Raw genomic sequence first — 54946 nt, forward strand, 5'->3', positions numbered from 1 at the left:
GAGCACCAGGTCCTCTTTCGTGATGATATCTCGGGTGTGGCCACATTTATTCCCGATAGGCGCTTTCCGAGAGATAAGGAAGGAGTTTTTCTAGACCCGCTTTTTCCTCAAGATAGAGATCAGATTATACGTCTCGGGCGTCCTTTCTGAGTATGCAGGAGCTCATGCAAGCATGGCTCCTGCAGTTCTTGGCTTTTGTTACTTCAGAACCTTACTGCCGAACCCCTTCCACGGAAATAATAATCTCCACGGTTTCCGATGCCGGGCCCAGGTCATAGGTGATGCCGAAGTCCGCCAGCTTCAGGGTGGTGGAGGCTTCCAGGCCCATGCGGTAACCGCCCCAGGGATCATCGCCGTAGCCGAGCAGTTTGGCGTCCAGGGTGACTGGCTTGGTGACGCCATGCAGGGTGAAATCGCCGGTGATTTTTGCGGTTTTTTCGCCGGTCTTTTCAATCTTTGTGCTCTTGAAGGTGGCGGTGGGGTACTCGTCTACCTCGAGGAAGTCATCGCCGCGCAGGTGCTTGTCACGCTCGGCGTGGTTGCTGTCCAGGCTGGCGACCTGGATGGTGGCCTGCACGCTGCTGTTCTCCGGGTTGTCCGCGTCCACGGTGAAGCTGCCGTCGAAATCGTTGAAGCGGCCGTACAACCAGCTGTAGCCCAGATGGGAAATCTTGAACATGACAAACTGGTGAGCGCCCTTTTTATCAAACGCATAGGTGCCGCCGGGTTTATCGGCAAAGGCCATGCTGCTGAGCAGCAGTGCCAGGGCGGGAATGGTGATTTTCTTTGCTAGCGTCAACATAAGCATCGAACTCCGTTTGGATTAAAGGTTGTCAGGAAAGCTTGTCCGGGTCACGGGGCGCTTTGCCCAGCATGCGGCGCAAGGTGTCGTCCCGATCAAGCAAGTGGTGTTTGAGCGCGGCCAGGGCATGCACGCCGGCGAGGATGATGATCGCCCAGGTGGCAATCTCGTGGATGTCTCCGGCAAGATCTTCCAGGCCCTTCTGGTCGCCGGTCATAGAGGGTACGGCAAACCAGTTGAATACATCGATGGCAGACCCGTCGGCGCTGGTGATCAGATAGCCGCTGATCATGGCGGTGAACAGCAACAGATACAGGGCCCAGTGGGTCAGGTGGGCGCTGACTTTTTCCCAGGGCTGATGGGTGGGCAGGGCTTTCGGGGGTGGAGAAATCAGCCGCCACAGTAGGCGGGCGCCCATCACCAGAAACAGCAGGATGCCCACGCTGCGATGCAGGTGCGGCGCGCTGCGGTACCAGTCGTGGTAGTAGGTCAGGTCGACCATGTAAAGCCCCAGCGCAAACATGCCCACCACCGTCATCGCCACCAGCCAATGCAGTGCGATGGTGATGATGCCGAAGCGTTGTGAGTCGTTGCGCAGTTGCATCCCTGTACCCTACCCGATCTTCCTGATGATTGGAGTGTTGCCCGCTAGCCGGGTTCCGCCCTTTACAAAACTTACCGTTACCGGCGACGGCTTTGCCATCCTCACCTTGGCGGGGTGTTACTGCCATCCCAAAAAACTGAACGGTTTGATCATCTGGCCTGAAGGTTTGTCGGGTCCTGGCCTTTATTCTTTCTCCGGCAGGCGCCATGCTTGCAGGGCGAACGTCGGATATCGCCATACACAGAGCAGGAGAGCCCCTTGAGCTGGGACGAGCAACAACTACAGACACATCTGGAAACCATGGCCAAAGCCATCACCGAACAATACGGTGATTCGTCGCCGTTGCTGGTGGGGATCGAGTCCGGCGGCGCCTGGGTGGCCCAGGCATTGAACGAGAAGCTGGCCAAGCCGCTGCCAATGGGCACCCTGAACCCGGCGTTCTACCGGGATGACTTCGATACCCGGGGGCTGAAAAGTACCGTGTCTCCATCGAAGCTGCCCCTGGAGGTGGATGGCCAGCATATTCTGCTGGTGGACGATGTGCTGATGACTGGCCGCACCATCCGTGCCGCCATGAACGAACTGTTCGATTTCGGTCGCCCGGCGTCGATTGCCCTGGTGGTGTTATTCGATATTGGTCACCGGCAATTGCCAATTCGTGCCGATATCTGTGGTGAAACTTTGGCATTGCCCCCCCATCAGCGGGTAGAATTACGCGGGCCCTCTCCGTTGGTTGCCGAGATTCGCAATCTGGTGGTTGAGGATGAAACAGAGACAAGGTCTTAAGAATGACGCCGACGCTTGCGCCATCCTCCCGCGTACAACTTACCGAAGACGGTAAGCTTCGCCATTTTCTGACTACCGAGCACCTGCCCCGCTCTCTCCTTGAAGACATTCTGGATACCGCCGCCAGCTTTGTGGACGTGGGCGGCCGGTCGATCAAGAAGGTACCGCTGCTGCGCGGCAAGACAGTGGTCAACCTCTTCTTCGAGTCCAGCACCCGCACCCGCAGTACCTTCGAGCTGGCTGCCCAGCGACTGAGCGCCGATGTGCTCAACCTGGATATTGCCAAATCCGCTACCAGCAAGGGTGAAACCCTGCTCGATACCCTGCGTAATCTGGAAGCCATGGCGGCGGACATGTTCGTGGTGCGTCATCAGGATTCCGGCGCCCCCTTCTTTATCGCCAATGAAGTGACCCCCAATGTGGCGGTGATCAATGCCGGTGACGGGCGCCATGCCCACCCCACCCAGGCGATGCTCGACATGTACACCATCCGCCACTACAAGGGTGGCTTCGAGGGCCTGAAAGTGGCCATCGTCGGTGACATCCTGCACTCGCGGGTGGCGCGCTCCCAGATCCATGCCCTGAATATCCTCGGCGCCGATGAAGTGCGCCTGATCGGCCCGAAAACCCTGTTGCCGGTAGAGGCAGAATCCCTGGGGGCGACGGTGTTCACCGACATGGCCCTGGGCCTGAAAGACGTGGATGTGGTGATCATGCTGCGCCTGCAGAAGGAACGCATGGATTCCGCCCTGCTGCCCAGTGAGGGAGAGTTTTTCCGCCTCTACGGGCTCAACAACGACAAGCTGCAACTGGCCAAACCGGATGCCATTGTCATGCATCCCGGGCCCATCAACCGGGGTGTGGAAATCGCCTCGGAAGTGGCCGACGGGCCCCGTTCGGTGATTCTCAACCAGGTGACCTTCGGTATTGCGGTGCGCATGGCGGTCATGTCCATGGCCATCAGCGGCCAGGAAAGCAGCGCCCATGGCCGCACGGGAGGTGAGCGTGGCCAGTAAGAAAGCCAATATCCTGATTCGCAAGGGCCGGGTCATCGATCCGGCCAGTGGCCGTGACGAAATCGCCGATCTGTTGATCGAAAACGGCCGCCTGGTGCGTATCGGCGCCAGCCTGGATGCGCCCGGCGCAGACATTGTGGAAGCGGAAGGCCACTGGGTGCTGCCCGGGCTGGTGGATGTCTGCGTGCATCTGTCTCTGCCGGGCAGCGGTCGCAGCGGTGACATCGCCAGCGAAACCCGCGCCGCCGCCGCCGGTGGCATCACTCACCTGGTGGCCCAGCCGGATTGTGGCCCGGTGGACTCCACCGCCGTGGTGCGGCTGATTCGCGAGCAGGCCGGCCAGGCCGGGTTTGCGCGGATCATGCCCATTGCTGCAATGACCCAGGGACTGGCCGGCGATCAGCTGGCGGAAATGTCCACCCTGGCCAAGGCGGGTTGTATCGCGGTGGGTAATGCGGGGCGCAAGGTGGCTAGTGCCCTGGTGCTCAAGCGGTCCCTGGAATACGCCTCCACCTTTGATTTGCCGGTGATGTTCCGGCCCCAGGATTCTGCGTTGAGCGCCGGTGGCTGTGCCCATGAAGGCGCAGTGGCCACCCGCCTTGGGCTGCCGGGAATTCCGGCGGTGGCGGAAAGTGTCGACCTGTCCCGGGACCTGCTGCTGGTGGAAGCCACCGGCGTGCGCGCCCATTTTCAGCAGATTTCCAGTGCCGAGTCCCTGCGCCTGCTGCGCGCGGCCAAGCGTCGCGGTCTGCCGGTGACGGCGGATGTGAGTATCCAGCACCTGCTGCTGGATGAGTCGGCCCTGGAAGGGTTCAACAGTCACTGCCATGTGATTCCGCCGCTGCGCAGTGCGGCCGATCGCGAGGCCTTGCTGGAGGCGGTGGCAGACGGCACTATCGATGCCATCTGCTCCCAGCACACCCCCATCGGCTCCTCCAGCAAGGCGGCACCCTTCCCGGCCACCAAGCCGGGCATGGCCGGGCTGGATACCCTGCTCGGTCTGGTGCTGCAACTGGTGAACGACGGCAAGCTGGAACTGCCGCGCGCCCTGGATGCCATCACCGCCGCCCCGGCCCGCTGCCTGGGGCTTCAGGCCGGCCAACTGGAAACCGGCCGCCCGGCCAGCCTCTGCGTGCTGGATGCCGAGGCCGATAAAGACTACGCCGAACACTGGCTGTCCGCCGGCAACAACTCCCCCTGGCGGCGCGCGGTGCTCAAGGGCAACGTGAAGCTGACGGTGTGTCAGGGGAAAGTGAGTTGGCTAAGCGATTAGGCAATTGATAATTGAGAATGGATAATTGATAACGCGCGAATAAGCGCCGCATTGATCTTAAAGACATGAGGCCGCGTCCAGACTCTGGGCGCGGCCTCATGCGTTTGCAGAACCCACCAGCTTTGTCCCGCGAGTTATCCATTCTCAACTATCAATTAAGCTGAAACACCTCCGCCCGCAACGCTTCCTCCCCAACGACCCCCGGTGCCAGCCGCCAGCGTCCCTGTGAATCTTCAAACACCAGTGCCGGGGTGCCCTGCAGGCCCAAGCCGATCATCAGGGCGGTGTTGTTGTGGATCTGGCTGCGGATGGCGTCGGGAACCCGCTCCAGCGGCCGGATACCGCCGTCGTCAAAGTGGCCTTCGTGCTCGGCCAGTGCCACTGCCGGGTCCGGTGCGGCGAGGATGGCGCCACCTTGGGTAAAGCTGCGCTTGGGGTGGATCATACCGACGATGATATGGCGCACCTGCAGGGTGTTATCCGGGTCGTTGACCAGTGGTTGCATGTTTTCCCATAGAACGGCGCAGTAGGGGCAGGCCATGTCGGTGAACACATAGGCCACCCGTTGCGGGTCTTCGGCTCCCTCTGCCACCCAACTGCTGCTCTCCAGCCGGGCGAGCAGGCTTTCCATGTCGGCTTGTTCGCCCAGAGCGGATAGTGGTAGCAGCATGGCGACCAGCAAGGTGAGCATTCTCATGGGCGAGGATCATCCAGGTGAGTGGTAAGGAGGTGATGCAGGCTGGCCCGGGACAGAGGACCGAAGTGACGGGCCAGCTCGTTGCCGTCGCCATCAAGCAGCAGGGTCAGCGGCAGGCCACCGTTGCCAGCATGTTGACCCAGTGCCATCGATGGGTCCAGCAGCGGCAGATCAAAATGCAGGTCGGCCTGTATCAGGTAATCCCGCACGGCCGAGGCGGTTTCCCCCTGATTGGCCAGCACGAAGCGAACATTGGGGTAGCGCGACTGGGCGCTGGCCAGCACCGGCATTTCCCGCCGACAAGGTGGGCACCAGGTGGCCCAAAGATTGATCAGGGTTGGTCCCTGTGCCACTTGCGTGAGGGGTATGGGCGTGCCCTGCAGGTTTTCCAGAGTGATGTCCGGCATGGGGACGGGCTCGGGTGTCATGGCGCGCAGGGTGGCCAGGGAAATGGCCAATGCCATTAATGCCACTGCGGCGCTGGAGAGCAACGCCAGCCGCAGGGCCGGTCGACGCCATAAGCTCAGAATCGCGACCGGTAGGGCTGCGAGTGCCCCGGGCCACCACCAGCCGCCATCGCGAATATCCAGCATGGCCAAAAGGCCGGAATACTGCTCGGGGTAACGCAACACAAAGGCCAGACGGGCGCCAGCCAAGGCTGACAGAGTGATTAGCCACAGCCACTTTTCTACCGGCTTGCCGCGCCACTGCCACCAGAGGCTGGCCAGTACGGCGGCGGAAAAGGTAATCAGGGCAACAACAGTGCCCGCTGGCAGCGCCAGCGGGCCGATCAGAATGGCGTCCAAAGGGGGTGATCCTTCTACCTGCAGTATGCGTCGTCCAGTCAGCCGGGATAGCGCTGGAACATCTCATCCACCGCCTTCTGAATGTGCTCGCTACGTCGTTCGCTGCGCATGTCGTCGTAGAGGCGGTCGCGACTGGTGGCCTGCCAGACCACATTGTTGGTGGCCGGATCGATCATCTGCACCACCAGTTTATATTCTTCTGTGATATCGCCTTCCACCGGGGTGGTGGTGCCTATGCCCACATTGTTACGGCTGAAGCCGAAACCGAACTGCACTACGGAGCCGTCGTAGCGCTGCTCACGTTTGAAAAAATGTTTGACGTGCACATCGGCCTGCCCGGAGGCGCTGGCGGTCAGCCCCTTTTCAGCCAAGGCAGTTTTCAGGGCAGTGCGGGCCCGTTGGTCGTCCAGCTCTCTGGGCTGGTCCTCGTTCTGTTCCACGAAGGCATAGCTGCGGTACTGGTTCAGTTTGGCGTCTTCCTGGCTATCGATGACCACCGGGCTGACGCAGGCGCCAAGGAACAGACAGAGTGAAAGGAAAAACCAGCGCATGGCTCTTCTCCCGGTTGCGGTGAATGTCCCCCAGTATCACAGGGGAACGGCACGATACCGTGAACGATCAGCCCCGGCAGCTAGCTCCGGGACTAACTGGTTGGACTGCAATGCGGGCGAAGGGTTCAGTGGTCAGGCCGGCAGGGCCTGTTCCAGTCGCGACCACAGGCCGGTTTCGTTGGCTGCCTCGCGGAAGGCCTGCTGGTCCTGGGGATTCTGCCGCTGATAGATGCGACCGATGTCGCGGAGCATGTCCGGGGCGTCCACCACGCTGACGGCGGTGGCGATGGCTTGCCAGCCGTCGCGGGTATCGCGGGCGGCATCCAGAAACGCCTGCAACAGGTCGCCGCCATCGCGCAGGCTGATTTCCACCACGGTTTGCAGACCTTCACGGTGAAAGCGGCGGGCGAAATCCAGCAACAGGTCGGTCTTGCCGAGTTTGGCTGCGTTTCGCATCAGGGCTTCTATCACGGAAGGGTTATGGCTGATTGGCAGCCGTGCCAGCATGTTGCGTTCATCGTCACCGAGAAATTGTGCCAGGTCCAGAATCAGATCCCATTGACCGCTCTGATGGGCTGCTTGCACCACGGCTTCAGCCACCTCTTCGCCCTGGCGCAGGGCCGTGTGGGCGACCACTTCCCGATAGTCGCGTTGCATGGCGTTGACCAGGGGCAGGGTCTCTTCCAGCAGATTCTTGCTGACGGCGGCATTTACCAGATCGGTCAGCACGGCGCTGTTGCGCAGGGAGGGCAGATTGACGATTTTGCGATGGTAGCGGGGGTTGATGACGGACAGCGCGCGAAGCACCGGCCCCCATAATTGCTGGCGGTGGGCCACATCGACCAGGGAGTCCAGGGTGCGTTCGTCTTGCTCGGCCATGATGTTGCCCAGCCGGCTTTTCAGCTCGCCTTCCACATGGTCTATCACCCAGATTGCCTTTGGCCACAGGTCAACATTTTCGGTGCCGGAACGCACGATGCTGGCCAGCCGGCTGTTATCAATCATGCGGATCACATTGCTGAGCTGGGTGGTGTTTTCCATGTAGAAAGCAATGGTCAGCAGCGCGCCATCATCTTTGACTGTGTTGACTACTTCGCGAATGGAGGGGGCGGAAAGCGCATCGGCAAAACGACCCAGCAGCAGGAATTGGTTTTCCTGAATCTGTTTCAGTGCCACTTGGCTGATTAATTCCGCAGGCAGGCGCCGAATGACTTCGCGAATCTTGCGCGGGTCTGCCTGGGCGGCGACCTCGCCGAGAAAATCCGGGGTCAGCCGTCGGGCAACCTTTGCCGCAAAGTAGGGGTCCATTTCGCCGACCAGGCGGGCCGCCATTTTGGCGCCGATGGCATAAGCCAGTTTCGCCAGTTGCTTGATGGAGAGCCAGCGGGTCCAGCTTGCCAGGTGCTGGAACCCTTTGCGGTGCTGGTTGTACATCTCCTGTTCGATGTGTTCGCGCAACTCGCGAAGGTTAGCAGCGCCGGCATCGACCAGGGCTTGCCAGGTGGTGTCGTCAAGAGTCAGGTACTGAGCGAGCTTTTCCAGCTCAACCTGGATTTCCAGGTTCGGAGTCAGGTCGTTCATGTGAGCATCCTTGGTGCGGGAATTAGCGAAGCGCGCTGCGGGCGATGCTGCGCAGCCACAAAGGCAAGGCCTGAATGCCGCTATCGATAGCTTTCTCCAGCCGACCCTTTTCGCTTTCCAGATAGTCATCCACTGCCTGGTCAAGATCCCGGTTAACCGGTTCCGGCAGGTAGGAAAGAAATCCTACACGCTGATGCATACGTTCAATGGCGTCCTTGTTATTCATGATCGATCCTGTTTGGAGTGTGCCGTTATGAGGTGTGCCGAATCGTAAAATGGTGGCTGAAAATCGATTCGGGAAAACACCATCATTGCACTGTATCAAACGAGCGCAAACAGAAAGTACACATAACATTAAGCGACTGTGGGATTTTTGTATCGACATTATCGCCAGCATTGTTGACCCCCCTAAACAGTGATACTTAATGACCCTGTAAAAGACGGAATCGATAGCTTCGCAAAGTCGAAGCTGCCACGGAGGCGATGTTGGCTGAAGAAAAAATACAGAGAAGAAAACCGGCCACAACACCCTGGGCTGGACGCCTTGTCCGGCAAATGCGACAGGCTGTGGCGCGTGCCCCAGGCGGTCACTATGTGCTGGACCAGGCGCGGGCAGTCGAGGATATCTTGTTCGAAGATTTGCAGTTGCGCCTGGGCGGCATGGATAGCCATCACTACCTGCCGGGGCCAGTGGAGACATCATTCGGTGAGGGCGGAGGGCATGATAAATCCTTGCAGTCACGGTTTGCCGCTCTCGCTGAGCAGTCTCTGGAACAGACCCCGGCCAGCGCCTCGGCCAGAGTTTATGCACGTATCGTCAACCAGTTGCTTCCAGACGAAGTGAGGATCCTCACGGCCATGTCGGACGGTTCTGATATTGCCATCAGTCATTTGCTGGCACGTGGTGGTCGTTTCAAAAACAGTGAGCATCGGGTGATGGCATTTCTTAGCCGGGTGGGTAATGAAAGTGGTGTGATGCTGGCGGATGCCGTCCCCCATTACCTCGCGCATTTATTTTCTCTCGGGCTTCTCGATGGTGGTCCGGAGGATAATTCCCAGACAGCAAAATACGAAGCCATCGAGAATGGTTCAGAGGTCCGCTCCGCCTGTGAACGGATGCGCAAAGAGTCCCGGCTTCGGCCAGTCTTTATTCGCGAAACCGCACACCTTTCAGCTTTAGGCAAGGCATTCTGGGCGGCCTGCTCCGGATAACAATCTGTACTGAAGTGTAAGGAGTTATTCAGAGACTCCTCAAAAAGAATGAAAAGCGAGGCCACATGGAAGCGTATATCAACGAGTTTGCCGATAACATCTGGCTGTACTTATCCATGCCATTGATCAGTGCCGTGGTGGGTTATGCCACCAATGTGATTGCGATCAAGATGATGTTCTATCCGGTAGAGTTTTTTGGCAAACCCCCTCTTCTTGGCTGGCAGGGTATCATCCCGCGCCGAGCTGCCAAGATGGCTGCTATCTCTGTAGACACTATCACTACGCACCTGATTACCCAGGAAGAGATTTTTGACCGTCTCGATCCGGATAGGGTGGCCGGTGAGCTGGAGCCGGCACTCAACAATATGATCGAAGACGTGGTGGATTCCATCATGGGTCAGCACGAGCCCGGCCTGTGGGAATCCATGCCGGAAATGGTGAAGAGGCAAGTCTATAAACGTGTCAAGAAAGAGGCCCCAAGTCTGATATCTGACATTATGAAACAGATCAAGATCAACATCGCACAGATGTATGATCTTGAGGACATGGTGATCACCAATCTGACCAAGGACAAGTCACTACTGAACCGTATTTTCCAGGAAGTGGGCGCGGCGGAGTTCAAGTTTATCGGTCGTTCAGGACTCTACTTTGGCGGCATTTTCGGTACCTTCCAGATGATTGCCTGGGTTTTCTACAAGGGCTCCTGGTTGTTGCCGGTTTTCGGCCTGGCGGTGGGCTATGCCACTAACTGGATTGCCCTGCAGATGATTTTCAATCCCAAGGAATTGATGCGTTTTGGCCCGTTCAATGTTCAGGGCCTGTTCATGAAGCGTCAGGATGAAGTAGCTAGAGATTATGGTCGTCTGGTGTCTTCCTACGTGCTGACCCCGGCCAATATTATTGAGGGCATTCTCAAAGGGCCTTACTCCGACAAGGTGTTTGCCATGATCGGCAAGCATGTCCAGAAAGCGGTGGATGAACAGACCAGTTTTGCCAAGCCGTTTGTTACCTTTGCCGTGGGCACCCAGAACTATCGGGACATGAAGGAATGTGCCGTGTCGGAGTTGGTAAGCCGATTACCGGAAACGCTCAAGCATATTGAAAACTATGCTAATGATGCGCTGGATCTGGAAAACACCCTTTCCACCCGTTTGCAGAGTCTCAAACCGGAAGAGTTTGAAAGCATGTTGCGCCCGGCTTTCGAACAGGATGAATGGATACTGATTGCCGTAGGGGCATTCCTTGGTTTCCTGGTCGGTGTGTTCCAGTTGTTGGTGATGTTTTCTTGATGCTGTCCGGGAGTAGTGCATGTCTACGCTAATGATGGTCTGGGTCCTGTTGTGTGCGATTTGCTTCGGCGCTGGGCTGGTGTGGTCATGGCGACGGGCGCGGCGACGTTTTCGCGTGCGTATGGAACAGGCGGTGGATGAGGAAATCCGTCAGCAAATCAAACAGGAAGTATTACGCCATTTGCAGGATGGTCCGGCCTCCAATAATGGCCAGGCGGAGCGCTGATTCATGCAGATTACCATTCGCAAATCGTTTGTGATCGGTGCTGGTGTACTGTTGATCATTGCCCTTGCTGTTGGTGCCTACCTGGCCTGGTGGGTGTGGAAGAATCTGGGGGCAGAATTGTTGCTGCGCGATCAGCAAGCAAGCGTAGTCGTACCCAAGCCCATGTCTGTGGGTATCGATATTCTCGATGACCTGGACATCATGATCGACACGGTCATCGACACCACGGTGCCGATCGACCAGACCCTGACTCTGCCCGTCAAGGAAACCCTGGACGTGCAGGTGGGCTTCGATAATGCGGTACCCATCAAGATGAATGTGCCGTTGAAGGACACCATCAAGCTGGACCAGATCATTCCGGTGGACGGGGAAGTCCGTGCCCGGGTGCTGGGTAAGTGGATCACTGTGCCGATCAAGGGCGAGTTACCCGTGAAAGCGGATGTGCCCATCGATGTGAATGTGCCGGTGGATCAGCTGGTCAAACTGCAATTCAACGCTCCGGCAAAAGTAGACATTCTCGAAGACCTGTCGGTACCGCTGAAGGCGAATATCAAGACATCGATTCCCTTGAAGAGCGCCATGCAGGTGCCGGTACGCTCCAGGTTACGGGCCAGCGCCACCATTCTGGAGCCGGCAGATGCCCTGATTGCGGAAATGGATTTGAAGTTGCCTCTGCGGGAAGTGGGGCTGTCATTCAGCGATGGAGATGACGCCAGGGCGAGCGACGAGGCTGGGATAACAGCGCCGGACGGGGAGCAGCCCTGATGGGGCGCTGGATTTTGTGGGGCTGGGTGGCCCTGGCTGTGATCGTGGTGGGGCTGGTGTTGGGATTCGTGCTCTACACCCGCATTGTTATCGGCATCGGCCTGCAGGACCAGCGTGCGCTGCTGCATCTACCGGAAACCCTGATCGTGCAGACCCGCGCCGAGGAAGAAGCGGCCATCACCCTGCGAGGTCGTGTGGAAGTGGATGTCCCCTTCAAGCACGATGCCTTGCCGCTACCATTGAAAGGCACCTACAAGGCCAACCTGGCCCTGGACACCATGGTGCCCCTGCGCATGACCATTGAGTATGAGGATGTGATTCCCATCGAGACCACGGTGGCGATCGAAGGCGACACCAAACTGATTTCCGAATGGCTGCCGCGCATGCCCATAGAAGGGGAGCTGCCCCTGAAGCTGGAGGTGCCGGTGTCATTGAAAGTGCCAGTGGATACGCAGATCCGTTTCGTTTACGACGGTCCGGTACAGGTGGGTTTCAACCAGACCATCCACCCGCCGGTGGATACCGTGCTGCGCACGGCCATCAATCTTGATAAGGAAGTCAGCGCACCGATCACCAATGTGTTCGAGGCGCGGGTGGTGCCCGATAACCGGGCGCTGCCCATCATCCTTACCGACACCCGCCTGACCCTGCCATTACAGGATTTGATACTCAGGCCCATGGAGTCGCGGGTTGAACAGTAACGTATCGCTCCCGAACGGCTGTGCTCGCGTTCCCTTATTGCTTACGTAACCCAAAGGGGTGTCAGCGTCTACGACACCGTCACCCCGGGGCAGGGAACCGCCGCCGCTTCACGGATCCGTTCCCCCAGGTAGCGTGCCGCCTGGCCGGCATACTGGCCGTCCGCATAGATCAGATGCAGGTCCACCAACCGTTCCACGCCCTCCTCCAGTGGCAGCACCTTCAGCGCGCCGCTTTCCAGGCCATCGCCGATCTCTGATTCCGGCACCCAGGCAAATCCCAGTCCGCGGCGAATGGCGGCAATACGTGTGGAAGGATGCGACACGGTCCAGCGTTGCTCAGCCCCCAGCCAGCCGGAATCGATGCGCCGGCTGCCGGAATCGCGAATGACAATTTGCCGATGCTGGCGCAGATCCTCATGGGTGAGGCTGTCCGCCTGATTGAGCGGATGGTCTGCGGCTGCCACGGCCACAAAACGTACCCGCATCAGCTGATCACCGAAGAACCCCGGCGGTACCCGTCCGCCGATTACCACATCCGCCTCCTTGCGCAGCAGGGCCTCATCGGAGCCGGACAGCACGGTCTCGCTGTACTCGACCCGGGTCAGCGGGCTGTGCTGGGCAAACGCATCCAGGGCCGAGAGCATGCAATGCTGGGGGAACAGAGCGTCAGCGGCCACGCGTACCAGAGGTTCCCAGCCCTGGCTGAGTTGAATGGCGGCGCTCTCGATGCGGTTGGCCTCTTCTACCAGCACCTTGGCCTGACGGTAGAGCATTTGCCCGGTCTCGGTGAGCCTGGCCCGCCGGCCTTCCAGGGCAAAGGCACGTACGCCCAGTTCGGTCTCGATCTTCTGCACCGCGTAACTGATGGCGGACTGGCTCTTGTCCAGCGCCTCCGCGGCGCTGGCGTAACCGCCCTCGTCCACTACGGCAATCAGGGCTTGCCACTGGTCCAGGCTGATTTTGGCTGACATATCGAAATTCCTGAGCTAAATGTACAATTTTGTCTCGTTTTATATCGTATTTGCTGAATCCACAATAGCCCCATCGTTAACAAATCATCGGCACACCCGGCCGGCACAGAAACAATATGGAGTTGGGGTCATGAATATTCTGGTTATCAAGAGCAGCGTTTTCGGCGACAACGGCAATTCCTCCACCCTGGTCAACGAGCAGGTGGAGCGACTGAAAGCGCAACATCCTGACGCCACCGTGGTGGTTCGGGATCTCTCCGCCGATCCTATCCCGCACCTGGACGGCGAGCGTGTCGGCGCCTTCTTTACGCCGGCAGACCAGCGCAGTGAAGCCCAGCAGGCGGTTGACGATTTCTCCCTGGCGCTGATTGAGGAGCTCAAAGCGGCGGATCAGGTGGTGCTGGGACTGCCCATGTACAACTTCGGCATTCCCAGCCAGCTGAAGAGCTGGATCGACCACGTGGCCCGGGCCGGTATCACCTTCCGCTACACCGAGAACGGTCCCCAAGGGTTGCTGAACGACAAGCCAGTGACCGTAGTGGCCGCCCGTGGTGGACTGTATGCCGGTACCGAAAACGATACGGTAACCCCGTACATCAGGCTGTTCTTCGGTTTCGTAGGCATTACCGATCTGTCTTTCGTGTTTGCCGAAGGCCTTAACATGGGTGATGACAGCAAAGAAAAGGCCATGAGCGAAGCGCGGGCAGCGCTGCAGTGATCCAGGTTGTAGGAGCTATGCTTGCATGGCGAACCTGGCTCCTGCGATCAAACGCTAATTCTGCAACAGGGAGAACATCATGGGACTGCTGGTCGATGGCAAATGGCAGGACAAGTGGTACGACACCAAGAGTACCGGTGGGCGCTTCAAGCGTTCCGAGAGCCAGTTCCGCAACTGGGTGACTGCTGACGGCAGCGCCGGACCCAGTGGCGACAGTGGCTTTCAGGCAGAAAGCGGTCGTTACCACCTGTATGTGTCCTACGCCTGTCCCTGGGCCCACCGCACCTTGATCGTGCGGGCATTGAAAGGTCTCCAGGAGCACATTGGCGTGTCTGTGGTGCATCCGCACATGCTGGAAAACGGCTGGGAACTGCGCGATGACTTTGACGGCGCCAGCGGCGATGCGCTCTATGGTTTCAGCAAGCTCTATGAGTTGTACCTGAAAGCGGATGACAACTACACCGGCCGCGTCACCGTGCCAGTGTTGTGGGACACGCAGCGCGAGACCATTGTCAGTAACGAGTCCGCAGAAATTATCCGCATGCTCAATACCAGCTTTGACGATCTGGGGGCGGCGCCGGGCAATTTTTATCCGCAGGCGTTGCAGGCGGAGATTGATGCCATCAACGAGCGTGTCTACAACGACGTAAACAATGGCGTCTACAAGGCCGGTTTTGCCACCAGTCAGGACGCCTACGATGAAGCGGTGGTGACCTTGTTCGAGCAGCTGGATGCCCTCGAGCAACGGCTTGGCGAGCAGCGCTATCTGGTCGGTAACACGCTCACCGAAGCGGATCTGCGGCTGTGGACCACCCTGGTACGCTTTGATCCGGTGTACGTCACCCACTTCAAGTGTGACCGCAAGCGGATCGCGGACTACCCGAACCTGAACGGGTTTCTGAAAGAGATTTACCAGCTGCCCGGTGTGGCGGAGACAGTGAATATGGCGCATATCCGCCACCACTATTTCCGCAGCCACCCGACGGTGAATCCCCACGGGATTATTTCCATCGGGCCAGAGCTGGATTGGGATTCACCCCACGGTCGAGAACGGTTGGGGGAAAGAGAGATCAGCGGCTAGCTACGAGTTACTAGCTGCGAGAAAAGCCAAACCGGTTTTTTTTAACTGGCAGCTAGTAGCTAGAAGCTCGTAGCTGCTTTCACAGGAGGTTCCCATGGAACGCACTATTCTCAACACCATTCGCGCACTGGATACATCTGATGGTGCCGGCGTTCGCCTGAAGCGGGCACTGGGCTACAACCCCATGGTGCGCCTGGACCCTTTCCTGATGCTGGATGCGTTCTCTTCGGATAACCCGGATGACTACATTGCCGGCTTCCCGCCGCACCCACACCGGGGCTTTGAAACGGTGACCTACCTGATGGAAGGCCACATGAAGCATCGCGATCATCTGGGTAACGAAGGGGACCTGCAGCAAGGCGGTGTGCAGTGGATGACAGCCGGTCGCGGCATCATTCATGAGGAAATGCCGCAGCAACAGGATGGCTTGCTGCGCGGTTTCCAGCTGTGGATCAACCTGCCGGCGGCGGAAAAAATGAAAGCCGCTGGATACCGGGACATTACCGATACCGAGATTCCGCGCCTGGATTTGCCCACGGGAGGTCAGATCAAGGCGATTGCCGGGGAAGTCACCATCGGCAATCAGGTGATCAAGGCACCGGTAAACGGCGGCAGTACCGATCCGCTTTACCTGGACGTGAAATTGCGCGCTGGCGAAACAGTGACAGTGCCACTGACACAGGGCTATAACGCCTTCCTGTACCTGTTCGAAGGCCAGGTCAGCGTGGCCGGCGAGGGGGTAAAGAGCGACCACCTGGCCACCTTCACTGACGGTGACAAGGTCTCTCTGGTGGCCGGTGATCACGGTGCCAGGCTGTTGCTGCTGGCAGGCAAGCCCATTGGCGAGCCCATTGCCCAGTACGGCCCGTTCGTTATGAACACCCAGGACGAGATCAATCAGGCCCTGAGTGACTATCGCGATGGCACCCTGACCGCCGAGCCGTCATCCCTGTGACGGTTAACCACACCCTGCCCCGCACTTGCCGGGGCTTTTTTTGCCGATGATGTTGGCCGCTAGCGTGACGCGATCACCCAGACCGCATGCACGATACCGGGAATGTAACCGAGAATGGTCAGCACGATATTGATCCAGAAATGCTTGCCAATCCCTTCCTGGAGAAACACCCCCAGTGGTGGAAGCAGGATGGCGATGAGAATACGCAACAGATCCATGCGGTTCTCCTTGAGTCCGAAAATCTCACTGTAATTTTTTTATGCCATAGCGTCTGTTAAAAAAACACAAATTGCGGCACAGATTGCATTGCTGACACCGTGATTTTCCGGGAAGCTGGGCGTTGCGAGATATCTGGGAAAGGAGAGACAGCATGAAGGTTTTGGCTATAGCAGGCAGTTTGCGAGAGAAATCCTACAACCGCGGCCTGGTTCGCGCCGCCCGGGCGTTGGCGCCGTCGGGAATGGAAATCATTGAAGCGGACATCAGTGATATCCCGCTCTATAACGGTGATGACGATGGCGACGACCGCCCTGCTCCGGTGACTGCCCTGGCAGAACAGGTAAAAGCGGCGGATGCCTTCTTGTTTGCCACCCCGGAATACAACTATTCCATCCCCGGTGTACTGAAAAATGCCATCGACTGGTTATCCCGGGTCCCGGGTGGCATCTTCGCCGGCAAGGCCGCCGCCATCATGGGCGCCTCCATGGGCGGCATGGGCTCCAGCCGCAGCCAGTATCACCTGCGTCAGGTCTTGGTATTTCTTGATGTGCACCCGCTCAACAAACCGGAAGTGTTCGTCTCCGCCGCCCATGAGAAGTGCGATGACAATGGTGACCTTCAGGACGAAGCAACGAAGGAAATGATCGGCAAACAACTGGCTGCCTTGCAGGCCTGGGCCGACACCCTGCAGTAAACGGTGCAGTTCGCCATAGGCGTAGGGTGCCATTGAGCCTAAGGCGAACTGCACCATAACCCCATACCCACAATGTCTTGTCACAAGGATGTGAAAAGATGCCAATGTACCGCCGTGTCTGGCAGCCTGGGGGCTGCTATTTCTTTACCGTCAATCTGCAGCAGCGAGGCGACAACGATCTGCTCGTCCGTCATGTGGATATACTGCGAGAGTCCGTTCGCAAAGTGAGAAGCGCTCACCCTTTCCGTATTCATGGCTGGGTTGTACTACCGGGTCATCTTCACTGCGTCTTGCAGTTGCCGGATGCAGACGATGATTTCATTCGTCGCTGGCGACTCATCAAGTCCACTTTCTCTCGAAAAATACCTCATCTGGAGCATCGTAATCCATCGCGCATAAAGCGTGAGGAAAGAGCTATCTGGCAGCGCCGTTTTTGGGAGCACTGCATTCGCGATGAACAGGATTATCGGGCGCATATGGATTATGTGCATATCAATCCGGTAAAGCATGGCCTGGTTTCACGGGTGCAGGATTGGCCCTATTCCACCTCCCATCATTGGGTTCGGCGTGGTGTCTATGCGGTGGATTGGGCTGGCGGATCGGAAGGGAAGGTCGATAAGGTGCCTGATTGATGGGGTGTTGATGGTGCAGTTCGCCTTAGGCTCAGTGCACCCTACACAAGATTCGGACGTAGGGTGCCATTGAGCCTAAGGCGAACTGCACCATATAGGCCTTGCAGAGAAAAATCAGAGCTGCTCTTCGCGGCGAATCCACTTGGTCACTTCCGGCGCCTGATAATCTGCGAAGCTGTCCAGAAGGCTTGCCGGTGTGTCGTGAACCTGCAGCAGGTCTCTGTGCTCCTGGCGCAGAAAACCCTGGTTTACCGCGTGGTCGAGAAAGGTGATCAGGTGGTTGTAATAGCCGTTCACGTTTAACAGGGCGCAGGGTTTGTGGTGAAAGCCCAGTTGCGCCCAGGTAAGAATTTCAAAAATTTCCTCCAGCGTACCCATGCCGCCGGGCAAGGCGATAAAGCCGTCAGAACAATCAGCCATGGCAGCCTTGCGCTCGTGCATGGAACCCACCACACGCAATTCGGTGAGGTGATCGTTGCCGATCTCCTTGCGCATTAATGCATCAGGAATAATGCCGATCACTTCACCGCCCTGCTGCATGACCGCATTGGCGATGGCTCCCATGACGCCCACGCTGGCCCCGCCATAGACAAGGCCAAGGTTGCGGGCAACCAATTCTTTGGCGAGACCCTCAGCGGCTTGAATATAGTCGTTTCCCTCACCGGGGCTGGAGCCGCAATAGACGCAGATTTTTTTCATGGGCATCGCCGTTTGTTCGTTGTGGCTAGAGGCAACTGTAGGAGCGCCGCTTGAGGCGCGAACCGAGCCTCGGCGAGGACATCGCCTTTGGGTTGCTGCCTCGCTCGCTCGGTTCGCGCCTCAAGCGGCGCTCCTACGCTGGCTTTTTACCCCGCCACCGCCGTGGGTTTACTCACCAACCGATCCGCCGGGAAATGACAGGTAAAGACGCTGCCCTTGCCCAGTTCGCTCTTGATTTCCAGTTTGCCGTTGTGGCGGATCATCACGTGCTTGACGATGGCCAGGCCCAGACCGGTGCCGCCGGTCTCGGTGACGCGGCTGTTATCCGGGCGATAGAAGCGTTCGGTGAGGCGCGGAATGTGGGCCGGATCAATGCCGACGCCGTTGTCGCTCACTGCCAGATGCGCGCCGCGTTCATCCTGCCACCAGCGAATCTGGATCTGGCCACCGGCGGGAGTGTATTTCACCGCATTGGTGATCAGGTTGCCGAACGCGCTTTCCAGCTCTGCCGGGTTGGCGATCAGGCGGGCCTCTTCGGTCACGTCCAGCTCGATGCTGTGGGCCTTGTCGGCGCTGAGTGCGAGGGCATTTTCGCGCATGCGTTTGAGCATGCCGTGGACCGGTACCGCCTGGCTCAGGTTGTCCGCGTCGGTGCCTTCCAGTCGGGCCAACAACAGCAGATCCGAGACCAGAGCTTCCATGCGGTTGGACTGGTTGTCCATCTGGGTGAGCGCCCGGCGCAGGCGCGACTGTTCTTCCGGTACGGTATCAAGCAGGGTTTCAAGGTAACCCTTGAGCACGGTCAGCGGGGTTTTCAGTTCGTGGCTCACGTTGGCCACGAAATCCTTGCGCATCTGTTCCAGGTGATGGAGCCGGGTCACGTCCCGGGCCATCATCAACTGTTCGCCCACACCAAACTCGGTGACGCGAAATTGCAGGATGCGGTTGTCGTCTACCGGCGAGGGAATTTCCAGGGCGTCACGAAAATCTCCCTGGCTAAGGTATTCGGTAAATTTCGGATGGCGGATCAGGTTGGTGAGCGGTTGGCCCAGGTCCTGGCGGGCATTGAAACCCATATAGTGTTCTGCGGCCTGGTTCCAGTACTCCAGGTAGCCGTGTTGATCGATGAGGATGACCACATCTTCCAGGGCATTCACCGATTGTTGGGCGCGGTGAATGATGCCTTGCAGGTTTTCCTGGGCGCGGCGTTCTTTCTGGAAAAGGTGTTCAAGGCGAGTGTAGAACTCGCCCCACAGGCCGGTGCTGTCCGGTGGCTCGGTATGGTCATCGCGCACCAGCCAGCTGTACAGGCCAAACAACTGCCGGGTGCTCCAGATGATATAGCCCAGCATGCCTGCCAGCAGTGGCCAGATGTTGCCCACCGCTAACGCCGCCAGAGCGGCCAGCAGTAACAGGCCGACAATGCGATTTACTTCCTTGGCCAGACTGGCTTTCATGATCTCGCTTCCACCGCCCCGTTGCGGCTACGTGGGTGCATTAATCGTAACCGACTCGCATTGCACCACCTCTTCTGATTGCGCGCAATGCGCAGCGCAGACCGGATCGGTTCAGCCTGCCTTGGCGGATTTTACTGAAAAACGGTAGCCGGTGCCGCGTACCGTCTGGATAAAACGGTCGTAGCCGAAGGGAGCCAGGGCTTTGCGCAGGCGGCGGATATGCACATCGATGGTGCGGTCTTCCACATACACGTTGGCGCCCCACACCTGATCCAGTAACTGGGTGCGCGAGTAGGCCCGTTCCTGGTGGCTCATGAAGAATTCCAGCAGCCGGTATTCCGTCGGGCCCATGTCCACGGGTTCGTCGTCTGCGCTGATGCGATGGCTGACCGGATCCAGGCAGAGACCTTCCACTTCAATGGCCTTGTCCGCCGCCGTACTGGAAGCCCGGCGCAGTACCGCCTTGATGCGGGAAATCAGCTCGCGGGTGGAAAACGGCTTGGTGATGTAGTCATCGGCGCCCACGTCCAGGCCCTGGATCTTGTTGTCCTCTTCGCTCTTGGCGGTGAGCATGATGATGGGAATCTCGTTGGTGGTCTCATCACGCTTGAGGCGGCGGGCCAGCTCAATGCCGGTGATCGACGGCAGCATCCAGTCCAGCAGCACCAGATCCGGGCGTTCATCGACAATAATTTCGTGGCCGCGTTGGGCATTTTCTGCCTCCAGCACATCAAAATCAGCCAGCTCCAAGGCAACGGCCACCATTTCCCGAATAGCGGGCTCGTCGTCAACAATCAAAATACGGTTACGGGACATGGCTTTCCTTCCTTGCCTGTCTATCTATGTTGCCCTATTAGATTGCTTTTTTGTGACATTCGTATGACAAGTTGGGCGGATTTTTGGGGGAAAAGCAAGAGGCGAGCTATAACACCAATTCAGGGCATGTGCCGATGGATGGATACGGCACTTCGCGCTGCTGAGGAAAAACAGAAAAAATCTCAGCGCGGGTCATCACGGCTAACGAGTGGCATTACCCTATGTCGCGTTGCAACTCGAAGCTTGTAGCTTGCCACTCAAAGATACTGGAAATATAACCCGACAAACACGCACGCTCCGGCCCAGTGGTTATTGAGAAAAGCGTGGAAGCTGGGCCAGCGTTCCCGGTAGCGGATCAGACTGTGCTGGAACAGGAAGCTCAGGGTCATGCCGCCCAGGCCCACGTACCAGGGCCAAGAGAAGTCCAGCCGTTGTCCCACCATGATCAGCGCCAGCAGAGTCAGACCCTGGAGGATGGCGATCATCAGCCGGTCCGCATCGCCGAACAGGATGGCGGTGCTCTTGATGCCCAGTTTCAGGTCGTCTTCCCGGTCGCACATGGCGTATTCGGTGTCGTAGGCCACAGTCCACACCAGGTTGGCCACATACAATAGCCAGGCGATTTCCGGCACTGCCCCGGTTTCGGCGGCAAATGCCATGGGGATGGCCCAGCTGAAGGCGGCGCCCAGAAACAGTTGCGGCATGAAGGTGAAGCGTTTGGTGAAGGGGTAAAGAACAGCAAGCCCGAGGCCACCGAAGGACAACCAGAAGGTCAGCTCGTTGAGGAACAGCACCAGCACAAAGGCCAGCAGCCCCAGTCCACAGAACAGGGCCAGGGCTTTCTTGGCGCTGATGGCACCGGTGGCCAGTGGACGACCTTTGGTGCGTTCCACGTCACCATCGAAATCCCGGTCGGCAAAGTCGTTAATCACGCAGCCGGCGGCACGCATGATGATCACCCCGAGAATGAAGATCAGCACGGTTTTCAGGCTCGGCGTGCCATTACCGGCAATCCACACCGCCCACAGGGTGGGCCACAGCAGCAGCAGCGTACCGATGGGGCGATCCAGGCGCATCAGCTGTATATAGGGCCAGGCTTGGGGGTAGCGCTGTTCAACGAAGGCAAACATGGGACATCCGGTTGTCAGGGGCGGGGTTAAGTTTCAAGTTGAAAGTGGAAAGTTTCAAGGCGCCTTGTAGGAGCACCTCTTGAGGTGCGAAGCCTCGAATGGTCGCGATAACTCTCAGATTTGAACCGTCTCTCCCTCCAGGCAGGGTGACTGCGGTGAAAACCATTTCCTCGCTACGCTCGGTTCGCACCTCAAGAGGTGCTCCTACAGCAGTGAAGAAACGCTAGTAGCGCCCACCTTCTCCCACAGTGCCGGCAGAAAGTATTCTGCTACCAGCAACGGCTCACCGCGTTTGATGAAACGGGACTGGCGCCCCCAGCACACTGGCATGGCTTCTGCAGGGCTTCCAAGGCGGGCCCAGACCTGGTCGCGCAGGCAGGTGGGGCGTTTGTAGAGTTCCAGGCCCAGGGAGCGGCTACCCATATGGCCCAGGGAGCGATTGGCGCCGGTGAGGCTGGTCAGGGGCAGAACGCTGCGGGCGGCCACCACCGGGGTGTCGTCCAGCAGCAGAGTGACCTCGCGGATCAGTGCCGCCCGCCGGGGAGCCAGGTCCAGCAGTTGCCGTTCGTCGGCTCGGGGAAAGCTGATGGCGTGGTAGCCAGGCTCCACCCGGAACTGGCCGTGGCGCTTCAGACGCAGGGTCAGGGACGCCGGATCCGCCATCCACTCACGGATACGGGGCGGCAGCACCAGCTGTTCCAGCGGGCGCCAAAGGCTGTCAGGATGCAGGGCGGCAGGCAGCATGGGTCTCTCAACATCGCAGGCCGCAGGACTATGGCGCAAGCAGTGACTCAGGGCAAGTCAGCAGCGCGCCGGTCTGCGAGCGCTTGCCGGCAAGCGATAATGGCCTTGGGCCAGGCAAATGGACCCCGGCGCCAATGCGTGCCAGTGCCCAATGTCATTGATTTTTCGGGCGTGCGCCGATAGGTTATCGCCCCCCGAGATACACCCTGTATGTAGCAGAGTAAGCGAGTACTTACTCCAATTCGACGAGGTTCACGATGAAGAAGTGGGAATGCGTAGTGTGCGGTTTCATCTATGACGAAGCCGAAGGTCTGCCCGATGAGGGTATTGCCCCCGGTACGGCCTGGGATGATGTGCCGGAAGACTGGGTCTGCCCGGATTGTGGCGTGGGCAAGGACGACTTCGAAATGGTGGAAATCTGAGCCGTTAAGCTCTGACCCACACAGTCATTCCGCCCGTTCACTGATTAATTAAGGACTGTTCATGCAACCTATCGTCATCATCGGTTCCGGCCTTGCCGGCTTTAATACCGTCAAGGAATTCCGCAAGCTGGACAAGGAAACGCCCATCGTTGTGATCACCAGCGACGACGGCCGTAACTATTCCAAGCCCATGCTGTCCGCCGGTTTTACCAAGGAAAAAACCGCTGATGACCTGTGCATGGCCACGCCGGAAAAGGTTGCCGAGCAGTTCAATGTGGAAGTGCGCACCGACGTGCATGTGGCGGAAATCGACCCCTCCGGCAAGCGTGTACTGCTGCCGGACGACCACCTGGACTACAGCAAGCTGGTGCTGGCGTTGGGGGCTGATACCTGGACCCCGCCGCTGGAAGGCGATGCTGTGGGCGATGTGTTCTCCGTCAACGATCTGATGGACTACGGCAAATTCCGCACCGCCCTGAAGGGGGCAAAGAAAGTCACCATTCTGGGTGGTGGCCTGATCGGCTGTGAATTTGCCAACGATCTGTCCAACGGTGGTTATGAGGTGACTCTGGTGGAGCCCCAGGGGCGCTGCCTGCCGCTGCTACTGCCCGAGCCGGCATCTGCGGCAGTCGGCCGGGGTCTGGCGGATCTGGGCGTGACCTTCCAGTTCGGTCCTCTGGCCCAGGCGGTGAACCACGGTGATAACAATCAGCTGGTCACCGAGCTGTCCGACGGCACCCGTATCGAGTCCGACGTGGTGCTGTCCGCAATCGGCCTGCGTCCGCGTATTGCCCTGGCCAAGGAAGCCGGCCTGGCCATCAACCGTGGCATCATCACCGACAAGACTCTGCAGACCAGCGCTGAGGATATCTACGCCCTGGGCGACTGCGCTGAAGTGCAGGGTCACGTGCTGCCCTACGTGCTGCCGCTGATGGCCTCCGCCCGTGCCCTGGCCAAGACCCTGGCCGGTGAAACCACTGCAGTGAGCTACGGTGTCATGCCGGTCACCATCAAGACCCCGGCCTGCCCGGTGGTGGTGTGCCCGCCGGCAGATGCCGACAACGGCGAATGGGAAATCCAGGAAGACGGCAACAACGTTCAGGCCCTGTTCCGTGGCAAGGATGGCAGCCTGCAGGGCTACGCGCTCACCGGTGATGCGGTGAAAGAGAAAATGAAGCTCAACAAGGAACTGCCGCCGTTGATGCCCTAACGGCGGCCCGCCGTAGGAGCTATGCTCGCATGGCGAACCGCCAGGCAGGCTCCTGCAATCGGCAACCCAACAAAGGAACGCCCATGAAATTTGCACTGGTTTTGCTGATCCTCGGCTGGCGTCTGCGCTGGCTGGCCTGGCGTGATGCGGGCTTTCGCAAGCAGTTGGAAAACCGCGACGTGGTGATGCAGTGGCGTACCTTTAACGGCAAGCCGGCGCGCAGCTTTCATTTCACGCCGGGCAAGGTGGTGTCGAAAGGTGGCCTGCATGGTCAGCCTACCGTCACCCTGAATTTCAAGGACGCCAACTACGCTTTCCGCACCCTGCAGGTGGCCGGCAAAAACCAGATGGCTTTCATGGAAGGGATGCAGGCCGGCGATATCAAGATCGAAGGCGACCCGGGCCAGCTGATGTGGTTCATGACCTTGATGAAGTTCATCATGCCTGGCGGCAAGAAAAAATAACCCTCAGCTTTTCATGACAAGGATGTGATGAAAAAGATTAGTACGGTAGCAGTGCTGGTTACGTTATTTCCCTTGCTTGGTCAGGCGTCGGAGAAGCAGCGAGTTGCTGAAGCTGATACTGCCCTCAGGGAAATTGTGCCGATGATGGGGCAGCTCTATCGGTGTCATGCCAATACCATTCTCGAACAAGGCTGTGCTAAATACCATCTTGTATTCAATGCAGAAGGAAAGTTAGAGCGCGTTTCTATCACTGAAAGCGACTTCTCGAATGAAGCGTTTTTCTCTGCTGTTGCCGATTTGTTTCGAGCCCATGTCTCGGTGTCTCCCACCAAGGAAGAAGCAAAAACTCTGGATGTGCATGCGCCTATCTGCTTTGAAGATCAATCCCCTGTGCATGAAGATTTTCAGCCTTATCTTGATAAAAAGCGCAATGGAGTCACGAATAGAGATTGGCTGGCAAGCCTGATAAATAAGGAAGCGGAACTCCGTAACTGTGTAGTCAAGGATAAAGCGGTACTGCCAAGAGCAGAAACCATGAAACCTTAGTGGTTGGATTACGATGAGGTGTGGCTGTTTTGTCTATCTCAGTTGATGGCAGCGGCGCTGTGAGAGCGCTGGGTATTCAGGCCTCTAATCCTGAGCTGTAGGCCTTTGGCGAAACTCTATTGCCGGTTTTTGAGCAGCTTCAGTTTCCTGAAACGGGTAAGGCTGATGGGTTCTTGTAGGAGCTGAAATCTTTTCTTCAATAGCTGGGCTATAAAATAGGCGGGTGCCCAATAGCTCTCGCTTTTCCCTTTGGTAAAGCCAAATCATCCAGTACGCTGGGGATGAACCGATACAGGGAATGGTGATGAAAAAACTCAAAAACGAAAAAGAACTGGTAAAGAAAGCCATTACGCTGGGGGTGGATTATGCCGAAAAGCGGGGTGTGGTGGAGTTCGAGGCCACCGACTCTGCGTCGGAAAAGCTCGAGTACATCTATCGCCTGCTGGTGCATGACAAGGTGATTCAGCCGTTGCCGGAAGATCAAGTGTCCCAGCCGTCAATTCAGCACAAACTGGCCATCTGGGCGTCAAAACAAAAATAGCCGGGTATCGCTTGTTCGTTTTGGGTCTGTTATAAAAATCCTTGAACTTGATCCTGTGGGCGTTGACTCATGCGCCCGATGCCAATGCCTCTCTTCAAAAGGACCTGACATGCGACGCAATCCCCTGTTGGTTATCGCCAGTATGCTCCTGCTACTGACCGCCTGTGCCACCACCACCGAAACCCATTCCACCTGGCAGACCAAAACCGGTGAATCTCATCCTACCTTCCGGCACCTGTATGTGCTGGTGCTGGCAGATGACCCTGCGGTGGCCGCCACGGCTGAAAATCAGGTGCGCAAAAGCCTGAATCATCGGGCTGTTGAAGCCTCGCTGGCCAATGAGACCCTGGGTGAGCGAGAGGTAGAACGGGATGCCTACCGTGCCCAGGTCGAGGCTGCGGTCAAGGCCAGCGGCGCCGACGGCGTTATGGTGGTGTCGTTGCTGAAGGTCGAAGAACGCTCCGAGTATGTGCCGCCTCAGGTCGACTATGTGCCGATGCCCTCGGCGCCAGCTTACCTGGGCTACGGCCCCTATGTGGGCCACAGCTACGGCGCGATCTATCAGCCCGGTTACTATCACAACGCCAAGGACTATTACCTGCAGACCCAGGTCTACAGCGTGGAACGCAAGCGCCCGGTGTGGCAGGCCCAGTCGCGTAGCATGAACCCGGATAGCCTGAAGAATGGCGCCAAGGGCTACGCCAAGAGCATCGTCTCGCAGCTGGACAAGGATGGGGCGCTGAAGCGTTAGTCAAACGCAGCTGAAGTCCTGCAATTCATCTCTGTCGATGGCAGGACCCGGCACTCCACGCTCGTAAAACCGCTCCGCTAGTCGGGGCGGTTTTGCGTTTATCGATGCCGCTGGCAGCCCTTGGCTGAGTTCGCTAAGGTTTGTGCCTTCAATAAAAATAGATGGAATATTGATGAAAAAAGGAATTTCGGGGGCGCTGGCTGCAGTAATAGTGACGGGATTGGCGGCGTTTTTTCAGCCTGTACTGGCGGAGGAGGATGAGAAAGTATACCTGGTAGCACGGTTCGATCTGGATGGTACTACCTACAATCAGGTCGTGTTCTTTCAGGATGACGTCATCACTGATCTGAAAAGCTGCAAGCGGGAAATGATGTACGGCCGCAATGGCAAGTGGCAGGTCTATTCCCACATCACCAATGCGGTGCGCGGCTTTACCTACAGCCTCAGTTATACCTGTGCTCTGGGTCGTCAGGACTTCAGCGGCTGGGATAAGAGTGGTCAGATTAACCCCACACACACCTATGAAGTGGTGGTTCGGGATCAGTCTTTGCAGGTCATTCCACGCAATAGCTACAGCGCTTGTTTGAAAAAGGTTCGTAGTGCCGGAGGCGAAACGGCTAAACGCTACTGTGCACGGTCTACCCAGACTATCCAGTAGTGAGTTTTCAAGTGCCTGTCACGATTGCCGCTGATAGCCGGGTGTTGCAAGTCGTTTTTTCAGCACCCAACCCATCAATATTCCCCGCCCGGCCATAAAGCCGTTCATGGCCAGCCATAGGCCGTGGTTGTCCCAGCCCCGGTTCAGTGCCCAGAGCACAAAGAAGATCCCCACTGCCACCAGCATGGTGTTACGCATGGCGGCGCCCCAGGTGGCGCCCACGAAAATGCCGTCCAGCCAGAAGCCGGCACTGGCGGTGAGTGGTAACAGCAGCATCCACGGCAGATAGGTGATGGCAGTGTCGCGGATATCAGGCAGGTCGGTGAGCAGATGAATCAGCGGCACACCGCCGAGACTGAATGCCAGTAGACCAAGTGCCGCACAGGCCACAGTCCAGCGTCCGGTGGCGCCAATGGCCTGGCCCAGGGCCTGGTGATCGTTCTTGCCGTGGGCCTCGCCCACCAGGGCTTCTGCTGCGTTGGCAAAGCCGTCGAGCAGGTTACTGAGCAGCAGCAGGAAAGTGATCAGCACCGCATTGGCGGCCAGTACCGCGTCACCCAGCCGCGCGCCCTGGGCGGCGAAGAAAAAGAAGCAGCTGAGCAGAGCAAGGCTGCGCAGAAAGATATCCCGGTTCACCGCCATCAATGCCAGGATGGCGTGTGGCTGCCACAGTCGTTCCTGCCGTGCCGGTGGACGCAGGGCGCCGCGTAGCCAGAACAGGCCGCCGGCCAGTCCCACGTATTCCGCGGTGGCACTGGCAATGGCTACCCCGCGCACATCCAGATGCCAGACCTGCACCAGCAGAATGTCCAGCAGGGCATTGGTGCTGTGCATCAGCACCGTCATCTTCAGTGGCACCCGGGTGTTATGGGTGCCGATGGCGAAGCCGATCAGGGCGAAATTGGCCAGCGCGGCCGGGGCGCCAAGAATGCGAATGTTGATGTAGTCGCCGGCCAGACCCTGAACATCATCACTGCCGCCCAGCAGCCACAGGCCGGTTTCCCGCAGCAGTGGTGACAGGGCAATCAGCGCCAGCCCCAGCCCGGTGGATAACAACAGGCCGCGCAGTAACACCACCCGGGTGTCCTTCTCGCCGCCCCGCGCCTGGGAGGCAAAGCCGGTGGTGCCCATGCGCAGGAAGTTGAACGAGAAATACAGGAACATGAAGAAGTTGCCACCCAGCGCCACCGCCGCCAGATAACGCGGATGATCCAGGTGCCCCACCACGGCGGTGTCCACCAGACCCAGCAACGGTGCGGTCAGGTTGGACAGCAACAGCGGCCATGCCAGCATCCAGATGCGGCGGTTAAGGGACAAACTCATTCACACTCCACAAACCGTTCTACCAGATCGCTGTAGGAGTTCCCTTCCAGGAGGCGAACCGCGTGCAAACGCGGAAATTGCCCGCAGGGCAATCAGGAATTTCAGGGCTCGACAGGTTTAGATAGAAACCCGACCCCCTCGCTATGGCTCCGGTTCGCACCTCAAGAGGTGCTCCTACAGAGAGAAACCGTCAGGCCGGTTTCCGCAACAACGTCAGCACAAACACACTACTGGCGGCGACCACAATGGAGGGTCCCACCGGGGTGTTGGCAAACCAGCTCACCGCCAGCCCGGCCAGCACTGACAGGGTGCCCAGCACACTGGCCACCGCGGCCATCTGCGCCGGGGTATGGGTCAGCCGGCGGGCACTGGCGGCGGGGATTACCAGCAGGGAGGTGATCAGCAGTACCCCCACGGTGCGGATGGCCCCGGCGATCAGCAGGGCCAGCAACAGCATCAGCAGCAGCCGGGTGCGCTGCACTGCCACCCCTTCCACCTGGGCCAGCTCCTCGCTGACGGTGATGCTCAGCAGCGACCGCCATTGCCACAGCATCAGCAGCAGAATCAGGATGGCGCCAGCCCACAGGGCCAGCGCATCCTGCCAGCCCACCGCCAGCAGGTCACCGAACAGGTAGGCAAACAGGTCCACCTGGATGCCCTCTTGCAAGCTGATGGCAATCACCCCCAGAGCCAGGGTGGTATGGGCGACGATGCCGAGTAGTGTATCGCTGGCCAGTTGTTGCTGGTGCTGCAGCGCAGTGAGGGCGCCTGCCAGGCCCAGGCACACGGCCACCACCGCCAGGTACAGGCTGATATCCAGTGCCAGGCCAAGAGCCGCGCCAAGCAGGGCGCCGTGGGCCAGGGTGTCACCGAAAAAGGCCATCCGCCGCCAGACCACGAAGGCGCCCATGGGGCCGGACACCAGGGCCACGGCCAGGCCGGCGAACAGCGGCGGCAACAACAGCTCAATCATGGTGGCAATTCCCGTCGTGTTGATGGCCCGGCTGGGCGTCGCCGTGCAGATCATGGTCGTGATCATGATCGTGGGTGTAGAGCGCCAGGTTGGGGGTGCCGCCACCGGGGCCGAACAGTTCGTGGTAGGCCGGGTCCCGGCTCACCGATTCCGGGCTGCCGGAACAGCACACATGGCGCTGCAGGCAGATCACCTCGTCGGTGGCCGCCATCACCAGATGTAAGTCGTGGGAAATCAGCAGGATGGCGCAGCCCAGGTCATCGCGGACCGACTTGAGCAGCCCGTAGAGGGCATTCTGGCCGGCCACATCCACCCCCTGGGCCGGCTCGTCCAGCACCAGCAGGTCGGGCTTGCGCAGCAGCGCTCGGGCGAGCAGCACTCGTTGCATCTCACCGCCGGACAGCTGCTGCACCGCGCGGCGACGCAGATGGGCTACGCCGGCCTGCTCCAGCGCCGCCCGCCGGGCGGACGTGGGGCCGGGAGCGGCCAGCCACAGGAACCGGTCCACGGTGAGCGGCAGGCTGTCGTCGATCTTGATGTGCTGGGGCATATAGCCCACCCGCAGCCCCTTGCGACGGTTCACCGAGCCGCTGGACGGCGTGACCAGGCCCAGCACTACCCGCGCCAGAGTGCTTTTGCCAGCGCCATTGGGGCCGATCAGGGTGGTGATGCGCCCGGGGGCCAGGGTCAGGCTGACCTCGGACAGCACGCTGTTGCCACCTAGGGTGACTGACACCGCCTGTACATTGACCAGAGGTTCCGACATAGCAAAAGTGCCCGAAGAACAAAGGCGCAATGATATACTGCCGGCCTTTCGCCTGCACGAAGCAGGCTTTCTGTAGGAACGCAGCTGGCGGCGCGATCAGAAACCAGGATCAAAAGCCATTTCACCATAGAGGGCACAGAGCACACAGAGAGAACCCCTTTTGTTTTTCCTTAGTGATCTCGGTGCCCTCTGTGGTAAATACCGCTTTTCAGGTTTTGGGTTGTCGCGCCGCCAGCGACGCTCCTACAGGGTGCTATACGAGGAAGTGATGCGCAGTTTGTGGTTGGTAATGTTGATGATGCTCAGTGCCCAGGCAATGAGCCAGACTCTGGTCGCCAGTGTGGAGCCGTTGGCCAAGGTGCTGCGCGGGCTTTATGGCGACCAGGTGCAGGTGGTGACCCTGTTGCAGGCCAACCAGAACCCCCATCAGCTGGCCCTGTCTCCGCGGCAGGCCATGCTGGTGCAGCAGGCGGATCTGCTGGTGTGGCTGGGCGAGACGGTGGAGGCGCCGCTGGCACCCCTGGTAGCGCGTCGGCAGGGCCCTACCCTGGCCCTGCTGGAGCTGGAAGGCGTCCATCGCCGGGAAGGGGATCATGACCATGACCACGAGCACCATGATTCGGACCACGGCGACGCCACCCTGGACCCGCACCTGTGGCTGTCCCTGGACAACATGATGTTGCTGGCCGGGGCGCTGGCACAGCGTTACCCGCAGGGGCTGAATCAGGGCGAGCCGGACCGCTGGCAGCAGGCCGCCACCACCCGTCAGGGTCATCATCACCAGGCACTGGCCGGGTTGAGCGACATTCCCTGGCTCAGCTACCACCACCCCTGGGGCTATCTCACCGAGACACTGGGGCTGGCGGAGCCGCTGGTGGTGTCCCGGCAACTGGATGCGGGGCCGGGCAGCCGTCGTTTTGTCGAGCTGGCCAGCCAGATCCGCGACCAGCAGGTGCGTTGCGCCATCCGCGAACCGGAAGCCCGCGCCGCCCTGATCACCCGCCTGTGTCCGGATTGCCAGATACACCCCCTGGACCCGCTGGGCCGGGACTATCCGGAGCTGGATTATCTGACCTGGCGAGACCGGTTGGTGGAAGGGTTTAAAGCGTGCCTGCAGGCGGGGGCGGGCTGAAGCTACGAGCTACGCTCGTAGGGTAGGGAAAGGTCCGCAAGTTCCTCAAGCTCCGAGCCTTCTTCGAAGTCGCTGTAGGAGCACCGCTTGAGGTGCGAACCGCGCTTGCGCGGAAATCGCCCGTAGGGCGATCAGGAATATCAGCGCTCGACAGGTTTCAGAAAGTAATGGCGGGTAGTTCCTGAGCTTGTCGCCTCGCCAAGCTCGGTTCGCGGCTCAAGCGCCGCTCCTACATTACTCCCTCAATCCTCGCCAAGCTCGGTTCGCGCCGCTCGCCACTCGCAGCTGCTAAAGCTCCCGAATCGGAATCAACGTGGGTGGCGGTGGGGGTGGAGCATTGTCGCGTAGCTCCGGAGGGCGCACGTTTTCTGCCTGCCGTTGGCGAAACTCCTGCTGTTCGTCTTCCAGGTAACGACCCTCCGGGCTGACCGCATTCATGCCCCGGCTTTCATCACTGGTATCCAGTTCCCGTGGTGATTCCAGATACATGGCCTCCAACTCTTTGCCGTCCAGCGGCTGAGCGGGAACCTGCTCCCGGGTTTTTGGAGCATCGTTGTCCGGTGGCGCGGAGTCAGGCAATTGTTCCGCGGCCACGACCAGGCCCGGGGCCATTAACAGGGCAATCAGTATTTTTTTCATAACCCGATCATAGCGCTCCCTCACCCGGGGGGAAACCGGCTTGTGAGCGCCATCAAGTGTCAAGGCGGGTCAAAAATTACCCGGCGGACTCAGGGCCATTGAGGCCGTCCCGGAAACCGGTATGCTGGAGCGCTTAATCTGAAACGGGTGCAGGGCCTGAATGGCACAGCAAAGTAAACCTATCGCAATGGCCTGCTGGGACCTCTCCTGGCTGCTGGACCGTGATTCTCGTCACGGCGCCTTTGCGTCGCTGGAAAAAGTGCTCGATGAAACCCAGCAACGCGGTTTCAATGCCCTGCGCCTGGACCCCTGCCCGCACCTGATTGCCTGCCCGGAAAACGGCGTCCACCTGGATCGTTGCGAACTGCAGGCACCGGGTCACGACCCTGTGGAAGTGAAGATTCGCCACAGCCTGCAGCAACTGCTGCAATCCGCCCACGAGCGTGGCCTGAAGGTGTGGTTCAGCAGCCGTTTTGTGGACGACAGCCGCGCCCGCCGTTCCTTCGTGCGACGCCCCGAAGACTTCGTCACTGTGTGGAGCGATACCCTGGCCCTGGTGCAGGAATGGGGTTATCTGGATGACGTGGCAGGGGTGGATTTCTGTCATCATTTTCCCGCGCAGCCCTATGCTCACGGTGTTACCCGCCGGGTGTTCAACCGATCCCCGGATCGGCCTTTGCCGCCGCGCTGGTCCGCCAGCGCCGCCGAGCGCATCGAAGCGTATCTGCTGGATATTCCCCGCGCCCTGCATGCCCTGTTTCCCGGCGTGCCCATCGGGCTGAGCACCACCACCCAGATCAGCGAGCAATTGCGGCAACTGGATACCAGTGAGCTGGATTTTCTCGATTTCAGCCTGTGGCTGGATGATGATCCGCGCTATCGACTGGCCAGCGGCGAGGCCGTACCCATGACCGGCCTGGCCCGGCGCCTGGCCAGCCCGGTGAAGCAGTTATTGCTGGATGCCGGCGGTATGCACTGGCAGCGGCGCATGGAAGACCAGTTGCAGCGGCGCATGGCCTTTACCCGCCTGCGGCGCCTGCAGCCGGTGATCGGTGAAGGCTTCGTTCGCCAACCACGCCATCTGCGTCGCCTGCCCACCGGCTGGGCCGATCTGCACGAGATGATGGTAGTCAGCGCCCTCACCCAGGGCGTGGAATCCATGACCCCCACCTCGCTGGCCTGCCCGGCCTATGACTGGCTGTGGCGGGAAGAAGAGTACTTGGCGCACCTGAATCATCTGATCCTGTCCGGGTCGGAATAAGCTACGAGCTACGAGCTACGAGCTACGAGCTACGAGCTACGAGCTACGAGCTACGAGCTACGAGCTACGAGCTACGAGCTACGAGCTACGAGCTACGAGCTACGAGCTACGAGCTACGAGCTACGAGCTACGAGCTACGAGCTACGAGCTACGAGCTACGAGCTACGAGCTACGAGCTACGAGCTACGAGCTACGAGCTACGAGCTACGAGCTACGAGCTACGAGCTACGAGCTACGAGCTACGAGCTACGAGCTACGAGCTACGAGCTACGAGCTACGAGCTACGAGCTACGAGCTACGAGCTACGAGCTACGAGCTACGAGCTACGTGCTACGAGCTACGAGCTACGAAAAAACCGCACCCTCCGGGCGCGGTTTTTTCGTGTTTTATAGAGAACATCAGCGCGGAGTGAACAAGCAAATCGTTACCAAGACGCTTTCTTCGCGTCGCAGCTAGAAGCTAGAGGCTCGTAGCTTACGGCTTCCCCCTACCCCGCCAACGCCCCAATCCGCCACTGAAAAATCCGCGCAAACTCTTCCGGGTCCTTGCTGCCTTGCCCCTCGCTATACTCGGACACCGGCCCTGCCAGCCGCGACAGCCAGAAGCGCAGTGCAGCCACCGCCAGCGCCTCCAGTAACAGGCTGTCGTCCAGCTGACCGCCGTGTTCGCGATAGCCTTCCAGCAACGCCTGTTCCCGTGCCGCCACCGGTTTACCGTTGCTGTCCACGCACCAGTCGTTAAGGGTCACCGCCAGATCGTATTCCGGGTAATCCAGGCAGGCGTTGTAGAAATCCAGCAGGGCGCTGATGCGGCCCTGTTGCCACAGCAGATTGTCGCGGAACAGGTCGCCGTGGATCAGGGTGGTGCCGGCGGGTCGTGCCTGCCAGTCGCTCAATAGCGCCCTGGCCCCCTCGCGGTGATCGTCCGGCAGCTGGTTCAGCTGGGTGGCCAGCGTCTCCAGCCGCCGACGTTCATCGGGCAGCGCCAGCAGAGCGCCGGTATCACAGCGGTGCAGTCGGGCCAGCAGCGCGCCCACCTGCCGGCAGCGGTCCAGATCCACGGCGAAATCGTGCTCGCCGGGCAGGCGCGGCATCAGCACCGCCGGCTTGCCGGCGACAGTGATCTGGTCCTGGCCGTGATGATCCGTCAGTGGTGCGGGCACCGGCAGACCCTGTTCCGCCAGGTGGCCCAGCAACACCAGATAGGGGGCGAGTGCATCGTGGTCCAGGGTTTCGAAGATCGTCAGCACCAGTGGCGCAGGCTGCTGGTGGCGATCTTGGGCCTCAATTAGAAAGGTGCTGTTTTCGATGCCGTGGCTGGCCGCCCGGAAATCCAGCAGCCGATAGCCGTAACTATCCAGAACCAGGGCAAGCTGACTGTGACTGAGCGGCGTATAAACGGACATGGGTTTCCTTCTCTGCAAAAAGGCCGCAGATGACCGGACTCTGCGGGCGAGCAATGGTATAACACGCCATGAAATAATGACGACGCATCTCCAACAATAACAAAAGGAAGACTTGTCATGCGTTACGGGATTCTGTTTCTCGGCCTACTGTTTTCTGCTGCCAGCCAGGCGGAGGGGGTGGCGCACTATCAGGACCAGCGATTCGGCTATGTGGCCGGCAACCTGATGAACATCACCCTGGATTACGACAGCCGCGAGCTGACCCCCACCGGGGTGGGTGTGCGTCTGGGCGGCATGATCGACCCGCACTGGGGAGTGGAATTGCGCGCCGCGGTGGCGCCGTCCGGTGATACCTGGCGGGCAGAGAACAGCCGCAACAAGGTGGATTACACCGTAGATCACATCGGCGCTTTGCTGGCCACTGGCCGGCTGCCCTTCCAGTCACCGGTTACCCTGCCCGTGGTGGATGCCTATGTGGACGAGTTTTTCGTGCAGGGCTTTGCCGGCATTGCCGATGTGAAGGTGAAAACCAGTCGGCGCCGTTGCAACGCGATACGCTGCTGGAATGATGTCACGCGCAATGATGACACCAGCCTGGCCTTTGGTGCCGGTGTCGGTGTGCGCACCAGCTTCAATCTGGGGCTGACGCTCCAGTACATGCAGTATGTGGACAAGGAATACATCACCGTGACCGGCATCGAAGGCGGTCTGGAGTGGTATTTTTAGTAACGCTTCATGCCGCACGCTACATGCAACACGGGCAGGCGGCAGGTACAGAGAGGAAAACCAATGAATCCTGCAGTATTCGAGCGTGGCGCGGTGCGCGCCCTGATGAGCCTGCCCGGTGCGGTGCTGGACAAGTTGTCCGCCGGCCTGGAAACCCACAGTCGCTCCCATCTGGATTCCCGCCTGCGCTTCCTGCTGGCGCTCAGCGGCGCCAAACCGACGCTGGACAGCGGCACCGTAGAGCAGGCCCGCCGCCTGTACCGTGATGTCATCAACCTGCTGGATGTGGCGCCAGTGCCCCTGCCGGTGGTGGTGGATCATCAGGTGCCGCTGGATGATGGCAGCCAGATGCGGGTGCGCCGTTATCGCCCGGCCCTGGCGCCGCGGGTGGCCCCGGCAATCCTGTTTTTCCATGGCGGTGGTTTCACCGTGGGGGGGGTGGATGAGTACGATCGCCTGTGCCGCTACATTGCCGACCGTACCAATGCCGTGGTGTTGAGTGTGGATTACAGGTTGTCCCCGGAGCATCCGTCTCCGGCGGCGGCGGATGACAGTCTGGCTGCCTGGCGCTGGCTGCTCGATAATACCGCTGCCATGGGGCTGGACCCGCAGCGGCTGGCGGTGATGGGCGATAGTGCGGGCGGCAATCTCAGTACAGTGGTCTGCCAGCAGGCGAAACAGGCCGGCCTGGCGTTGCCTGCCCTGCAAGTGCTGATCTACCCGACCACCGACGGCGCCCTCAAGCATCCGTCGGTGCAGACCCTGGGCCAGGGCTTCGGGCTGGATCTGGCGTTGCTGACCTGGTTCCGCAGCCAGTTCATTCAGGATCAGGCACTGATCGAAGACTACCGCGTTTCGCCCCTGCGCAACCCGGACCTGGCCGGCCTGCCGTCGACTATCCTGATCACTGCCACCGACCCGCTGCGCGACGAAGGGCTGGAATACGGCGAAAAACTGCGGGCGTCTGGGGTGGATGTCACCTCACTGGATTACCCGCAACTGGTGCACGGTTTTCTTACCATGGGCGGCGTCATCCCGGCGGCCCGCAAGGCGGTTAATGCCATCTGCGACGCCACCGCCCAGCGGTTGTGAAGCAGTAGCAAGCCACAAGCTTCAAGCCACAAGCTAAAACGCGATAAAGAACAGTGCATTCACGAACCATAGAGGCCGCGAACACACATTGAGCGCGGCCTCTATCCTTGAAGATACAGAAAGAGGTGATCCGCGTTGCAGCTTGAAGCTTGTAGCTTGCGGCTCGCTCTCAAAACTCCCCCACAAACTGATTATAAAACTGCCGCGCCGTGCGCCCGGAGCGCACGCCTTTCTCTATGGAAAAACGCCGGGCGCGCACGTGTAACTGATCCCGGTCTTTTACCTCGCCAAACAGATGATCGACGATCTCGAAATACTGCGGTTCGCTGATCGGGTAGAAGCTCAGCGCCAGCCCGAAGCGATCGGACAGGGAAATCTTTTCCTCCACCACATCACCGTGATGAATCTCCCGGCCCACCACCTGGCTCTGCTCATTGTCCTTCATGTATTCCGGCACCAGATGACGGCGGTTGCTGGTGGCGTAGAGGCGCACATTTTCCGGCGGCAATTCCAGGGAGCCCTCCAGTACGCTTTTCAGATGCTTGTACTGGTTTTCACCGTCTTCAAACGAAAGATCATCGCAGTAAACGATAAAGCGCTGACTGCGTTCACGAATATCGTCGACGATGTCCGGCAGATCCTGCAGGTCATCCTTGTCCATCTCGATCACCCGCAGCCCGCGCGGTGCGTACTCGTTCAGTAACGCCTTGACGATGGATGACTTGCCGGTGCCCCGGCTGCCCCACAGCAGCACATGGTTACAGGGTTCGCCGCGCAGAAACCGCTCCGTGTTCTGCAGAATTTTCGCTTTCTGGGTATCGATGCCGAGCAGATCCGCCAGCCGCACCGGATCCGGCCGGCTCACTGGCCGCAGGGTGCCGGAACGGCCCCGCCAGATAGCGGCGGGAATATTTCGCCAGTCGATGTTGGACGCCATGAAAACCTCGTGACAAAGCAGAGAAAACGGCAAAGCAGTTTACGGTCTGGCGGGTGCGCTTGCGAGAGGCGCCATTACTGGGTGAAGCCTGGGTAGAAAACCCATTTTTACCACAGAGGGCACAGAGTCACAGAGGGGTTCAGGTTTTTGCTTTCTTTAGCCGCAGCAGAAAACGAGAAAGGTTGACGTTTTCTGCATGCCATAAAAAAGCATGAAATGGTTTTTCTCAGTGCCTCTGTGCCCTCTGTGGTAAAAAGGTTTTTTGCAGATGCTGTAGCCTCAATGGATACGAAGCATGCGCCGGACGCGAACTTTATCTATCCTTGGGGTTCACAAGGTGTGCCGTCGCCTGCCGGTGACGGAAAATTTCAGGAGATCGTCAATGAAAGCTGTTGCCCTGGTTGTGCCCGCTTTTGCCTTGCTGGTTACCGCCTGCGCCACCCAGTACGACACCGATTACCCCGCCGGGCTGCCGGAAGGCACCACCACTTGCCCGGATGATCCGCCCGACATGTGCACCATGGATTACCGCCCTGCCTTTGGCTATGACGAGCAAGGTGGCATTCTCGGCGAATACGGTAACGCCTGCGGTGCCTGCGCCACCAACGGGGTGAAATACACCTCGCCCAAACAGCTTCCGCAACCGGCCGCAGCCCCGGACGACAAATAACCTCGAGGTCGCCCCTTGCCCAAGGCCCTGACCCTGCTGCTGGATTTTGACGACCAGTACCGTCGCGATGTGCAACAGAGCCACGCCTTTCTGCACCGCCGCGACCGTCGCTTTGCCCAGCAGCAGGAAGAACACAAACAGCCGATCACCGTACCCGCCTGGCTGGCGGTGCTGCATGCCCTTAACGGCCAGCGCCGGGAATCCGGTGCCGACCCGCGCCTGCGTCACTGGCGCCAGGCCCGCTGGGTGTTTGCCGGCCTGGGTACGCTGCTGGGGGTGGGCTTCATGCTGGGGCTGTTGTGGTATGACGGCAGCCGGCAGATCAACCTGACCCTGCTGATCGGGCTGGTGGCCCTGCAACTGTTGCTGGCCCTGTTCACCAGCCTGCAGGCCTGGCTGGGTTGGCAGCCCTGGGGCAGCCTGCTGGGGCCGCGCCAGGGCGACGACCCGCTGGCGGCCCTGCGCCCGGCGCTCTGTGCCCGTATCGCCCACACCGGTGGCCTGCTGTTTGCCGTCAGCGGTCTGCTTACCCTGCTGGTCCTGGTGGTGGTGCAGGATCTGGCCTTCGGCTGGAGCACCACCCTGCAGACCTCCGCCGACGGCTATCACCAGATGGTGGCGGCCCTGGCCCAGCCCTGGCAGAGCCTGTGGCCGGCAGCGGTACCCTCGGCGGAGCTGGTGAGCGCTTCCCAGTTCTACCGGCTTGCGGACACCCCGGCGGACAATCCGGCCTTGCTCGGCACCTGGTGGCCCTTTGTGCTGATGCTGTGGCTGGTTTATGTGCTGCTGCCCCGGCTGCTCCTGCTGATGCTGGCGGCCCTGCAACTGCGCTGGCAGGCGGGCCAGGCCCTGCGCGCCCACCCGGGCTGGCAGGGGCTGTTCTATCGCTTCGAGACCCCCTGGGTGGAAACCCGTGGCCAGGAAGACAGCCAGCCCGCCCCGGCGGCGGCGCAAACCGTGCTGTCGCCCTTGCCGGACAGCGCTACCCTGATCCACTGGGCCGGTGCTGCCATGGAGGCCCCCGCGCTGTTGCCTCGACTCAGCCGCGACCCGGCGCCGCTACAGCGCCGTGCCGGGGGCAACAATTCCCTGGATGAGGATGCCCAGGTGCTGGAACAGACCGGCGCCCGCAATCAACCGGTGATATTGATCACCCGGGGCTGGGAGCCGCCCACCGGTGAACTCAGCGATTTCATTGTCGATGCCCGCGATCACTGGCCCGCCGCCACCCTGCTGGCGCTGGTGCCACTGGCGGACGAACAGGGCGCTGCACTCACCGATGCCGGCCTGCTGGCCCAGTGGCAGCGCTTTGTGGACCGTCAGGGTGACAGCCAGCTGCTGCTGTGCGCCCCCCGGGAACAGGAACCGTCATGAACGAAACGGCCCAACAACAGCCCCGCTTTGCCGTGGTCGGCCACCCCAACAAGGGCAAATCCAGCGTGGTGGCCACCCTGGCCCAGAACGACTCCATTGCCATCGCCATGGAGCCGGGCACCACCCGTGACAGCCACCGCTACCCCATGAAAGTGGACGACGTCACCCTCTACGAGCTGATCGACACCCCCGGCTTCCAGCGCCCGCGCAAGGTGCTGGCCTGGTTGCAGGGCCACAGCCTGTCCGCCTCCGACCGCCCGGACACCGTGGCGGCCTTCGTCACCCAGCATGCGGATGATCCGCGCTATCACGACGAATGCGAGCTGCTGCGTCCTATCGTGGAAGGCGCCGGCATCATTTACGTGGTCGATGGCTCAGTGCCCTATAACCGCGAACACGAAGCGGAAATGAATATCCTGCGCTGGACCGGCCGGCCCAGCCTTGCGCTGATCAACCAGATCGGCAGCGACGACCACAGTGCCGACTGGGAGGCAGCCCTGGGCCAGTACTTCCAGATCGTGCGCCGCTTCGATGCGGTCCACGCCCCCTTTGAAAAGCACCTGGATCTGCTGCGCAGCTTCGGGCAACTGGCCCCGGACTGGCGCGAACCGCTGGATGCGGCCCTGGAATACCTTCAGGCCCTCAAATTCGGCCGCGACAGCCAGGCCCTGGAACACATCGCCGATGCCCTGATCGACATGCTCGGCCATCAGGAAAGCGCCCGTCTGGGCGAGCACGAAGCCGCCAAGCCATTGTTGCCCAAGCTGCGCCAACGCTGGCAGAACTGGCAGCGCGAGCGGGAGCAACGCCTGCGCCGGGGGGTGGAAGATCTCTACCAGCATCGTCGCCTGCAACGACAGGAAAGCGACCTGCTGACCCCGGACGATGGCGACCTGTTCAGCGAACGCACCCGCCAGCTCTGGGGAATCAGCAAGACCCAGCTGGCCGCCGCCGGTTTCGGCGCCGGTGCGGTGGGTGGTGCCGGGCTGGATGCGGTGGTTCTGGGGGCTTCCCTGGGCACCGGCGCGCTGGTCGGCGGCCTGCTCGGCGCTGCCGGCAGCTACTACTACGGCGACAAACTCACCCGCCTGAAACTGGGGCCGCTCAGCGGCGGCTTCCGCGAAGCGGTCTACGGCCCCCTGAAAGACCCCCAGTTCGCCTACGTGGTACTGGGTCGTGCCCTGGTGCACAGCTACGAAGTGAGCCAGCGCAACCACGCCGGCCGCGACGTGCTGGCAGTCAACGACGCCGGCGAACACTGGCTGGAGCACATGGACCGCAAGGACCGCCAACGCCTGCACAAGACCCTGCAATCCCTGGCCAACCGCAAATTCGAACCCGGCAAACGCCAACGCCTGATCGAACAACTGGAACAGGCGCAACAGGCGTTTGGGCGGTGGCAGATGGAGCAGTTTGAGGCAATTGATAATTGAGAATGGATAATTGATAGTTCGCGATTGAACAGCAGGAATGTTCTTCAAAGCACAGAGGCCGCGCCCATACTGGGATCGCGGCCTCATAGCTTTGGAGAACAGATAACGTATCTCGCGCGTTATCAATTATCCATTCTCAATTATCAACTGCCTCTATTTGCATTCCGCTCAGTCAGCAAAATGGCCCTGGTGGCAGATTTGTGAAGGGTGTTAATTGCCCTGACACGAGAGTCTGGGCAAGCTGAAACGACCGAACGAGGACGTTTCATGTTGCCCGAAGAAATCAAACTCAAGCTTGCTCCCCTGTCCCGGTCCGCCTGGCGGCCCCGGGTGGGGCCTGCTGTGCCAGGAGCGCGCTCCAAGTTTGGTGGTCTGCCTCTGCTCAGGCCGGATGAATCCTGGCCCTGTTGCGGGCATTGTCATCAGCCCATGCAGTTGTTCGTGCAACTGGATTCCGGTGATCTGCCGGCGGACGCCGGGCAGCCTTTCGGGGATGGTGTGCTGCAGGTGTTTTACTGCACCAACATGGAAGAGGAATGCGAGGTACTCGGCCAGGCCCATTTGCCTTTCTCCGAGGCTTCAATGACACGGGTGATTCCCCGCGACCAGACCCACGGTTTCGATGCCCTGCCGGTGACCATTCCCGATGCCTTTCCCGAGCAGTCCCTGACCGGCTGGAGTCGCCACAACGATTTCCCCGATCAGCAGGAAACCGTGGCCATCAACGATGATCTTCCCGATGGCACCCTCGCCCTGCTCCATGCCCACCGCCCTGCCCCGCGGGCTGGCGACAAACTGCTGGGCTGGCCGCACTGGGTGCAACATGTGGACTACCCGGCCTGTCCGTGTTGCCAGAAAAAAATGAATTTTGTCATGCAGCTGGACTCCACTGACACCCTGCCCTTCTGGTTCGGTGATTACGGTTGCGCCTATGTTTTCCAGTGTGAAAACCATGCCGATATCATGACGATGACCTGGTCAAGCCGCGCCTAATTTAAAAAATAAATTAAAAATAAAATCTCTACCCTTTTCCATCTATTGTTGGAGCCTTGCTTGCAAGGCGAATGCCCTGCTGGCCTGATTCGCCTTGCAAGCAAGGCTCCAACGGACAGACTGAGGAGGTGGTCAATGCCCACGCTCACGGCGATATCTCTGCGGCGAAACCCCCATCACTTTTTTAAATAATCTTGAAAAATAATAGGGGTCGTCATAGCCAAGCCAGGCGGCAATCTGTGCCACGGTGTCGTCACTGATATCCAGCAGATAGCAGGCATGGCTGACCTTGATACGTTGGAACGCCTGCATCGGTGTTTGCCCGGTCTGGCGTTTGTATTCGCGAATAAAGTGGTAGCGCGACAGCGCACTGGTGGCGGCCACCAGTTCGTCCAGATTGAGCCGGCGGGTGAGGGCGGTTTGCAGGTAGCTGTTGACCCGGTTGATATCCAGAGACGCGTGGCGGGTGGTGTGCTGACGGCGCATCAGCGCTGCGAAGGCCAGCAGGCTGCGCAACAGGTTGGCGGCGTAGACCAGGTGCTCCGGCTGCACCCGGGTGGCGGCAGCCAGTAGGGCCTGAAATTCCTCCGCCAACCGCGAATGCACCCCCACCGTCACCCGGTAACGCTCGGGACTGTCTCCGGCAATTTCGTCAAAATAACGCGGCGCCTCATCGCCACCCAGGTGCACCCAATAAATACTCCAGGGGTCGCTGTCATCGGCCTGGTAGTGATGCGCAAGGCCAGCTGGCAGCAGCAACAGATCGCCGGCGGTGACCGGTAATGTCTGGCCATTAACTTGCAATTGGCCTTGGCCAGCAACGCAGTAAATCAACAGATCATCTGCCGGCTTTGCCCGCAGCATGCGGTGTCCGCCGGCATGGGGGTAGTAGCCGACGCCATGGGGCAGGCAGCCGCGACAGAGGGGATGTGCGGTCATGGTGGCCAGCACCGCCGGCGGAATCACGGTGCGCTGGCCGGTGTCGGGCAGGGGCCAACGGGAGGTTTCCGCCGGGTGCTGACCGGTTGTCGTCGAAAGGCTCATAAACCGCAATATAATCCATCTTGGCTCAAAAGTGGCTATCTCTATCGCTCAATCCCTGTGCTACAAAGGGACCCATACCGACAATACTTGCGTGGAGAGCTGTCATGACCCGTCGTCTGCCCCTGCTGATCAATGGCGAATTCGTCGCCAGCCAGACCGACCAATGGATTCCTGTGACCAACCCGGCCACCCAGGAAATCCTGTGTGAAGCCCCGGCGGCCACCGACGACGAAATGGAGCAGGCCATTGCGGCGGGTAAGGCGGCGTTCCAGACCTGGAAGGAAGTGCCGGTCTCCGAGCGTGCCCGGTTGATGCTGCGCTATCAGGCGCTGTTGAAAGAGCATCACGACGAGATTGCTGAAATTCTTAGCCAGGAAACCGGCAAAACCTTCGAGGATGCCAAAGGGGACGTGTGGCGCGGTATCGAAGTGGCCGAGCAGGCCGCCAACATCGCCTCGCTGATGATGGGCGAAACTGTGGAGAACGTAGCGCGCAGTATCGACACCCATTCCTGGACCCAACCGCTGGGCGTGTGCGCCGGCATTACCCCGTTCAACTTCCCGGCCATGATTCCCCTGTGGATGTTCCCGCTGGCCATCGCCGCCGGAAACACCTTTGTGCTCAAGCCTTCCGAGCAAGACCCGATGACCCCTAACCGTCTGGCGGAACTGTTCCAGGAAGCCGGTGCGGCGCCGGGCCTGTTGCAGGTGGTGCATGGCGGCAAGGAACAGGTAGATACCCTGCTCACGCATCCGGACATCAAGGCCGTCTCGTTTGTGGGCTCGGTGCCGGTGGGTCAGCACGTGTACCGCACGGCCACCGACAACATGAAGCGCGCGCAGTGTTTTGCCGGTGCCAAGAACCACATGGTGATCATGCCTGATGCCAACAAGGATCAGGTGGTCAGCAGCCTGGTGGGTTCCTCCTGCGGGGCGGCGGGGCAGCGTTGCATGGCCATCAGCGTCGCAGTGTTCGTGGGCGATTCCAAAGCCTGGATCGATGAGCTGGCCAGCCAGTTTGCACAGATTCGCCCCGGTGCCTGGAACGACCCGGAGGCGGCCTATGGCCCACAGATCAGCCCGGCGGCAAAACAGCGGGTGCTGAAAATGATCGAGCAGGGCAAGCAGGAAGGCGCCACCTGTCTGCTGGATGGCTCCGATTGCACCGTGGAAGGCCTGCCGGACGGCAACTGGGTCGGGCCGACCCTGTTTACCGATGTGACCGCCAACATGGCGATTTATCAGGAAGAAATTTTCGGTCCGGTATTGTGCTGCGTGTGCGTGGATTCGCTGGAAGAAGCGCTGGCATTGGTCAACAACAGCCCCTATGGCAACGGCACCTCCATCTTTACCGCCAGCGGTGCCGCCGCGCGGAAATATCAGCACGAAGTGGAAGTGGGGCAGGTGGGTATCAATGTGCCGATTCCGGTGCCGCTGCCGTTCTTCAGTTTCACCGGCTGGAAAGGTTCGTTCTACGGTGACCAGCACGCGTACGGCAAACAGGGCGTGCGTTTCTATACGGAAACCAAAACCGTCACCAGCCGTTGGTTCGATTCGGATATCCCGGTTGCCGCTGGGCCGAACATGAGCATTAATTTGAAATAAATTTTCACCACAGAGGGCACTGAGGTACAGAGGGTTTTTGGATTCATGTTTCTTCAGGCGTAGAAGATAACGGTAAACATTTCCGATTTTCTGAAAGCTATAAAGAAAACATGAAATTATTTTTCTCGGTGAACTCTGTGCCCTCTGTGGAAAAAATACTGTAGGAGCCATGCTCGCATGGCGAAGAAATCACGATAAAGGTGACAAAGCGTCGTGGACTTTTCTTTCACAGAAGAACAAATCGCTTTCCGCGAAACGGCTAGACAGTTTTCTGAAAAAGCACTGGCGCCGTTTGCCGCAGAATGGGATGCCAAAAGCCTCTTCCCCAAAGACGCCATTCGTGAAGCCGGCGCGTTGGGGTTCTGTTCCCTGTACTGCGATGAAGAGCACGGGGGCATGGGATTGAGCCGGCTGGATGCGGCGTTGATCTTTGAACAACTCTCCCAGGGTTGCACCTCTACCACCGCCTTCATCACCATCCACAATATGGCCACCTGGATGCTCACCCGTTTCGGCAACGATGCGATACGGGCACGCTGGGCCGCCGACCTGATGAGTGGGGAAAAACTGGCGTCCTACTGCCTCACCGAACCGGGCACCGGTTCCGATGCGGCTTCGTTAAGCACCACCGCGAAAAAAGACGGTGATGACTATGTGCTGAACGGCGCCAAGGCGTTTATCTCCGGGGCTGGTGATACTGACGTGCTGGTCTTGATGGCGCGCACCGGTGGGCCCGGCGCCGGCGGCATTTCCTGCTTTGCGGTGCCGGCGGATGCTCCCGGCGTCAGCTATGGTCGCAACGAAGCCAAGATGGGCTGGAAGAGCCAGCCCACCCGGGCGGTGATTCTGGAAGACGCACGCATTCCGGGCGACTGCCTGATCGGTGAAGAAGGGCAGGGCTTTCGTATCGCCATGGCCGGTCTGGATGGCGGGCGTATCAATATCGCCAGCTGCTCTCTGGGCGCCGCCCAGGCGGCCCTGCGCCAGGCCCAGCAATACGTGCAGGAACGCAAACAATTCGGCCAGGCCATTGGTGATTTCCAGACCGTACAATTCACCCTGGCGGACATGGCCACAGAACTGGTGGCAGCCCAACAGATGGTGCGCCTGGCGGCCTGGAAACTGGATCAGAATCACAGCGACAAAAGCATGCTGTGTGCCATGGCAAAACGACTGGCAACGGATCTGTGTTTCAACGTCTGCAACCAGGCACTGCAACTGCATGGCGGCTATGGCTATATCAGTGAGTACCCGCTGGAGCGTTACGTGCGTGATGCGCGGGTCCACCAGATTCTGGAAGGGACCAACGAAATCATGCGCGTGATTATCGCGCGCAATGTGCTGAAAGATTTATCGTTTTTATAAGAAATGAAACACCGTAGGAGCGGCGCTTGAGCCGCGAACATACTTGCGAAAGCCGTGCCAGTTGCATTCGCGGCTCGAGCGCCGCTCCTACATCTCCAACAAAACGAGGGAGAGATAACAATGAAAATCGGATTCTTCGGTGTCGGTCATATGGGTGGGCCCATGGCGGCCAATCTGGTCAAGGCCGGTCATGAGGTGGTGGCGTTTGACCTGATGCCCGCCTTGCTGGAAACCGTCGTTCAGGAAGGTGCCAAGGCGGCGAGTAGTGCGGTTGACGCTGTCGCTGGAGTCGACGTGGTTGTCAGCATGCTGCCCTCCGCTGGAGCAGTGCGCGGTCTCTATCTCGGCGACAACGGCGTCTTGCAACACATTGATAAAAGCGCCTTGATCATCGACTGCTCCACCATCGATGCAGACACCGCCCGTGACGTAGCCGCCATCGCCAGAGAGCAGGGCAGGGTAATGATCGATGCGCCGGTCTCCGGTGGCGTCGGTGGTGCCAAGGCCGGCACGCTCACCTTTATCTGTGGCGGCCAGGAAGAGGCCATTGACCGGGCCCGTCCGGTACTGGAATGCATGGGCGCCCAGGTGTTCCGTGCCGGAGACAACGGCGCTGGCCAACTGGCAAAAATCTGCAACAACATGCTGCTGGCCATCCACATGATCGGCACCGCCGAAGCCCTGCAGATGGGCGCCGACCACGGTCTGGATCCGGCGGTACTTTCCGAGATCATGAAAGCCAGCTCCGGCGACAACTGGTCCCTGGACAAGTACAACCCCTGGCCCGGCGTCATGGAAAACGTACCGTCATCCAAAGACTACGAAGGCGGCTTCGCCGTGAAATTGATGAACAAGGACCTGGGTCTGGCATTGCAAGCGGGACTGAGCACGCAATCCGCCACGCCTATGGGTAACCTGGCGAAAAGCCTCTACGCGGCCCATGGAAACCATGGCTACTCCGAAAAAGATTTTTCCAGTATCCAGCGGTTTTTTCGGCACAAGGAGTAGGGCAGTTAATAGTTAACAGTTAATAGTGCGCGCTAGAGCGCCACTGTGGCTGGAATGATAAAGGCCGCGCCCAAAGCTGGGTGTGGCCTTTTTTGTGTTCGCTGTTAACTGTTCACTATTCACTGTTAACTATCGTCCGCTTGCCAAAGCCGATCCGGTTCGTGCCCCAGAAACCGGGGGCGGCGTTGCCTGGCCGCATAGGGTTGTACGCAGGCGTTGTCACGCCGGTTGAACACGAAGAACACATTGCTGCGCGGGTCTGGTGACATGTTGGCGTTGGAGCCGTGCAGGGTGTTGCAGTCGAACAGCAGCAGGCTGCCAGCCGGGCCGGTGGGGGCGTCGATACCATGGCGGTTGATCATGGCTGCCAGCGCCTGCTCCGAGGGGACGCCGATCTGCTGGGTTTTCAGTGATTGCTTGTGATGTTCATCCGGTGTGGGGCCCACACAGGGAATAAAGTGCTTGTGAGAGCCGGGGATCAGCATCAGCGGCCCGTTGAAGGAGTGATTATCCGTCAGGATGATGGAGGCGCTTACCGCATGCATGGCCGGCATGCCGTCTTCCGCATGCCAGGTTTCAAAATCCGAATGCCAGTTGAACCCCTTGCCCTTGAAGCCGGGTTTGTAGTTGATCCGGGACTGGTGCACATAGTGGCCGCCACCGAGAATCTGCTCCACCCGTTGGGTCAGTCGCGGATCGCGGGCCAGATGTTGAAAGGCCCGGTGCAGGAAATGCACGGCAAACACGGACCGGATCTCATGGCTATCCGGCTCGGTGATAGTGAACGGCTTGCCCCGGTAGTCCTCACGATTGAGCAGCTCACTCATGGCCTCGGTCAGAGAGGCCACCTCCTCAGGCGGTAGAAAACCGGGCTCGAAAAGAAAGCCGTTTTCCTCGAAAAGATTCAGCTGTTGTTCGGTCAGTGGGCCGGGCAAGTGGCGGCCTTTGACCGTATTCTCCCGGCGCGCGTGCCAGGGGTGTTCCGGTTGCTGGTGCAGCCGGGTGGGGTAGGGGTCGGCCTGTATCGGGGCCGGGCAAGTCAGGTTCTGCGCTGACATCAAATCACCTCCGCGATCTAATCCACCGTTCAGAAACCGCCTTGCTAAAAGGCGTTCAGTGTCATCATCTCCTGTTGGCGACCTGGGCACTCGAACAGCCGCCATCGGGCCAGACGGCAAAAAAAATGACGCAGTGCATCAAGTCGAGTCTGTTGCTCAAATAATCCGGCAAGCAGAAAGGCCGGGGTGCGTGAAGATAAGGGTTATAACGGGAGTTTCAACCCTTGTGTGGGAAGTTGTCGGGCAATAGCGTTGTCCGTATTGCACATGGTTAACTCACCCTGCCTGGCCCGGGCGATGCGTTTCGTCTCAACGTGGAGATAGCAGTTGGCGAACGCCATGTCTAAGTCCATATCCGCCAGCATGCTTATCAACTAGTAGTCATCGTGCATACGCCACCATTGGTAGGGCTCGCTTTGTGGCCAGCCACCGGGCGAATCTTCCCACTGTTCCTGGCGGCCGTACGGGGTGATATCCAGCAGCCGGAAATGGGTATCGAACAGTTCTCCGCCACGGTCGGTACTGAAGTAGGTGCGGTAGACCAGGTTGTCGTCGTCGCGAATAAACACGTTGATGGCAAACCCCTTGCCGGCGCCGAACGCATCCGCGAAACGACGCTGATGGTCGGTATACCAGGGCGCCTGCCAGTGCATACGCTTTTGCAGTGCCAGGATCTCGTGTTGCGGTGCCGGGGAGGTGAACACGAACGTCGTATCCCTGGCGTTGACGTGGGCAAGATTGTGGCCAATGTTGTCCATCACCATTGAGCAACCCTCAAAGGGGGTGGCGCCGGGCTTGAGCATTGCGCAATAGACAATCAGTTGCCGGCGTCCCTCAAACAGATCCACCAGACCCACCTCACCATGCGGCCCGGTGAAGGTGTAGTTTTCTTCCACGGGCACCATCGGTAACCGACGGCGTTCGGCAGCCAGCTCGTCCTGCATTCGGGTCAATGCCTTCTCCCTGTCAAGCAGGGCCTGTAGAGACGCTTCCCACTCATTGTGGGAGGTGGTTTTTGGTAGTGCCGTTTTTTTCGAGGTCATGAGTGCGACTCCTTTTGTTCCGGGTGGTCTACTTCATGATCGAATGTGCCGCGTCGATTTCGACAAGATCCTGACTCTGGCAGTGTAGGCATTTGGCGTGGCCGGTCAAAGGGCGCTACCGTGTTGAAAAAAGGCGTTAATGCTTTTCGAAGGGAGGGGAAAGCGGTGGCAATGTGTCGGTAAAAAACCGGACTGTGATGCAGTGCGAAAACACCGGTGAGCGGCGCAAGGCCACTCACCGGTACCGAAATCAGGCAATATTGTTGATGCGCGGGCCTTCGCGGAACAGCTGATCCAGCTCGCCTTGGTAGTAGGCTTCCACCCGCGGGTTCATCACGGCTTTCCACAATGGCGGCACCATGGCCAGCAACATCATGGCGGAATAACCAGCTGGCAGTTGCGGGCTCTCGTCATAGTGGCGCAGCACCTGGTAACGACGCTTGGCATAGGCGTGGTGGTCGCTGTGGCGTTGTAGTTGGAACAGCACCAAATTGGTCACAAGGAAATTCGAGTTCCAGCTGTGTGCCGGGGTGACCCGTTCATAGCGACCGGTCTGCAGTTGGCGACGATGCAGGCCGTAGTGTTCGATGTAGTTGACGATCTCCAGCGCCAGAGCCGCAAAGAAACTCTGGCCGACAAAAAACAGCACTCCTTGCCAACCCCACAGGACACCGAAGGCTACCGCAAACAGGAAGGAGATGCCGTACCACCAAATCAGCTCGTTATGAATGCTGATGTTGTTCTTGCCCTTGCGTTCCAGGTACTGCTTTTCCAGTTTCCACGCATTCTTGAAATTGCGCACAAACGCCTTGGGCAGAAAATCATACAGAGACTGGTTATAGCGGCTGGAAGACGCATCATCCGGGGTGGACACATGCACATGGTGACCACGCACATGCTCCACCTTGAAGCCGCCGTAGGTCACCGACGACAACAACAGGCCGCCCATCCAGTTTTCCACCTTGGGGTCCTTGTGAATCAGCTCGTGACCCAGGTTGATAGCGATCATGCCGCCAAGCAGGCCGATGGACATGATCCAGCCGAGCATGCCGGCCGAGGAATAGTCATTGCTGACGAACACATGGCCGGCATAGAACAACAGGCCCAGCCAGGCCACGGCCAGCAGCAGGGGCAGGGAGCGGTAGCTCTTGTCCTGGGACAGTTCGGGGACCTGTTTTTCTTCATCCGGGTTCACCGGGTCCTTGCCGACCAGGTAATCCACCACCGGCACCAGAATGAAGAACACCGCCAGAATCATCCAGGCCCAGAGATTCTGGGTACCCTGCTCACGACCCACCAGCGCGGAAAACGGCACCATGGGAAGAAAGAGCATCCAGCAGGCCAGGTAGCCCCATTTTTTCAAACGCAACAAGGTATCAGGATTGATTTTTTCCAACATGATAATGCCTCGCATAATGCTGTGCAGATCACTGCAAGATGACGTTGAAAGAAAAGAAATAATCGATCAGATCATTCGACGGGATTGACGCATTCCGCTCGGGACGGATTGCCCTTGCAGCGCACCTTGCGCAGCAGGCTCATCATGTCCTTGTTGTAAACGCCCTGGTTGGCCAGATCGATACGGGCCTGGCGAAACATTTCGTCGTAACGAGTAGTTTCTTCATCAGAAATATTGATCCACCACTTTTCATTCACTTCGCCGTCGGCGTTGTTGATGATGCGCATGGCACGATCAAACTGGCCGGCCAGATACTTGCGGGATTGATCGGCAAAATCTGCGGGGAAAAGATCCTTGCGAAGAATCAGCTGTGCACTCAATTGGCCGAGCACCAGATCAATGATGCCGCCGTCCGGCTGCATGCCCTTGTACAGTTCCAGGGCGGAATAACCGAAGATGGGAGCGAAGCAGGTATCCACGGAACCGTTGTTGAAACGGGTGGAGAAGTTGGTGATATCCGACATCACCGGTGACATGCCCACACGCTTGGCCATGTTCGCCTCGGCCACATCGTATTCCAGCACCGCAATGGATTTTCCCGCCAGTTCTTCCACCGTATCGATGCTGTTGTCCTTCACGAACAGATAGGCTGCGCCCATGGGTACCAGGCCGCCAAACTCATAGGGGCCGGACACCAGATGTGGGTTTACCTTGGGGTTACCGCTGGCCAGGATCGTCACCACCATGCGCATAGCATCGTAGTCGGGGATGGCGCCGATGGAATCCATGCTGCCGGTATAGCTGATGAACTGACGGCCACGGATGCCGGTAAGCAGGGCGCCATCGCATTGCTTCGCCTTCAAATCTTCGGCGGCAATTTTCTCGTCGGTATAGGGCTTCAATTCAATGTCCACGCCCCAGCCGAGCGCGGCGGTCTTGAAATCCTTCATGATGCCGTAGAAATCACCGTTGGCACCGACCAGATCGAAAACGCAGAGTGTGCGTTTGTTGCCAATGCTGGCGTGAGTGCTGTTGGCGAAAAGGACCGTGGAAACCACGAGAAAAATAATAAATTGTTTTGCATATCGCATGATGTTCTCCCTGATGAAAGGCAGCCAATACGTAAGGTTTTATTGTGCTTTGTTACCTTCCTGTACCGTTGTCGTGCTCGGGGTTTGAGCAGTGGAGATCGATGCTAGATATGCGACCGGTGCTGGGGTAGGTTGTCTGTAGACAGATGGGGGTCATTTTTTGACAATGCGAATTTTCGGATCTTGCCAGCCATGAACCAGCCGATGGAATGGGCACTGTCCATCAACTATCTCCGCCAGGTGGCAGACCAGCTCACGGAGATGGGGATCGACGTTGCTCCCTGGTTGGCTTCCCATGAGCTGTCGCTGGCCGATCTTGAACAGGCCGATACCAGCGTTCCCTGGGAGGTGGTCCGAGCCCTGTTTCTGGAAGCGGAAGCGATCACCGGAGAATCCGCCCTGGGTCTGATGGTGGGCGAGCGGCTGCGCATCAATAATCATGGCATGGTCGGCTATGCAGCCATGAACAGTGGTTCTGTCCGCCAGGTGGTGGAATTACTGGAGCGGTTTATTCCCCTGCGTATCAACCTGGTCATGGTCAGCCATCAGGTGGAGGGCAACTACCTGAATCTGCAGATACGGGAATTGCTGCCGCTGGGTGAGCTGGGGCCCTTCCTGCTCGGGGCCGTGGTGGTGGCGGTAAAGAACGTGCTCGACTTCATTACCCTGGGCAACTGTCAGGTAGCTGAGGCCAGCTTTACCTTTGACGAAGCCTTCGACCGGGAACTGGTCCGCTCCCTGTTCCGCTGCCCGGTACGCTACAACCAGAACTGGACCGGCCTGTCCCTGCCGCTGGAAGTGGTGGACCAGCCCCTGAGAACCGCCGACCCTGCCGCCTTCGAACATGCGGAAAAACTCTGCGAACGGGAATTGCAGAACCTGGTATCGGATGCGTCCGTATCAGCACGGGTGCGCCGACTGATGCTGGCCAAACAGGTGAACTTTCCCTCACTCACCGTCACCGCCCGCATCCTGCACATGACCCCGCGAACCCTGCACCGCCGGTTGCTGGATGAAGGCACCTCGTTCCAGGAAATCCTCGACGAAGTCCGCCACTCCCTGGCCATGGAATACCTGAAAAGCCAGCACATGACCATTCAGGAACTGGCCTACACCCTGGGCTACGGCGACACCGCCAACTTCCGCCGGGCGTTCAAGCGCTGGACCGGCGTGGCGCCATCGTTTTTTCGGGAGGGGAATGAAATCTGATGAAACAGTCAGGCGCGTTTTCTGGCCACAATAAAGGCAGACAGGCTGTCCGGCTGCCATTCATAGTTGATATCAAAACCAGCCCGAGCCAGCATGGCGAACAACTCGTCCCTGCCGAAGCGACTGACATGGGGCGCAAAACCAAGCGCCTGCATTAACGGGATAAGCAGTCGCCAGTGCAGCTTCATATCGGCGGCAAGTACCGTGTTGGCAACGAAAATACCGCCGGGTTTCAGCAGGCTGCTGACTCGGCCGATGGCGGCGTCGGGGTCTTTCAGCAGATGCAAGATATTCAATCCCAGCACGGAATCAAAACTCCCGGGGGCCAGCGGTAGGCTGTCCAGCGTGCCCTGCTGGAAGCGGATATTGCCAATGCCGGCATCAGCAGCTTTGGCTTGCGCGATCTCCAGCATATTTTTGGAAATATCCGTGGCAAGAATGTCCCGCACATAAGGCGCATGGAGGATGGCTGTGCCGCCAGTACCACAACCGAATTCCAATACAGACCAATCCGGTTGGAAGTAATCCCGGGTGATGGCCAGTTTTTTCTGGTAGCTGGCTTCGTCCCGAATCGGGCTTTTGGCATAGCGGGCGGCGGCCTTGTCCCAGAAGGTTTCCGCGCTTTTCATTGGTTGTGTCCTTCAGGTGCGGGCATGGTCCGACAGCATTTCCTGCAAACGGCGCTCCAGCGCGGCATGAAAGGCATCAACGGCATTTGGGTCATCGTCGCTACAATCGCCGGGCGGTGACATTGGTGCATTCAGGTAATGAACCAGTTTGGCGGGCCTGGGAATGGGGGTGCCGTATTTGCCAAGGATAAGCGGGGCGGCCAGTCTGTAGCGGTTGTACACCCAGTCGGTCACCGGGTTCGCAACCACATGATAAATGTCGTCCGCCGCCGGGCAGGCGGAAAGCACCACCGGCGCGCCGGTACGCATGGCCAGGCGTGCAAACCCTTTTCGGTCACGGATATTCAGCTGGTACTTCTGGCTACTGGGCCGCAGCGCTTCACGCATGCCCCCCGGCGCCACCAACACCAGCTCGCCATCGCGCAACAGACTTTCCGCGTTGTGCTGTGAACCCTCAACGAAACCGTAGGCGGATGCCAGATCGCGGACCACCGGAATCTTGAAGATATAGCGATCACCCAGCAGCCACACATCACGACCCAGGCGTTCCCTGACGGCGGTAGCCAGCAGGCCGCTGTCATAGGTGGCCAGGGAATGGTTTACCACAATCAGTGCAGGGCCACTGGCCGGGATGTGCTCCAGGCCTTCGACGCGGTGCTCGTGATAGCGGGCGGCGCGGTTCATGACGGTGTCTGCGATATTGATGATGTTCATGGTGTTGGGCCGTTTCGAGTCTGTGTTCTCAAAGGGTGCCTACTTTTCTCGAGTAACTCGGGAAATTAACGCCGCGCTCAGCCGCGGAAAATTTGGGGCGATTTATGCGCAATAATGGGCGCGCAGCGACCGCGCATAAAATGCACAAAGTTGGCCGTAGGCCTGCAGCGCTTTGTTAGCTATTCGTTCTCGGAGCCCTTTACAAGCCTCACGTACTGAGGGCCATCATTTAAGGTGTAACACCCCGACCAACCATCAGTAAAATTAGTTGCGAGGGAAAAACCACCACAGATTGTACTTGACCAGAATGCAGCATCGGTAGGCGTATCAGGGAAAAGAGCTGTATTAGTAGTTGGAGCCATAAATTCACCTAAGCATTGACCTCCTTCACCATAGCTCAATGTAGATTTCTCTCCAGAAGTACACTCAACCAGTGAAGCCAGTTCAGTTGCCGTTGGCAGCCTCCACTCATCCACTTTATATCCGTATCTCTTAAATAAAGATCCGGTCTCCATTGCCATGTCTATTTTCTTGGCGCTTCCTACACATTTTGAATTTTTGTATTGCTGACCCAGTGCGCACCTTTTCCAAACGACATTGAATTTTTTATCGAGCACCGTTCCATTTTCTCCAACTATGAAGCGGTAACCTTCCGCAGACTGGGAATTACTACCAAAAAACGCAGTCAAGAATATTGTAAATACAACTTTTTCGAAGAATGATTTCATAATTTCTATGGGTAGCACTTATAGCTAACAGCGTATTAATTAGAACGTTCCGCATAACTCGGTTCCTTATAATTCTGGAACCTTGCTCCGCTAAACAGAAATAAAATCCTGCCATAACAATGGGTTGAGATGCTATGGCCAATCTCTTACACGGAGTTATAAGGAGCGTTCTATATAACTCCTGAATGGCATTCTCATAGCTGATGACAGCAAGGTGTTTGATTATAAAGAAGATTCTAAAGGTCGAAGTGAGTAGGCGAGGCCTTTCCGCTGAAAACAAAAAAGCCCGCACTAGGCGGGCTTTTTTGTGGGC

Annotated in this window: 61 protein-coding genes (1 of these 61 cut by a window edge); 33 read left to right on the forward strand and 28 right to left on the reverse strand. The window is 59.0% G+C overall.

Going from position 1 to position 54946, the window contains the following annotated elements:
* A protein-coding gene (locus T9A_RS05430) for a hypothetical protein (protein ID WP_156964834.1) crosses the window boundary here: on the forward strand, positions 1-150 show its final stretch. The gene continues 1227 nt to the left of window position 1, outside the view; 150 of the gene's 1377 nt are visible here — the last part of the coding sequence; the start codon falls outside the window, past its left edge; the stop codon is at positions 148-150.
* 61 nt (positions 151-211) lie between these two features.
* Here T9A_RS05430 and T9A_RS05435 read toward each other — a convergent pair whose 3' ends face one another.
* Complete coding sequence (locus T9A_RS05435; RefSeq protein WP_035246275.1) at positions 212-802, reverse strand: YceI family protein; 591 nt, start codon at positions 800-802, stop codon at positions 212-214.
* A gap of 31 nt (positions 803-833) precedes the next feature.
* On the reverse strand, positions 834-1406 hold the full coding sequence (locus tag T9A_RS05440; protein WP_035245821.1) for a cytochrome b: 573 nt from the start codon (positions 1404-1406) through the stop codon (positions 834-836).
* A gap of 258 nt (positions 1407-1664) precedes the next feature.
* Between T9A_RS05440 and pyrR the strand changes: the two genes are divergently transcribed.
* The 3 genes from pyrR to T9A_RS05455 are packed head-to-tail and all read left to right on the forward strand — an operon-like array spanning position 1665 to position 4481.
* Positions 1665-2192 carry a bifunctional pyr operon transcriptional regulator/uracil phosphoribosyltransferase PyrR gene (gene pyrR, locus T9A_RS05445; protein WP_035245822.1) on the forward strand — a complete coding sequence of 176 codons (528 nt, stop codon included), beginning with the start codon at positions 1665-1667 and terminating at the stop codon, positions 2190-2192.
* A gap of 2 nt (positions 2193-2194) precedes the next feature.
* Positions 2195-3208: an aspartate carbamoyltransferase catalytic subunit gene (locus tag T9A_RS05450; protein ID WP_035245823.1), complete on the forward strand. Its 1014-nt coding sequence runs from the start codon at positions 2195-2197 to the stop codon at positions 3206-3208.
* Positions 3177-4481, forward strand: coding sequence for a dihydroorotase (locus T9A_RS05455; protein ID WP_052042518.1), 1305 nt, complete (start codon positions 3177-3179; stop codon positions 4479-4481). The genes T9A_RS05450 and T9A_RS05455 overlap by 32 nt, the downstream gene beginning before the upstream one ends.
* A 151-nt stretch (positions 4482-4632) precedes the next feature.
* Here the strand turns inward: T9A_RS05455 and dsbG are convergent, their stop codons facing one another.
* From dsbG to T9A_RS05480, 5 genes are all read right to left on the reverse strand, one after another.
* Positions 4633-5178: a thiol:disulfide interchange protein DsbG gene (gene dsbG, locus T9A_RS05460; RefSeq protein ID WP_035245824.1), complete on the reverse strand. Its 546-nt coding sequence runs from the start codon at positions 5176-5178 to the stop codon at positions 4633-4635.
* Complete coding sequence (locus T9A_RS05465; RefSeq protein ID WP_035245826.1) at positions 5175-5984, reverse strand: TlpA family protein disulfide reductase; 810 nt, start codon at positions 5982-5984, stop codon at positions 5175-5177. Before T9A_RS05465 ends, dsbG begins: the two co-directional genes overlap by 4 nt.
* 38 nt (positions 5985-6022) lie before the next feature.
* Positions 6023-6535 (reverse strand): DUF4136 domain-containing protein, encoded by a 513-nt coding sequence (locus T9A_RS05470; protein WP_035245827.1) that lies wholly within the window; start codon positions 6533-6535, stop codon positions 6023-6025.
* Between the two features lie 132 nt (positions 6536-6667).
* Entirely contained in the window at positions 6668-8116 is a 1449-nt protein-coding gene (locus T9A_RS05475) for a hypothetical protein (protein ID WP_035245829.1), read from the reverse strand.
* A gap of 22 nt (positions 8117-8138) precedes the next feature.
* The gene (locus T9A_RS05480) at positions 8139-8342 is read right to left on the reverse strand and encodes a hypothetical protein (RefSeq protein WP_035245831.1); all 204 of its coding nucleotides are present in this window, start codon (positions 8340-8342) and stop codon (positions 8139-8141) included.
* Positions 8343-8599: 257 nt separating this feature from the next.
* Here T9A_RS05480 and T9A_RS16565 point away from each other — a divergent pair, with 257 nt between their 5' ends.
* From T9A_RS16565 to T9A_RS05500, 5 genes are all read left to right on the forward strand, one after another.
* Positions 8600-9328, forward strand: coding sequence for an Abi-alpha family protein (locus T9A_RS16565; protein ID WP_084573400.1), 729 nt, complete (start codon positions 8600-8602; stop codon positions 9326-9328).
* Between the two features lie 65 nt (positions 9329-9393).
* On the forward strand, positions 9394-10617 hold the full coding sequence (locus tag T9A_RS05490; protein ID WP_035245832.1) for a DUF445 family protein: 1224 nt from the start codon (positions 9394-9396) through the stop codon (positions 10615-10617).
* Positions 10618-10636: 19 nt separating this feature from the next.
* Positions 10637-10843 carry a hypothetical protein gene (locus T9A_RS17010; RefSeq protein WP_156964835.1) on the forward strand — a complete coding sequence of 69 codons (207 nt, stop codon included), beginning with the start codon at positions 10637-10639 and terminating at the stop codon, positions 10841-10843.
* Between the two features lie 3 nt (positions 10844-10846).
* The gene (locus tag T9A_RS05495) at positions 10847-11608 is read left to right on the forward strand and encodes a hypothetical protein (RefSeq protein WP_052042523.1); all 762 of its coding nucleotides are present in this window, start codon (positions 10847-10849) and stop codon (positions 11606-11608) included.
* The gene (locus T9A_RS05500; protein WP_035245833.1) at positions 11608-12309 is read left to right on the forward strand and encodes a hypothetical protein; all 702 of its coding nucleotides are present in this window, start codon (positions 11608-11610) and stop codon (positions 12307-12309) included. Before T9A_RS05495 ends, T9A_RS05500 begins: the two co-directional genes overlap by 1 nt.
* Positions 12310-12377: 68 nt before the next feature.
* On the opposite strand, the gene T9A_RS05505 is transcribed toward T9A_RS05500, so the two are convergent.
* Positions 12378-13280, reverse strand: coding sequence for a LysR family transcriptional regulator (locus T9A_RS05505; RefSeq protein ID WP_035245835.1), 903 nt, complete (start codon positions 13278-13280; stop codon positions 12378-12380).
* A gap of 130 nt (positions 13281-13410) precedes the next feature.
* Between T9A_RS05505 and T9A_RS05510 the strand changes: the two genes are divergently transcribed.
* From T9A_RS05510 to T9A_RS05520, 3 genes are all read left to right on the forward strand, one after another.
* Positions 13411-13998 carry an FMN-dependent NADH-azoreductase gene (locus T9A_RS05510; RefSeq protein ID WP_035245836.1) on the forward strand — a complete coding sequence of 196 codons (588 nt, stop codon included), beginning with the start codon at positions 13411-13413 and terminating at the stop codon, positions 13996-13998.
* A 79-nt stretch (positions 13999-14077) separates the two neighbouring features.
* Positions 14078-15079: a glutathione S-transferase family protein gene (locus tag T9A_RS05515; RefSeq protein WP_035245838.1), complete on the forward strand. Its 1002-nt coding sequence runs from the start codon at positions 14078-14080 to the stop codon at positions 15077-15079.
* A gap of 94 nt (positions 15080-15173) precedes the next feature.
* Complete coding sequence (locus tag T9A_RS05520) at positions 15174-16034, forward strand: pirin family protein (protein ID WP_035245840.1); 861 nt, start codon at positions 15174-15176, stop codon at positions 16032-16034.
* A gap of 59 nt (positions 16035-16093) precedes the next feature.
* On the opposite strand, the gene T9A_RS16780 is transcribed toward T9A_RS05520, so the two are convergent.
* Positions 16094-16252 (reverse strand): YqaE/Pmp3 family membrane protein, encoded by a 159-nt coding sequence (locus tag T9A_RS16780; protein ID WP_035245841.1) that lies wholly within the window; start codon positions 16250-16252, stop codon positions 16094-16096.
* Between the two features lie 152 nt (positions 16253-16404).
* Here T9A_RS16780 and T9A_RS05530 point away from each other — a divergent pair, with 152 nt between their 5' ends.
* Complete coding sequence (locus tag T9A_RS05530; protein WP_035245843.1) at positions 16405-16947, forward strand: NADPH-dependent FMN reductase; 543 nt, start codon at positions 16405-16407, stop codon at positions 16945-16947.
* A 98-nt stretch (positions 16948-17045) separates the two neighbouring features.
* Positions 17046-17579: an REP-associated tyrosine transposase gene (locus T9A_RS05535; RefSeq protein WP_035245844.1), complete on the forward strand. Its 534-nt coding sequence runs from the start codon at positions 17046-17048 to the stop codon at positions 17577-17579.
* Between the two features lie 114 nt (positions 17580-17693).
* Here the strand turns inward: T9A_RS05535 and T9A_RS05540 are convergent, their stop codons facing one another.
* The 5 genes from T9A_RS05540 to T9A_RS05560 all read right to left on the reverse strand — a co-directional run bounded on the left by T9A_RS05540 (position 17694) and on the right by T9A_RS05560 (position 22425).
* Positions 17694-18278 (reverse strand): LOG family protein, encoded by a 585-nt coding sequence (locus T9A_RS05540; protein ID WP_156964836.1) that lies wholly within the window; start codon positions 18276-18278, stop codon positions 17694-17696.
* 146 nt (positions 18279-18424) lie between these two features.
* Positions 18425-19735, reverse strand: a complete 1311-nt coding sequence (gene phoR, locus T9A_RS05545; protein WP_035245847.1) for a phosphate regulon sensor histidine kinase PhoR — start codon at positions 19733-19735, stop codon at positions 18425-18427.
* 111 nt (positions 19736-19846) lie between these two features.
* Positions 19847-20551, reverse strand: a complete 705-nt coding sequence (gene phoB / locus T9A_RS05550) for a phosphate regulon transcriptional regulator PhoB (protein ID WP_035245848.1) — start codon at positions 20549-20551, stop codon at positions 19847-19849.
* A 257-nt stretch (positions 20552-20808) separates the two neighbouring features.
* Complete coding sequence (gene ubiA, locus T9A_RS05555; RefSeq protein ID WP_035245850.1) at positions 20809-21681, reverse strand: 4-hydroxybenzoate octaprenyltransferase; 873 nt, start codon at positions 21679-21681, stop codon at positions 20809-20811.
* 204 nt (positions 21682-21885) lie between these two features.
* Positions 21886-22425: a chorismate--pyruvate lyase family protein gene (locus T9A_RS05560; protein WP_035245852.1), complete on the reverse strand. Its 540-nt coding sequence runs from the start codon at positions 22423-22425 to the stop codon at positions 21886-21888.
* A gap of 257 nt (positions 22426-22682) precedes the next feature.
* Between T9A_RS05560 and rd the strand changes: the two genes are divergently transcribed.
* From rd to T9A_RS05595, 7 genes are all read left to right on the forward strand, one after another.
* Positions 22683-22847 (forward strand): rubredoxin, encoded by a 165-nt coding sequence (gene rd / locus T9A_RS05565; protein WP_035245853.1) that lies wholly within the window; start codon positions 22683-22685, stop codon positions 22845-22847.
* Between the two features lie 61 nt (positions 22848-22908).
* Complete coding sequence (locus T9A_RS05570) at positions 22909-24057, forward strand: NAD(P)/FAD-dependent oxidoreductase (protein WP_035245855.1); 1149 nt, start codon at positions 22909-22911, stop codon at positions 24055-24057.
* Positions 24058-24140: 83 nt separating this feature from the next.
* Entirely contained in the window at positions 24141-24521 is a 381-nt protein-coding gene (locus T9A_RS05575; RefSeq protein WP_035245857.1) for a hypothetical protein, read from the forward strand.
* A 24-nt stretch (positions 24522-24545) separates the two neighbouring features.
* The gene (locus T9A_RS05580) at positions 24546-25067 is read left to right on the forward strand and encodes a hypothetical protein (RefSeq protein ID WP_198030620.1); all 522 of its coding nucleotides are present in this window, start codon (positions 24546-24548) and stop codon (positions 25065-25067) included.
* Between the two features lie 304 nt (positions 25068-25371).
* Positions 25372-25608 (forward strand): DUF5062 family protein, encoded by a 237-nt coding sequence (locus T9A_RS05585; protein WP_035245861.1) that lies wholly within the window; start codon positions 25372-25374, stop codon positions 25606-25608.
* A gap of 109 nt (positions 25609-25717) precedes the next feature.
* The gene (locus tag T9A_RS05590) at positions 25718-26359 is read left to right on the forward strand and encodes a hypothetical protein (protein ID WP_035245863.1); all 642 of its coding nucleotides are present in this window, start codon (positions 25718-25720) and stop codon (positions 26357-26359) included.
* Between the two features lie 172 nt (positions 26360-26531).
* Positions 26532-27017 carry a hypothetical protein gene (locus T9A_RS05595; RefSeq protein WP_035245869.1) on the forward strand — a complete coding sequence of 162 codons (486 nt, stop codon included), beginning with the start codon at positions 26532-26534 and terminating at the stop codon, positions 27015-27017.
* Between the two features lie 18 nt (positions 27018-27035).
* Here T9A_RS05595 and T9A_RS05600 read toward each other — a convergent pair whose 3' ends face one another.
* The 3 genes from T9A_RS05600 to znuC all read right to left on the reverse strand — a co-directional run bounded on the left by T9A_RS05600 (position 27036) and on the right by znuC (position 30079).
* Positions 27036-28340 (reverse strand): MATE family efflux transporter, encoded by a 1305-nt coding sequence (locus tag T9A_RS05600; RefSeq protein WP_035245872.1) that lies wholly within the window; start codon positions 28338-28340, stop codon positions 27036-27038.
* 190 nt (positions 28341-28530) lie between these two features.
* On the reverse strand, positions 28531-29313 hold the full coding sequence (gene znuB, locus T9A_RS05605; RefSeq protein WP_035245874.1) for a zinc ABC transporter permease subunit ZnuB: 783 nt from the start codon (positions 29311-29313) through the stop codon (positions 28531-28533).
* Complete coding sequence (znuC, locus tag T9A_RS05610; RefSeq protein WP_035245877.1) at positions 29306-30079, reverse strand: zinc ABC transporter ATP-binding protein ZnuC; 774 nt, start codon at positions 30077-30079, stop codon at positions 29306-29308. Before znuC ends, znuB begins: the two co-directional genes overlap by 8 nt.
* Positions 30080-30347: 268 nt before the next feature.
* Here znuC and T9A_RS05615 point away from each other — a divergent pair, with 268 nt between their 5' ends.
* Positions 30348-31211 carry a metal ABC transporter substrate-binding protein gene (locus T9A_RS05615; protein WP_035245879.1) on the forward strand — a complete coding sequence of 288 codons (864 nt, stop codon included), beginning with the start codon at positions 30348-30350 and terminating at the stop codon, positions 31209-31211.
* A 288-nt stretch (positions 31212-31499) separates the two neighbouring features.
* Here the strand turns inward: T9A_RS05615 and T9A_RS05620 are convergent, their stop codons facing one another.
* On the reverse strand, positions 31500-31850 hold the full coding sequence (locus T9A_RS05620; protein WP_035245886.1) for a hypothetical protein: 351 nt from the start codon (positions 31848-31850) through the stop codon (positions 31500-31502).
* Between the two features lie 160 nt (positions 31851-32010).
* On the opposite strand from T9A_RS05620, the gene T9A_RS05625 reads away from it, so the two are divergent.
* Positions 32011-33111 (forward strand): cellulase-like family protein, encoded by a 1101-nt coding sequence (locus T9A_RS05625; protein WP_035245887.1) that lies wholly within the window; start codon positions 32011-32013, stop codon positions 33109-33111.
* A 487-nt stretch (positions 33112-33598) separates the two neighbouring features.
* Here the strand turns inward: T9A_RS05625 and T9A_RS05630 are convergent, their stop codons facing one another.
* Positions 33599-34516 carry a phosphotransferase gene (locus T9A_RS05630; RefSeq protein WP_035245889.1) on the reverse strand — a complete coding sequence of 306 codons (918 nt, stop codon included), beginning with the start codon at positions 34514-34516 and terminating at the stop codon, positions 33599-33601.
* Between the two features lie 117 nt (positions 34517-34633).
* Here T9A_RS05630 and T9A_RS05635 point away from each other — a divergent pair, with 117 nt between their 5' ends.
* Both T9A_RS05635 and T9A_RS05640 read left to right on the forward strand, forming a co-directional pair.
* Complete coding sequence (locus T9A_RS05635; protein ID WP_035245891.1) at positions 34634-35242, forward strand: outer membrane beta-barrel protein; 609 nt, start codon at positions 34634-34636, stop codon at positions 35240-35242.
* 63 nt (positions 35243-35305) lie between these two features.
* A complete protein-coding gene (locus T9A_RS05640; protein ID WP_035245893.1) occupies positions 35306-36334 on the forward strand; it encodes an alpha/beta hydrolase in 1029 nt (342 codons plus the stop codon).
* 169 nt (positions 36335-36503) lie between these two features.
* Here T9A_RS05640 and T9A_RS05645 read toward each other — a convergent pair whose 3' ends face one another.
* Positions 36504-37271, reverse strand: a complete 768-nt coding sequence (locus T9A_RS05645) for an ATP-binding protein (RefSeq protein WP_035245896.1) — start codon at positions 37269-37271, stop codon at positions 36504-36506.
* A gap of 382 nt (positions 37272-37653) precedes the next feature.
* On the opposite strand from T9A_RS05645, the gene T9A_RS05650 reads away from it, so the two are divergent.
* From T9A_RS05650 to T9A_RS05665, 4 genes are all read left to right on the forward strand, one after another.
* Positions 37654-37941: a hypothetical protein gene (locus T9A_RS05650; protein WP_052042524.1), complete on the forward strand. Its 288-nt coding sequence runs from the start codon at positions 37654-37656 to the stop codon at positions 37939-37941.
* A 15-nt stretch (positions 37942-37956) separates the two neighbouring features.
* Positions 37957-39315, forward strand: a complete 1359-nt coding sequence (locus T9A_RS05655; RefSeq protein WP_035245897.1) for a DUF2868 domain-containing protein — start codon at positions 37957-37959, stop codon at positions 39313-39315.
* Complete coding sequence (locus T9A_RS05660) at positions 39312-40748, forward strand: GTPase/DUF3482 domain-containing protein (RefSeq protein WP_035245899.1); 1437 nt, start codon at positions 39312-39314, stop codon at positions 40746-40748. Before T9A_RS05655 ends, T9A_RS05660 begins: the two co-directional genes overlap by 4 nt.
* A 267-nt stretch (positions 40749-41015) precedes the next feature.
* Positions 41016-41741, forward strand: coding sequence for a DUF1963 domain-containing protein (locus tag T9A_RS05665; protein ID WP_035245901.1), 726 nt, complete (start codon positions 41016-41018; stop codon positions 41739-41741).
* A gap of 132 nt (positions 41742-41873) precedes the next feature.
* Here T9A_RS05665 and T9A_RS05670 read toward each other — a convergent pair whose 3' ends face one another.
* Positions 41874-42785, reverse strand: coding sequence for a helix-turn-helix domain-containing protein (locus T9A_RS05670; RefSeq protein ID WP_035245902.1), 912 nt, complete (start codon positions 42783-42785; stop codon positions 41874-41876).
* A 104-nt stretch (positions 42786-42889) separates the two neighbouring features.
* Between T9A_RS05670 and T9A_RS05675 the strand changes: the two genes are divergently transcribed.
* The 3 genes from T9A_RS05675 to mmsB all read left to right on the forward strand — a co-directional run bounded on the left by T9A_RS05675 (position 42890) and on the right by mmsB (position 46762).
* Positions 42890-44389 (forward strand): CoA-acylating methylmalonate-semialdehyde dehydrogenase, encoded by a 1500-nt coding sequence (locus T9A_RS05675; RefSeq protein WP_035245904.1) that lies wholly within the window; start codon positions 42890-42892, stop codon positions 44387-44389.
* A 213-nt stretch (positions 44390-44602) separates the two neighbouring features.
* Positions 44603-45754: an acyl-CoA dehydrogenase family protein gene (locus tag T9A_RS05680; RefSeq protein ID WP_035245905.1), complete on the forward strand. Its 1152-nt coding sequence runs from the start codon at positions 44603-44605 to the stop codon at positions 45752-45754.
* Between the two features lie 120 nt (positions 45755-45874).
* A complete protein-coding gene (mmsB, locus tag T9A_RS05685) occupies positions 45875-46762 on the forward strand; it encodes a 3-hydroxyisobutyrate dehydrogenase (protein ID WP_035245906.1) in 888 nt (295 codons plus the stop codon).
* Between the two features lie 125 nt (positions 46763-46887).
* Here the strand turns inward: mmsB and thpD are convergent, their stop codons facing one another.
* The 4 genes from thpD to T9A_RS05705 all read right to left on the reverse strand — a co-directional run bounded on the left by thpD (position 46888) and on the right by T9A_RS05705 (position 51353).
* Positions 46888-47820, reverse strand: a complete 933-nt coding sequence (thpD, locus tag T9A_RS05690; RefSeq protein WP_035245907.1) for an ectoine hydroxylase — start codon at positions 47818-47820, stop codon at positions 46888-46890.
* Positions 47821-48194: 374 nt separating this feature from the next.
* Positions 48195-48863 (reverse strand): DUF899 domain-containing protein, encoded by a 669-nt coding sequence (locus T9A_RS05695; protein ID WP_035245908.1) that lies wholly within the window; start codon positions 48861-48863, stop codon positions 48195-48197.
* A gap of 250 nt (positions 48864-49113) precedes the next feature.
* Positions 49114-50262 carry an alkane 1-monooxygenase gene (locus T9A_RS05700; RefSeq protein WP_035245910.1) on the reverse strand — a complete coding sequence of 383 codons (1149 nt, stop codon included), beginning with the start codon at positions 50260-50262 and terminating at the stop codon, positions 49114-49116.
* Positions 50263-50333: 71 nt separating this feature from the next.
* Positions 50334-51353, reverse strand: a complete 1020-nt coding sequence (locus tag T9A_RS05705) for a putative solute-binding protein (RefSeq protein WP_035245912.1) — start codon at positions 51351-51353, stop codon at positions 50334-50336.
* A 192-nt stretch (positions 51354-51545) separates the two neighbouring features.
* Here T9A_RS05705 and T9A_RS05710 point away from each other — a divergent pair, with 192 nt between their 5' ends.
* A complete protein-coding gene (locus T9A_RS05710; protein ID WP_156964837.1) occupies positions 51546-52562 on the forward strand; it encodes an AraC family transcriptional regulator in 1017 nt (338 codons plus the stop codon).
* An 8-nt stretch (positions 52563-52570) separates the two neighbouring features.
* Here T9A_RS05710 and T9A_RS05715 read toward each other — a convergent pair whose 3' ends face one another.
* The 3 genes from T9A_RS05715 to T9A_RS16790 all read right to left on the reverse strand — a co-directional run bounded on the left by T9A_RS05715 (position 52571) and on the right by T9A_RS16790 (position 54633).
* Positions 52571-53191 carry a class I SAM-dependent methyltransferase gene (locus tag T9A_RS05715; RefSeq protein WP_035245915.1) on the reverse strand — a complete coding sequence of 207 codons (621 nt, stop codon included), beginning with the start codon at positions 53189-53191 and terminating at the stop codon, positions 52571-52573.
* 12 nt (positions 53192-53203) lie between these two features.
* Positions 53204-53905, reverse strand: coding sequence for a lysophospholipid acyltransferase family protein (locus tag T9A_RS16570; RefSeq protein WP_052042526.1), 702 nt, complete (start codon positions 53903-53905; stop codon positions 53204-53206).
* A gap of 179 nt (positions 53906-54084) precedes the next feature.
* Positions 54085-54633, reverse strand: coding sequence for an Lcl C-terminal domain-containing protein (locus T9A_RS16790; protein WP_084573401.1), 549 nt, complete (start codon positions 54631-54633; stop codon positions 54085-54087).
* Positions 54634-54946 lie beyond the last annotated feature (313 nt).

The organism is Alcanivorax jadensis T9 (assembly GCF_000756655.1).
GTDB classification, from domain to species: domain Bacteria; phylum Pseudomonadota; class Gammaproteobacteria; order Pseudomonadales; family Alcanivoracaceae; genus Alcanivorax; species Alcanivorax jadensis.

Coding starts and splice junctions, on each gene's coding strand:
- T9A_RS05635 (WP_035245891.1), top strand. CDS start 34,634: ATGCGTTACGGGATTCTGTTTCTCGGCCTACTGTTTTCTGCTGCCAGC.
- znuC (WP_035245877.1), bottom strand. CDS start 30,079: ATGTCGGAACCTCTGGTCAATGTACAGGCGGTGTCAGTCACCCTAGGT.
- T9A_RS05490 (WP_035245832.1), top strand. CDS start 9,394: ATGGAAGCGTATATCAACGAGTTTGCCGATAACATCTGGCTGTACTTA.
- T9A_RS05505 (WP_035245835.1), bottom strand. CDS start 13,280: ATGTCAGCCAAAATCAGCCTGGACCAGTGGCAAGCCCTGATTGCCGTA.
- ubiA (WP_035245850.1), bottom strand. CDS start 21,681: ATGTTTGCCTTCGTTGAACAGCGCTACCCCCAAGCCTGGCCCTATATA.
- T9A_RS05675 (WP_035245904.1), top strand. CDS start 42,890: ATGACCCGTCGTCTGCCCCTGCTGATCAATGGCGAATTCGTCGCCAGC.
- phoR (WP_035245847.1), bottom strand. CDS start 19,735: ATGAAAGCCAGTCTGGCCAAGGAAGTAAATCGCATTGTCGGCCTGTTA.
- thpD (WP_035245907.1), bottom strand. CDS start 47,820: ATGTCAGCGCAGAACCTGACTTGCCCGGCCCCGATACAGGCCGACCCC.
- T9A_RS05600 (WP_035245872.1), bottom strand. CDS start 28,340: ATGAGTTTGTCCCTTAACCGCCGCATCTGGATGCTGGCATGGCCGCTG.
- T9A_RS05585 (WP_035245861.1), top strand. CDS start 25,372: ATGAAAAAACTCAAAAACGAAAAAGAACTGGTAAAGAAAGCCATTACG.
- znuB (WP_035245874.1), bottom strand. CDS start 29,313: ATGATTGAGCTGTTGTTGCCGCCGCTGTTCGCCGGCCTGGCCGTGGCC.
- T9A_RS05590 (WP_035245863.1), top strand. CDS start 25,718: ATGCGACGCAATCCCCTGTTGGTTATCGCCAGTATGCTCCTGCTACTG.
- T9A_RS05575 (WP_035245857.1), top strand. CDS start 24,141: ATGAAATTTGCACTGGTTTTGCTGATCCTCGGCTGGCGTCTGCGCTGG.
- T9A_RS05705 (WP_035245912.1), bottom strand. CDS start 51,353: ATGCGATATGCAAAACAATTTATTATTTTTCTCGTGGTTTCCACGGTC.
- T9A_RS16790 (WP_084573401.1), bottom strand. CDS start 54,633: ATGAAATCATTCTTCGAAAAAGTTGTATTTACAATATTCTTGACTGCG.
- T9A_RS16780 (WP_035245841.1), bottom strand. CDS start 16,252: ATGGATCTGTTGCGTATTCTCATCGCCATCCTGCTTCCACCACTGGGG.
- T9A_RS05540 (WP_156964836.1), bottom strand. CDS start 18,278: ATGAAAAAAATCTGCGTCTATTGCGGCTCCAGCCCCGGTGAGGGAAAC.
- T9A_RS16570 (WP_052042526.1), bottom strand. CDS start 53,905: ATGAACATCATCAATATCGCAGACACCGTCATGAACCGCGCCGCCCGC.
- T9A_RS05450 (WP_035245823.1), top strand. CDS start 2,195: ATGACGCCGACGCTTGCGCCATCCTCCCGCGTACAACTTACCGAAGAC.
- T9A_RS05480 (WP_035245831.1), bottom strand. CDS start 8,342: ATGAATAACAAGGACGCCATTGAACGTATGCATCAGCGTGTAGGATTT.
- T9A_RS05620 (WP_035245886.1), bottom strand. CDS start 31,850: ATGAAAAAAATACTGATTGCCCTGTTAATGGCCCCGGGCCTGGTCGTG.
- T9A_RS05650 (WP_052042524.1), top strand. CDS start 37,654: ATGAAAGCTGTTGCCCTGGTTGTGCCCGCTTTTGCCTTGCTGGTTACC.
- T9A_RS17010 (WP_156964835.1), top strand. CDS start 10,637: ATGTCTACGCTAATGATGGTCTGGGTCCTGTTGTGTGCGATTTGCTTC.
- T9A_RS05700 (WP_035245910.1), bottom strand. CDS start 50,262: ATGTTGGAAAAAATCAATCCTGATACCTTGTTGCGTTTGAAAAAATGG.
- T9A_RS05440 (WP_035245821.1), bottom strand. CDS start 1,406: ATGCAACTGCGCAACGACTCACAACGCTTCGGCATCATCACCATCGCA.
- T9A_RS05475 (WP_035245829.1), bottom strand. CDS start 8,116: ATGAACGACCTGACTCCGAACCTGGAAATCCAGGTTGAGCTGGAAAAG.
- T9A_RS05560 (WP_035245852.1), bottom strand. CDS start 22,425: ATGCTGCCTGCCGCCCTGCATCCTGACAGCCTTTGGCGCCCGCTGGAA.
- T9A_RS05595 (WP_035245869.1), top strand. CDS start 26,532: ATGAAAAAAGGAATTTCGGGGGCGCTGGCTGCAGTAATAGTGACGGGA.
- T9A_RS16565 (WP_084573400.1), top strand. CDS start 8,600: ATGTTGGCTGAAGAAAAAATACAGAGAAGAAAACCGGCCACAACACCC.
- rd (WP_035245853.1), top strand. CDS start 22,683: ATGAAGAAGTGGGAATGCGTAGTGTGCGGTTTCATCTATGACGAAGCC.
- T9A_RS05615 (WP_035245879.1), top strand. CDS start 30,348: ATGCGCAGTTTGTGGTTGGTAATGTTGATGATGCTCAGTGCCCAGGCA.
- T9A_RS05695 (WP_035245908.1), bottom strand. CDS start 48,863: ATGACCTCGAAAAAAACGGCACTACCAAAAACCACCTCCCACAATGAG.
- T9A_RS05515 (WP_035245838.1), top strand. CDS start 14,078: ATGGGACTGCTGGTCGATGGCAAATGGCAGGACAAGTGGTACGACACC.
- T9A_RS05435 (WP_035246275.1), bottom strand. CDS start 802: ATGTTGACGCTAGCAAAGAAAATCACCATTCCCGCCCTGGCACTGCTG.
- T9A_RS05660 (WP_035245899.1), top strand. CDS start 39,312: ATGAACGAAACGGCCCAACAACAGCCCCGCTTTGCCGTGGTCGGCCAC.
- T9A_RS05630 (WP_035245889.1), bottom strand. CDS start 34,516: ATGTCCGTTTATACGCCGCTCAGTCACAGTCAGCTTGCCCTGGTTCTG.
- T9A_RS05670 (WP_035245902.1), bottom strand. CDS start 42,785: ATGAGCCTTTCGACGACAACCGGTCAGCACCCGGCGGAAACCTCCCGT.
- T9A_RS05530 (WP_035245843.1), top strand. CDS start 16,405: ATGAAGGTTTTGGCTATAGCAGGCAGTTTGCGAGAGAAATCCTACAAC.
- mmsB (WP_035245906.1), top strand. CDS start 45,875: ATGAAAATCGGATTCTTCGGTGTCGGTCATATGGGTGGGCCCATGGCG.
- T9A_RS05500 (WP_035245833.1), top strand. CDS start 11,608: ATGGGGCGCTGGATTTTGTGGGGCTGGGTGGCCCTGGCTGTGATCGTG.
- T9A_RS05520 (WP_035245840.1), top strand. CDS start 15,174: ATGGAACGCACTATTCTCAACACCATTCGCGCACTGGATACATCTGAT.
- T9A_RS05470 (WP_035245827.1), bottom strand. CDS start 6,535: ATGCGCTGGTTTTTCCTTTCACTCTGTCTGTTCCTTGGCGCCTGCGTC.
- T9A_RS05645 (WP_035245896.1), bottom strand. CDS start 37,271: ATGGCGTCCAACATCGACTGGCGAAATATTCCCGCCGCTATCTGGCGG.
- T9A_RS05665 (WP_035245901.1), top strand. CDS start 41,016: ATGTTGCCCGAAGAAATCAAACTCAAGCTTGCTCCCCTGTCCCGGTCC.
- T9A_RS05715 (WP_035245915.1), bottom strand. CDS start 53,191: ATGAAAAGCGCGGAAACCTTCTGGGACAAGGCCGCCGCCCGCTATGCC.
- T9A_RS05710 (WP_156964837.1), top strand. CDS start 51,546: ATGAACCAGCCGATGGAATGGGCACTGTCCATCAACTATCTCCGCCAG.
- T9A_RS05570 (WP_035245855.1), top strand. CDS start 22,909: ATGCAACCTATCGTCATCATCGGTTCCGGCCTTGCCGGCTTTAATACC.
- T9A_RS05640 (WP_035245893.1), top strand. CDS start 35,306: ATGAATCCTGCAGTATTCGAGCGTGGCGCGGTGCGCGCCCTGATGAGC.
- dsbG (WP_035245824.1), bottom strand. CDS start 5,178: ATGAGAATGCTCACCTTGCTGGTCGCCATGCTGCTACCACTATCCGCT.
- phoB (WP_035245848.1), bottom strand. CDS start 20,551: ATGTCCCGTAACCGTATTTTGATTGTTGACGACGAGCCCGCTATTCGG.
- T9A_RS05510 (WP_035245836.1), top strand. CDS start 13,411: ATGAATATTCTGGTTATCAAGAGCAGCGTTTTCGGCGACAACGGCAAT.
- T9A_RS05535 (WP_035245844.1), top strand. CDS start 17,046: ATGCCAATGTACCGCCGTGTCTGGCAGCCTGGGGGCTGCTATTTCTTT.
- T9A_RS05455 (WP_052042518.1), top strand. CDS start 3,177: ATGGCCGCACGGGAGGTGAGCGTGGCCAGTAAGAAAGCCAATATCCTG.
- T9A_RS05625 (WP_035245887.1), top strand. CDS start 32,011: ATGGCACAGCAAAGTAAACCTATCGCAATGGCCTGCTGGGACCTCTCC.
- T9A_RS05495 (WP_052042523.1), top strand. CDS start 10,847: ATGCAGATTACCATTCGCAAATCGTTTGTGATCGGTGCTGGTGTACTG.